Below are 57,099 nucleotides of genomic sequence, written 5' to 3'. Positions count from 1 at the left end.
ATCAGGACGCCATTCAGGATGCCATCGGCGGTGATTATCGCCTGCGCAGCGGCATGAAAACCGAGAACGGCAACATCGTGCGCTATTTCGAAGCGTTAAAAGACGACAAGGTGGCGATGGTCATTAACGGCGATAAAGGCACGGTAAACCGCATCGCGGTGATGGATGAAGCTATTCCAACCTCGGGTGGCGTGAAGGTGGGAACGCCGTTTGGCGAACTCTATCAGAAAGCGTTTGGCCACTGCACCAGCGCGCCGTCGGACGACAGCGTCGCGGTTGAGTGTAAGGCCGAAGGCAGTCAGCACATCAGCTACGTTTTCAGCGGCACCTGGAACGGTCCGGAAGGGTTAATGCCGTCTGACGACACCCTGAAAAAGTGGAAAGTGAGCAAAATTATCTGGAAGCAGTAATTTGCGCCTGAGCAAACCGCCTCGCTGAAATCCAGGTATAATAGCCGCCATCAATGCCACGCTGTCGTGGCATCTTTTTTTCAGGAGGAGCGATGTCTCAGGTTCAGAGTGGCATTTTGCCAGAACATTGCCGCGCGGCGATTTGGATTGAAGCCAACGTCAACGGGGACGTGGATGCCCTGCGCGGGGCCAGCAAAATTTTCGTTGATAAACTGGCCACCTTCCAGGCCAAATTCCCGGAAGCCCATCTGGGCGCGGTAGTGGCCTTTGGCAACACCGTCTGGCGTCAGCTGAGCGGCGGCGAAGGCGCGGAAGAGCTGAAGGACTTCATTCCTTATGGTAAAGGTCTCGCGCCAGCCACCCAGTACGACGTGCTGATCCACATTCTCTCCCTGCGTCACGACGTGAACTTCTCCGTCGCTCAGGCAGCGATTGAAGCCTTTGGTGACAGCATTAACGTGCAGGAAGAAATCCACGGTTTCCGCTGGGTGGAAGAGCGCGATTTAAGCGGCTTCGTCGACGGCACCGAAAACCCGGCCGGGGAAGAGACGCGTCGCGACGTGGCTGTTATCAAGGACGGCGTGGACGCGGGCGGCAGCTATGTGTTTGTCCAGCGCTGGGAGCATAACCTCAAGCAGCTTAACCGCATGAGCGTGCATGACCAGGAGATGATGATTGGCCGCACCAAAGACGCCAATGAAGAGATTGATGGCGATGCGCGCCCGGTGACGTCCCACCTGACCCGCGTTGATCTTAAAGAAGACGGTAAGGGGCTGAAGATTGTTCGCCAGAGCCTGCCGTACGGTACCGCGAGCGGTACGCACGGCCTGTACTTCTGCGCCTACTGCGCGCGCCTCTACAACATTGAACAGCAGCTGCTGAGCATGTTTGGCGATACCGACGGCAAGCGCGACGCCATGCTGCGCTTCACCCGCCCGGTCACCGGCGGTTACTACTTTGCGCCATCCGTTGAGCGCCTGCTGGCGCTGTAAAACGCACTCCACATGCAGGCCGGGTAAGCGTTAGCGCCACCCGGCAATTTCTCCCGCACCCTTATTCCCTTTTCTGCTTCCAAATCACCAAACGGTATATAAAACCGTTACTCCTTTAGACTCCGTTATAAATATTATGACTATAAGATAGTCATCACATTTATAAGGGCGCGCAATGGCCGTTACTGTACTGAAAAAAGGATCGCTGGCACTGGCAGGCTTACTGCTGGTGGCGCAGGCGCAGGCAACTGAGTTACTGAACAGTTCTTATGATGTTTCGCGCGAGCTGTTTGCCGCCCTTAATCCCGCCTTCGAACAGCAGTGGGCGAAAGAGAACAACGGCGACAAGCTGACCATCAAACAGTCTCACGCCGGCTCGTCCAAGCAGGCGCTGGCCATTTTGCAGGGGCTGAAGGCGGATGTGGTGACCTATAACCAGGTGACGGACGTGCAGATCCTGCACGACAGAGGCAAGCTGATCCCGGCGGACTGGCAAAGCCGCCTGCCGAACAACAGCTCACCGTTCTACTCCACCATGGGCTTCCTGGTGCGCAAGGGCAACCCAAAAAACATTCACGACTGGAACGACCTGGTGCGTTCTGACGTAAAGCTGATCTTCCCGAACCCGAAAACCTCCGGCAACGCGCGTTATACCTACCTGGCAGCGTGGGGCGCGGCGGACAAAGCTGACGGTAACGATAAAGCGAAAACCGAACAGTTTATGACCCAGTTCCTGAAAAACGTCGAGGTGTTTGATACCGGCGGCCGTGGCGCAACCACCACCTTCGCCGAGCGCGGGCTGGGCGACGTGCTGATCAGCTTCGAATCCGAAGTGAACAACATCCGCAAGCAGTATGAAGCGCAGGGGTTTGAGGTCATTATCCCGAAAACTAACATTCTGGCCGAGTTCCCGGTGGCGTGGGTGGATAAAAACGTTAAGGCTAACGGCACCGAAAAGGCGGCAAAAGCCTATCTCAACTATCTTTACAGCCCGCAGGCGCAGACGGTGATCACTGACTATTACTACCGCGTCAACAATCCGGACGTGATGAACAAGCTGAAGGATAAATTCCCGCAGACCGCGCTGTTTCGCGTGGAAGACCATTTCGGCGCCTGGCCTGAGGTGATGAAAACCCATTTTGCCAGCGGCGGTGAGTTAGACAAACTGCTGGCGGCGGGGCGTAAGTAATGTTTGCAGTCTCCTCCAGACGCGTGCTGCCGGGCTTTACCTTAAGCCTCGGGACCAGCCTGCTGTTCGTCTGTCTGATTTTGCTGTTGCCGCTCAGCGCGCTGGTGATGCAGCTCTCTGAGATGAGCTGGTCCCAGTACTGGGAGGTGGTCACCAACCCGCAGGTGGTGGCGGCCTACAAGGTCACGCTGCTGTCGGCGTTTGTGGCCTCGATTTTCAACGGCGTGTTTGGCCTGCTGATGGCGTGGATCTTAACCCGCTATCGCTTCCCGGGCCGTACGCTGCTCGACGCGCTGATGGATCTGCCGTTTGCGCTGCCGACGGCGGTGGCCGGCTTGACGCTGGCGTCGCTGTTCTCCGTAAACGGCTTCTACGGCGAATGGCTGGCGAAGTTTGATATCAAAGTGACCTATACCTGGCTCGGTATCGCGGTGGCGATGGCCTTTACCAGCATCCCATTTGTAGTGCGTACCGTGCAGCCGGTGCTGGAAGAGCTAGGACCCGAATACGAAGAGGCCGCAGAAACGCTGGGGGCCACGCGCTGGCAGAGTTTCCGCAAGGTAGTGTTGCCGGAACTTTCTCCGGCCCTGCTGGCGGGGGTTGCGCTCTCGTTTACCCGCAGCCTCGGTGAATTTGGCGCGGTCATTTTTATCGCCGGGAACATCGCGTGGAAAACCGAAGTGACCTCGCTGATGATTTTTGTCCGTTTGCAGGAGTTTGATTATCCGGCCGCGAGCGCGATTGCCTCGGTGATCCTTGCCGCGTCGCTGCTGCTGCTGTTCTCGATTAACACTCTGCAAAGTCGCTTTGGTCGACGTGTGGTAGGTCACTGATGGCGGAAGTTACGCAATTGAAGCGCTATGACGCGCCCCGCATCAACTGGGGCAAATGGTTTCTGATTGGTACGGGCGTGTTGATCTCCGCCTTCATTCTCGTTGTGCCGATGGTGTACATCTTCGTTCAGGCCTTCAGCAAAGGGATTATGCCCGCGCTGCAAAACCTGGCCGATCCGGACATGCTCAACGCCATCTGGCTGACGGTGATGATTGCCCTGATCACCGTTCCGGTGAATCTGGTGTTTGGCGTATTGCTGGCCTGGCTGGTGACCCGCTTTAACTTTCCGGGGCGTCAACTGCTGCTGACCCTGCTGGACATCCCGTTTGCGGTGTCGCCGGTGGTGGCCGGTCTGGTCTATCTGCTGTTTTACGGCTCTAACGGCCCGCTGGGCGGCTGGCTGGATCAACACGACCTGCAAATTATGTTCGCCTGGCCGGGCATGGTGCTGGTGACGGTCTTTGTGACCTGTCCGTTCGTGGTGCGCGAGCTGGTGCCGGTGATGTTAAGCCAGGGCAGCCATGAGGATGAAGCGGCCGTGCTGCTGGGCGCCTCCGGCTGGCAGATGTTCCGCCGCGTGACGCTGCCGAATATCCGCTGGGCGCTGCTTTACGGCGTGGTGCTGACCAACGCCCGTGCGATTGGTGAGTTTGGCGCGGTGTCGGTGGTATCCGGCTCGATTCGCGGCGAAACCCTGTCGCTGCCGCTACAGATTGAATTACTGGAACAGGACTATAACACCGTCGGTTCCTTTACTGCCGCAGCGTTGCTGACGCTGATGGCGATTTTGACCCTGTTTTTGAAGAGTGTGGTGCAGTGGCGTTTAGAGAATCAGGAAAAACGTCAGCATCAGGAGGGAAATCATGAGCATTGAGATTGCCAATATTAAGAAGTCTTTTGGTCGCACCCAGGTGCTGAATGATATCTCGCTGGATATCCCTTCCGGACAAATGGTGGCGCTGCTGGGGCCGTCTGGCTCCGGTAAAACCACGCTGCTGCGTATTATCGCCGGGCTTGAACATCAGACCAGCGGACATATCCGCTTCCACGGTACGGACGTTAGCCGCCTGCATGCCCGCGATCGTAAAGTCGGCTTTGTCTTCCAGCATTACGCGCTGTTCCGCCACATGACCGTTTTCGACAATATCGCCTTTGGCCTGACGGTGCTGCCGCGTCGTGAACGCCCGGATGCATCAACCATTAAGGCGAAAGTAACCAAACTGCTGGAGATGGTGCAGCTGGCGCATCTGGCGGACCGTTTCCCGGCCCAGCTTTCCGGCGGGCAGAAGCAGCGCGTGGCGCTGGCGCGCGCGTTGGCCGTTGAGCCGCAAATCTTGCTGCTGGATGAACCGTTCGGCGCGCTGGATGCGCAGGTGCGAAAAGAGTTGCGCCGCTGGCTGCGTCAGTTGCATGAAGAACTCCAGTTCACCAGCGTTTTCGTGACCCACGATCAGGAAGAGGCGATGGAAGTGGCCGACCGCGTGGTGGTGATGAGTCAGGGCAACATTGAGCAGGTTGACGAGCCAGAGCAGCTCTGGCGTGAACCGGCGACCCGCTTCGTGCTGGAATTTATGGGCGAGGTGAACCGTCTTCAGGGCACCATTCGCGGCGGTCAGTTCCACGTTGGGGCGCACCGCTGGCCGCTGGGCTACACCTCTGCGCATCAGGGACCGGTCGATCTGTTCCTGCGTCCGTGGGAAGTGGACGTCAGCCGCCGTACCAGCCTGGATTCACCGCTCCCGGTGCAGGTGCTGGAAGCGAGTCCTAAAGGTCACTACACCCAGTTGGTCGTCCAGCCGCTGGGCTGGTATACCGAGCCGCTGACCGTGGTTATGCGTGACGACGAGCCGCCACACCGCGGGGAACGCCTGTTTGTGGGGCTGCAACACGCGCGCATTTATCACGGCAACGAGCGCATCGAGACGCGCGAGGATATTGCTCTGGCGGAGTCAGCCTGATAGGTTAGGATTACGTAGTTTTGCCGGGTGGCGCTGCGCTTACCCGGCCTACAATATGACGTCTGTAGGCCCGGATCGCTGCGCGCCACCGGGCTTTTTATTGGACAGCGATCATGAATACATTAGAAAACACCATCGGCAACACCCCTCTGGTCAAACTTCAGCGCATGGGGCCAGACAACGGCAGCGAAATCTGGGTCAAACTCGAAGGCAATAACCCGGCAGGGTCGGTAAAAGACCGGGCGGCGTTGTCGATGATTGTCCAGGCCGAAAAGCGTGGCGAGATAAAGCCCGGCGACGTGTTAATTGAAGCCACCAGCGGTAATACCGGTATCGCACTGGCGATGATTGCTGCGCTGAAGGGCTATCGCATGAAGCTGCTGATGCCGGATAACATGAGCCAGGAGCGCCGTGCCGCCATGCGCGCCTACGGGGCCGAGCTGATTCTGGTGAGCAAAGAGCAGGGGATGGAAGGGGCGCGCGACCTGGCGCTGGCGCTGGCCGAGCGCGGCGAAGGCAAACTGCTCGACCAGTTCAACAATCCGGACAACCCGTACGCGCACTACACCACCACCGGCCCGGAAATCTGGCAACAAACCAACGGGCGTATCACCCACTTTGTCTCCAGCATGGGAACCACTGGCACAATCACCGGTGTGTCACGCTTTCTGCGCGAGCAGGCAAGCCCGGTGACGATTGTCGGCCTGCAACCGGAAGAGGGAAGCAGTATACCGGGCATTCGCCGCTGGCCCGCAGAGTATATGCCGGGCATCTTTAATGCGCAGCTTGTGGACCAGGTGCTGGATATTCATCAGCGCGAGGCGGAAAATACCATGCGTGAGCTGGCCGTGCGTGAAGGCATCTTCTGCGGCGTCAGCTCTGGCGGTGCCGTAGCGGGTGCGATCCGGGTGGCCGAGTCCACGCCGGGAGCGGTGGTGGTTGCGATTATTTGCGATCGCGGCGATCGTTATCTGTCTACCGGCGTCTTTGGTGAAGAGAGTTATTCGCAGGGGGCGGGGATCTAAGCGTCATGGAGATGATTTTATTCCGGGATAATACCCGGGCGCAGCAAACCGATATTGTCGCCGTACAGTCGCAGGTGGTGTACGGCAGCGTAGGCAACAGCATCGCGGTGCCGAATATTCGCACCCACCGGCTGAACGTTACCGCCGTGCCAACGGTGCTGTTCAGCAATACGCCGCATTACGACACCTTCTACGGCGGCGTGATCCCGGATGAGTGGTTCAGCGGCTACCTTAAGGCGCTGGAAGAGCGGGAGATCCTGCGTGAGCTGAAAGCGGTCACGACCGGCTATATGGGCAGCGCCAGCCAGATTGTGCTGTTGGCGCAGTGGCTAAAGGCGATAAAGGTCCAGCATCCCGATCTGCTGGTGCTGGTTGACCCGGTAATCGGGGATGTCGACAGCGGGATGTACGTGAAGCCTGAAATTCCTGAAGCCTACCGTGAGCATCTGCTGCCGCTGGCCCAGGGCATTACGCCCAACGTGTTTGAGCTGGAAGTGTTGAGCGGTAAATCGTGCCGTACGCCGGAAAGCGCCATTGCCGCCGCGCAGGGGCTGCTTTCCGAAACGCTGAAGTGGGTGGCCATTACCAGCGCGCCAGTGGCTGACGATCCGCAGAATATCCACGTGGTGCTGGTCAGCGAAGAGGGCGTTACCGTAAGCGGCACCCGCGCGTAGAGACGGACCTGAAAGGGACGGGGGATCTGTTCTGTTCGGAGCTGGTGAGCGGTATCGTCGGTGGGAAAACCGTGGCTGACGCCATTCGCATGGCGGGTGACAGAGTGACTGACGTGATGATCTACACGCAGTCGAAAGGCTACGATGAGCTTATTCTGCCTGCATAAACAAAAATGGCGCCCGAAGGCGCCATTTTACCGTGCGGCAAGAATTACTTCTTGATGCGGATAACCGGGGTTTCACCCACGGTAACGCTGCCAGACAGTTTGATCAGCTCTTTGATCTCGTCCATGTTGGAGATAACAACCGGAGTCAGGGTAGACTTCGCTTTTTCTTCCAGCAGTGGCAGATCGAATTCAATCACCGGGTCGCCAACTTTCACACGCTGGCCTTCTTCCGCGATACGTTTGAAGCCTTCGCCTTTCAGTTCAACGGTGTCGATACCGAAGTGAACGAACAGTTCGATACCGCTATCAGATTCGATAGAGAACGCATGGTTGGTTTCAAAAATCTTACCAATGGTACCGTCAACTGGAGCAACCATTTTGTTGCCAGTTGGTTTGATAGCAATGCCATCACCAACGATTTTCTCAGCAAACACTACATCCGGCACGTCTTCGATGTTGACGATCTCGCCGGAGAGCGGAGCAACAATCTCAATAGTTCCGGAGTCGCTATTGCTTTTGTCACCGAACAGTTTACTAAATAAACCCATTAGACTTATCTCCTAAGCAGTAATTTGGGCCGCATCTCGTGGATTAGCAGATTGTTTTTTCTTCAATGAACTTGTTAACCAGCGTCATTAACTCGTCCGTTGTCGGTTGAGCAAGAGCCTGCTCTGCTAATACCTTCGCATCTTCGAAGTTCGTGTTACGGATAATCTTCTTAATGCGCGGGATGGAAATGGCGCTCATAGAGAATTCGTCCAGACCCATACCCAGCAACAGAAGTGTAGCACGTTCGTCGCCTGCAAGCTCACCACACATGCCAGTCCATTTACCTTCTGCATGAGAAGCATCAATAACTTGCTTGATCAAATTCAGTACAGACGGCGACATTGGCTGGTAGAGATGTGAAATCATATCATTACCACGGTCAACTGCCAGGGTGTACTGCGTTAAATCATTGGTACCGATACTAAAGAAATCAACTTCTTTGGCTAAATGACGCGCAATGGTCGCGGCTGCCGGTGTTTCCACCATCACGCCGATCTCGATTGACTCGTCAAACGCTTTACCTTCGTCACGCAGTTCCTGCTTGTAGATTTCAATCTCTTTCTTCAGTGCACGCACTTCTTCAACAGAGATGATCATCGGGAACATGATGCGCAGCTTACCGAAAGCGGATGCACGCAGGATAGCGCGAACCTGGTCACGCAGGATCTCTTTGCGATCCATGGCGATACGCACGGCACGCCAGCCCAGGAACGGGTTTTCTTCTTTCGGGAAGTTCATGTACGGCAGCTCTTTGTCGCCGCCGATGTCCATGGTACGAACGATTACGGCCTGTGAGCCACACGCTTCGGCAACCGCTTTGTACGCGGCAAACTGCTCTTCTTCAGTTGGCAGTGCGTCGCGGTCCATGAACAGGAATTCAGTACGATACAGACCTACACCTTCCGCACCGTTGCGCTCAGCGCCGTCAACGTCGCGTACGGTACCGATGTTAGCGCACACTTCAACCTGATGGCCGTCCAGCGTGATGGCTGGCAGGTCTTTCAGTTTAGCGAGTTCCGCTTTCTCGGTGGCAACCTGCTCCTGAACGGAACGCAGCTGCTCGATCACATCGTTAGTTGGATTGACGTAAACCACGTTGTTTACGGCATCCAGAATCAGATAGTCGTCGTTTTTCACCTGCGAGGTGACGCTACCGGTACCCACGATAGCTGGCAGTTCCAGAGAACGCGCCATGATGGAGGTGTGGGAAGTGCGGCCACCTGCATCGGTAATGAAACCCAGCACCTTGTTCAGGTTCAGCTGTGCGGTTTCAGACGGGGTCAGGTCAGCGGCAACCAGGATCACTTCGTCCTGAATCGCGCTCAGATCGATGATGGCCAGACCCAGGATGTTGCGCAGCAGGCGCTTACCGATGTCACGTACGTCAGCCGCACGCTCTTTCAGGTATTCATCGTCCAGCTCTTCCAGGGCAGAAGCCTGACCTTCGATAACTTCATGCGCAGCCGCGTCGGCCGTCATGCCTTTATCTTTAATCAGGGCTATGATTTCCTGCTCCAGCTCCTCATCTTCGAGCAGCATAATGTGCCCTTCGAAGATGGCTTCTTTTTCTTCACCGAAAGTTTCACCAGCTTTAGTTTTAATCGCTTCCAGTTGCGCAGATGCCTTGGCACGACCGCTCAGAAAACGTTCAACTTCCTGATCAACCTTGTCGGCAGAAATTTTTTTCCGGTCAATGACGATTTCGTCTTCTTTCAGCAGCAGTGCTTTGCCGAAAGCGATACCCGGGGATGCTAAAATGCCTGAAATCATAACCCTACCTTACTTGTGACTGATATTGAAAAGAACCCGGTAAACTTACTCGAGTTCAGCCATCAGCTTAACCAGATGCTCAACTGCTTTCTGCTCGTCTTCACCTTCAGCAGAAATGGTAACAACGGTACCCTGAGTCAGGCCCAGAGTTTGCAGTTTGAACAGGCTTTTTGCGCTAGCGCTTTTGCCGTTGGAAGTCACAGTGATTTCAGAAGTGAAGCCTTTCGCTTCTTTAACAAACTGAGCAGCAGGGCGGGTGTGCAGACCGTTCGGAGCGGTAATGGTAACTTCTTGCTGGAACATTGTATTTCCCCAACTTATAGGTTTAGTGTTGTGGAACTAAAGTCTAGCCTGGCGACTTAACTTTAGCCTGTATTGTTAGCGCTGACGTTTCAATCGTCATTAAACATTATGCAGTGAAAGCAAGACTTGAACCAAATCATAAAATCGATTCAGCAGCGCTATTTCGTTCACTGATTAATTTCGCGCATCAAAATAATTGCTGGTTTAAATACCAGACCCAACGGGGTGAAGCAATGCCAGGAGGGGTAAAAGTTTGAAGCAGGCCACAAAAAAGCACCTGAAAAGGTGCTTTTTTACGCGTTTTTAACATACTGGCATCACTGTTGCAGTTCTTTCTCCGTGAAGAGATCGGCAAACAGTGCGGTGCTCAAGTAACGCTCACCCGAAGAAGGCAGGATAACCACAATATTCTTATTGGTAAAGGTTTCATCTTCCAGAAGTTTGAGGGCAGCCGCGACCGCTGCACCGGAAGAGATACCCGCCAGAATGCCTTCCTCGTCCATCAAGCGACGCGCCGTGGAGATGGCTTCTTCATTGGTAATGGCAACCACTTTGTCGATCAGCTTCAGATCCAGGTTGCCTGGAATAAAGCCTGCGCCGATACCCTGGATTTTGTGCGGGCCTGGCTTAATTTCTTCTCCCGCCAGCGCCTGAGCGATAACCGGTGAGTCGGTTGGCTCAACGGCAACGGTAATCAGATCTTTTTTACCTTTCGTGCCTTTAATATAGCGAGACACGCCGGTCAGCGTACCGCCGGTACCTACGCCGGAGATAAAGACATCAACCTGGCCGTCGGTATCTTCCCAGATTTCCGGACCGGTGGTTTTCTCATGAATTTCCGGGTTGGCCGGATTGCTGAACTGCTGAAGCAGCAGATATTTTGCCGGATCGCTGGCGACGATTTCTTCCGCTTTCTGAATCGCACCCTTCATGCCTTTCGCGCCTTCGGTCAGGACCAGATTCGCACCCAGCGCTTTCAGCAGCTTGCGACGCTCAATGCTCATGGTTTCAGGCATGGTCAGCGTCAGCTTATAGCCGCGCGCCGCTGCAACGTAGGCCAGGGCAATACCGGTGTTACCGCTGGTAGGTTCCACCAGCTCAACGCCGGGCTTCAGCACGCCACGTTTTTCAGCATCCCAAATCATATTTGCACCGATACGGCATTTCACGCTGAAGCTTGGGTTACGAGATTCGACCTTCGCCAGAATGCGTCCATTACCGATACGGTTCAGTCGAACCAGGGGCGTATGACCGATAGTCAGCGAGTTGTCTTCATAAATCTTACTCATGGCCTGTCCTTAACTGTATGAAATTGGGATACCGACCCAGCATACCTGTTGAATAAGTATGGGGAAGTAAGGAAATCGCATATCTATATGCTGCAAGGAAATAATGGGGATCAGTATGGAATAAGGGGCGGCATAAGCCACCCCTCTTTTACACATTTTTGCATTACTTCCATAACGCGTGCTTAGCACGGTAACAGTCCACCCACATCGCCGTCGCGCCGCAAACGGCAACGGGCATGATGAACAGATTCAGGAAAGGAATCATGGTGAACAGGCTGGTGAGCGCGCCGAACTGCATGTTGGCAACCTTCTGAGTGCGCAGGGCGGTGCGCATCTCTTTAAACGGCACCTTATGGTTATCAAACGGGTAGTCGCAGTATTGAATGGCGAGCATCCAGGCGCTGAACAGAAACCACAACACGGGTGCCACCGTCTGGCCGATACCAGGGATGAAATAAAGGATAAGCAGCACAATCGCGCGCGGCAGGTACCAGGCAAATTTCTGCCATTCACGCTTCATGATGCGCGGGATATCCTTCATGATCCCCAGTACGCCCGTGTCAGGCGGGGTCGCACCGGTCAGGCGCGCTTCCAGCTGTTCGGCCAGCAGACCGTTGAACGGCGCGGCTATCCAGTTTGCTATCGTCGAAAAGAAATAGCCGAAAACCAGCAGCACGGAAATGATCGCTATTGGCCAGAGCAGGTAGTCAAGCCACTGTAACCAGTCCGGCACATAGCTCATCAGGGAAGGGATCCAGCTTTCCAGTCTGGTGAACAGCCACCAGAACGCGCCCCCCATCAGAAGAATGTTGATCAGCAGCGGCAAAATAACGAAGCGTCGAATGCCCGGCAGGGAGACCAGTTTCCAGCCCTGTGAAAAGTACCAGACCCCGCTACGTGGGGCAGAAGAAGATGTTGAAACCATACCAGGCTGTACTCCTTTTTACACAACCAGTGGAATTGCCCGCCTATATTATCCAGTTACGGGCCGATGACCAGTTCGGAAATGTTCGAAAAACCAGCAAAAAGCACGATTTAGTTCATCTTTATGCTGTGAATGCTCTGCATACACTTGCACTTGACGTAAACGGCAAATACTCTTAGTGAGTAAATGTTTGCCGTGGTGGCAAGGTGTTAGAACAACAGAGAATATAATGATGCAGGATTTGCGTCTGATATTAATCATTGTTGGCGCGATCGCCATAATCGCTTTACTGGTACATGGTTTCTGGACCAGCCGTAAAGAGCGTTCCTCTATGTTTCGCGATCGTCCACTGAAGCGCATGAAGTCCAGTCGTGACGACGATGACGTTGAAGACGACGTCGACGGCCTTGACGACGACGGCGTGGGTGAAGTCCGTGTTCATCGGGTCAATACTGCGCCCGGCGCAGCGCATGGAGAGCATGAAGCTCCCCGCGCTCCGCAGCACCAGTATCAACCACCGTATGCCTCTGCCCAGCCGCGCCAGCCAGCGCCGCCGCCAGTGGAAGAACCTGTGCGTCATACGCAGCAGCAGCCTGTGCAACCGCAGCCCGTTGCGCCACAGCCTGTACAGCCGCAACCTGTGCATCAGCCTGCTCAGCAGCCACAGCCGGTACAGCAGCCACAGCCGGTACAGCAGCCGCAGCCAGTGCAGCAGCCGCAGCCAGTGCATCAACCGCAGCCGCAGCCTGAACCCGTACCGCCTGCGGCACAGCCCGCTCCGCGCGTTGAGCCAGAGCCGGTAGCAGCGCCAGAACCGGTTGTTGAAAAGCCGAAGCGTAAAGAAGAAGTGATCATCATGAACGTGGCTGCCCATCACGGCACCCATCTGAACGGTGACGTGCTGCTTAACAGCATCCAGCAGGCAGGCTTCAAGTTCGGCGACATGAATATTTTCCATCGCCACCTGAGTCCTGACGGCAGCGGCCCGGCACTGTTTAGCCTGGCCAATATGGTGAATCCAGGCACGTTTGACCCGGAAATGACCGGTGATTTCGTCACGCCTGGCGTAACGATCTTTATGCAGGTGCCGTCCTACGGTGACGAACTGCAAAACTTTAAGCTGATGCTACAGTCCGCTCAGCACATCGCCGACGAAGTGGGCGGTGTGGTGCTCGACGATCAGCGTCGAATGATGACGCCGCAGAAACTGCGCGAATATCAGGACCGCATCCGCGAAGTTAAGGAAGCGAACGCGTAATCGTCGCGTTATCGTCAACCCCTCCTCAACCCCCGCTTGTCGGGGGTTTTTCTCATTGATGGTGCGATATGGACTCAATCGAACAACAACTTACTGAACTGCGAACCACGCTTCGCCATCATGAATATCTCTATCATGTTATGGATGCACCGGAAGTGCCGGATGCGGAATATGACCGCCTGATGCGTGAACTGCGCGAGCTGGAAGCGCAGCACCCGGAGCTGATTACGCCAGACTCCCCGACGCAGCGCGTCGGCGCGGAGCCGCTGGGCGCTTTCAGTCAGGTGCGTCACGAAGTGCCGATGCTGTCGCTGGATAACGTTTTTGATGAAGAGAGTTTTCTGGCTTTCAACAAGCGCGTGCAGGATCGCCTGAAGAGTGTCGACAATCTGAGCTGGTGCTGCGAGCTGAAGCTGGACGGTCTGGCCGTCAGCATTCTTTATGAGAACGGCGTGATGGTGCGTGCCGCAACGCGCGGCGATGGTACCACCGGGGAAGACATCACCACCAACGTGCGCACCATTCGTGCGATCCCGCTGAAGCTGCGCGGCGATAACATTCCAGCCCGGCTGGAAGTGCGCGGGGAGGTGTTTCTTCCGCAGGCGGGCTTCGAAAAGATCAATGAAGAAGCGCGTCGTACCGGGGGAAAAGTGTTTGCTAACCCGCGTAACGCGGCAGCAGGTTCTCTGCGTCAGCTCGATCCGCGCATCACCGCGAAGCGACCGCTTACTTTCTTCTGCTATGGCGTCGGGATCCTGGAGGGCGGCGAGCTGCCAGATACCCATCTCGGGCGCTTATTGCAGTTCAAAGAGTGGGGGTTACCGGTAAGCAACCGCGTGCAGCTCTGCGACTCTCCGGAGGCGGTGCTGGCGTTCTACCGTAAGGTTGAAGAGGATCGCCCCACACTCGGGTTTGATATTGATGGCGTGGTGATCAAGGTTAACTCCCTGGCGTTGCAGGAACAGTTAGGGTTTGTGGCCCGTGCGCCGCGCTGGGCGGTAGCCTTTAAGTTCCCGGCGCAGGAGCAGATGACCTTCGTTCGCGACGTGGAGTTTCAGGTAGGGCGTACGGGGGCGATTACGCCGGTAGCGCGTCTGGAGCCTGTACAGGTGGCCGGCGTGCTGGTGAGCAACGCCACGCTGCATAACGCCGATGAAATTGCCCGCCTGGGCCTGCGCATCGGTGACAAAGTGGTGATTCGCCGCGCGGGCGACGTGATCCCGCAGGTGGTAAACGTTGTGGAGTCAGAGCGTCCTGCCGACACCCGCGCCATTGAGTTTCCGGCCCACTGTCCGGTATGTGGTTCTGACGTGGAGCGCGTGGAAGGTGAAGCGGTAACGCGCTGTACGGGCGGGTTAATCTGTGGCGCGCAGCGTAAAGAGTCCCTGAAGCACTTCGTCTCACGCCGGGCGATGGATGTGGACGGAATGGGTGACAAGATCATCGACCAGTTAGTTGAGAAAGAGTACGTCCATACGCCAGCGGATCTCTTTACGCTGACGGCAGGCAAGCTGACTGGCCTCGATCGTATGGGACCGAAATCCGCCCAGAACGTCGTTAACGCACTCGAGGCAGCCAAAAACACCACCTTTGCCCGATTCCTCTACGCGCTCGGCATTCGTGAAGTCGGGGAGGCGACGGCGGCGGGGCTGGCGGCGTATTTCGGCACGCTGGAGGCGCTGGAGAAAGCCAGCATCGACGAGCTACAGAAAGTCCCGGATGTCGGCATCGTGGTCGCCACACACGTCTTTAACTTCTTCGCCGAAGAGAGCAACCGTGAGGTGATCGGTAAATTACTGGAGCAGGGGATTCACTGGCCTGCGCCGGTGGTGGTGAATGCCGACGAGATCGACAGCCCGTTTGCCGGTAAAACGGTGGTGCTGACCGGTAGCCTGAGTCAGCTTTCACGCGATGACGCGAAGGCCCGACTGGTGGCGCTGGGTGCGAAAGTGGCGGGCAGCGTGTCGAAGAAAACCGATCTGGTGATTGCCGGGGAAGCGGCCGGTTCGAAGCTGGCCAAAGCGCAGGAGCTCGGCATCGAGGTGATCGACGAAGACGAAATGATGCGCCTGTTAGGAGAGTAACGTGGAAAAAGAGCAGCTCGTTGAGATCGCCAATACGGAGATGCCGTTCGGTAAATATAAGGGCCGCAGGCTGATTGATTTACCGGAAGAGTATCTGCTGTGGTTTGCCCGTAAGGATGAGTTCCCCGCCGGGCGACTGGGCGAGCTGATGGCTATCACGTTAGTGATCAAAACTGAGGGGCTGACCCAGCTGGTTCAGCCCCTGAAGCGTCCTTAAGCTTTCGCGGCGCGGGTCTCTTCCTGCGCCAGCTTTTCCGTCTGCGCCTTGTAGCGCCGCGCCAGTACCGCACACACCATCAGCTGGATCTGATGGAAAATCATCAGCGGCAGCACCATCATCCCAATGACCGACGTCGGGAACAGGATATTGGCCATCGGGATCCCGTTAGCCAGGCTCTTTTTCGACCCGCAGAAGACGATGGTGATTTCATCGGCCTTATTGAAGCCGCACCTGCGGGCCACAAAGACGTTAACTGCGATGACAATGGCCAGCAGAACAATGCTTACCACCACAATAAACAGCAGCGATCCGGCGCCCACCTTGTGCCAGATGCCGTTCACAACGGCTTCGCTAAAGGCTGTGTAAACCACCAGCAGAATGGAGCTTTGATCCGTTTTGCCGATCCATTTTTTGTGTTTCGCCACAAACTCGCCAATCCATGGGCGGGATAAGTGTCCGAGCACAAACGGCAGCAGCAGTTGCAGACAAATTTTACCCACCTGTTCCAGGTTGCCCTCCGCACCGTGCATGTTCATCAGCAGACCGACCAGCAGCGGTGAAACGAAGATCCCCAGCAGGCTGGAAGCGGAAGCAGAGCAAACCGCTGCCGCGACGTTGCCGCCCGCCAGCGAGGTAAAAGCAATAGCGGACTGCACCGTGGCCGGCAAAATGCACAGATAGAGGAAGCCGGAATACAGCGCGGGGTCGACATTCACCGGCGCCCACCAGGCAAACAGCACGCCCAGTACCGGGAAGAGGATAAAGGTGCTGCACATTACCCAGAGGTGCAGTCGCCAGTGGCTACCGCCTGCAATAATGGCTTCCCGGGAAAGTTTGGCACCATGCATAAAGAACAGCAGGGCAATGGCTGCCGTGGTCACGCCTTCAATAACGGGCACAAAACTGCCTCGCGCCGGGAAAAACGAGGCCAGCAAGACGACACCAATCAGGGTCAGCGTGAACGGATCAAGGATACGAAAAAGTTTCATAATCACTCCTGAAAACAGATGTCGCTATTGTGCTTTCTTCCCTTTGAGAAATAAAATTGATTTATTGCATCCATTCATGAATTAAACAGATGAATTATTCGTTACGCCAGCTTCGCGTTTTCGTCACCGTCGCGCAGGCCCGCAGCTTTAGCCGGGCAGGGGAGATGATCGGCCTCAGCCAGTCGGCGGTGAGCCATAGCGTTAAGGAGCTTGAAACGCAAACAGGGGTGAAGCTGCTCGACCGCACGACGCGAGAAGTGGTGCTCACCGAAGCGGGACAGCAACTGGCAACGCGTCTGGAGAGGCTGCTGGATGAACTGAACAGTACGCTGCGGGATGTCGGGCGGCTCGGGCAACAGCTTTCCGGCACCGTGAGAGTTGCGGCGAGCCAGACGATTTCGGCGCATCTTATTCCTCAGTGCATTGCGGAAAGTAATCACCGCTATCCTGATATCGATTTTGTTTTGCACGACAGGCCGCAGCAGTGGGTACTGGAGAGTATTCGTCAGGGGGATGTGGATTTCGGTATTGTCATTGACCCCGGGGCGGTAAGCGACCTGGAATGTGAAGTGGTGCTCTCGGAGCCCTTTTTATTGCTCTGTCGCGAGGATGACCCTCTGGCATCGCTGCCGCAGGTGACCTGGCAAGCCTTGCACGGGGCAAACCTGGTGCTACAGGATTATGCCTCTGGCAGCCGTCCGCTGATAGATGCCGCACTGACCGCGCAGGGGGTTAAGGCAACCATTGTGCAGGAAATTGGGCATCCTGCCACACTGTTCCCGATGGTCGAAGCGGGGATTGGCATCAGCGTTCTGCCGGCGCTGGCGCTGCCACTGCCGCAGGGGAGTCGTTTAACGGTAAAGCGTTTCTTGCCCTGTATTGAACGCCAGCTGATGCTGGTACGCCGTAAAAACAGGTCTCTTTCTGGAGCGGCGCACGCCTGCTGGGATGTGGTGCGCATGCAGGCCGGGCGTTTGATGGAGGCCCGCACGCGCGATCCGCTCTTTAACGTAAACAGCGATTAGATGTAGATATCAACCTTATGGTCTGCGGAGGGCTTATTGATGCCTTCCGCCACGGCCTGACCGTTTTCCTGTTTTGGCATTGCCTCTTCTGCCTGCTGACGCAGCAATTGCGCCAGCTGTGCCTGCAACATAGCCAGCTGTGATTCGAGTAATTCCTGCTGCTTTTGCTTCTCTTCTGCCGTGGCATCACCCATGGCGACTTCTTTGAGCTGCTGAGTGACTTTCGTTATCTGTTTGGTCAGACGGGTGATCCGGGAAGCAATGTCGTTTCCGCCGGAGCTGTTGTCTACGCTGCCGATTTCCATCGCCGACAGAGAAACGGGCTTAAGAGTTGTCATATTGAGATCCTTTTCGCCATAAAATAGAGGTATCGGCAAAGAAGGCGTGAGCTTGAGTAAAACAAGCGGTCTGGCTGCAATGGGGATGTGCTATATCGCAGATAGCAAAAAAGCGCCTTTAGGGCGCTTTTTTACATTGGTGGGTCGTGCAGGATTCGAACCTGCGACCAATTGATTAAAAGTCAACTGCTCTACCAACTGAGCTAACGACCCGAAATGGTGGGCGATGACGGGCTCGAACCGCCGACCCCCTCCGTGTAAAGGAGATGCTCTACCAACTGAGCTAATCGCCCAATCTCAATTCTTATCTACACTGCGAGTCTACCGAAGTAGATGGTGGGTGATGACGGGCTCGAACCGCCGACCCCCTCCGTGTAAAGGAGATGCTCTACCAACTGAGCTAATCACCCCCGCTGTGTGGAGTCGCATTATAGGGAGAGTTGAAAATGAGTCAACGCATTTTCTAAAGTTTTTATTCGTTCGTCGTAAAATTAGTCAAAACGATCGCAAAACGGACTGTGGCGCATGATTTCTAAACAAAAACAGCAATCTCGAACCGGATAAAGTGATCGACATTGAGGAATCGGCCCACAGTGATAGAATATTGCCCATTGTTTTCTTCCCAGGATTTGCCGATTACCGGCATCTTTATAACGTAAGGCCATTTCATGAAAATCAAAACTCGCTTCGCGCCGAGCCCGACAGGCTATCTGCATGTCGGTGGTGCACGTACCGCTCTCTATTCCTGGCTTTTCGCACGCCACAACAAAGGTGAGTTTGTGCTGCGTATTGAAGACACCGATCTTGAGCGCTCAACGCCGGAAGCAATTGAAGCCATTATGGATGGGATGAACTGGCTGAATCTGGAGTGGGACGAAGGCCCGTACTTCCAGACCAAACGTTTTGACCGCTATAACGACGTCATTGACGAGATGCTGGTCGCGGGCACGGCCTATAAGTGCTACTGCTCCAGAGAGCGTCTGGATGCGCTGCGCGAAGAGCAAATGGCAAAAGGCGAAAAACCGCGTTATGACGGTCGTTGCCGTCACGACCACAGCGAGCATGCTGCCGATGAGCCGTGCGTTGTGCGTTTTGCTAACCCGCAGGAAGGCTCTGTTATCTTTGATGACCAGATCCGTGGCCCGATCGAATTCAGCAACCAGGAGCTGGATGATTTGATTATTCGTCGTACTGACGGATCGCCAACCTATAACTTCTGCGTAGTTGTGGACGACTGGGATATGGAAATCACGCACGTGATCCGTGGTGAAGACCATATCAATAACACCCCGCGTCAGATCAACATCCTGAAAGCGCTGAACGCGCCGGTACCGGTGTACGCGCACGTATCGATGATCAACGGTGACGACGGCAAAAAACTGTCCAAACGCCACGGCGCGGTGAGCGTGATGCAGTACCGTGATGACGGCTATCTGCCGGAAGCGCTGCTGAACTACCTGGTGCGTCTGGGCTGGGCCCATGGCGACCAGGAGATCTTCAGCCGCGAAGAGATGATCAACCTGTTCTCTTTGAACTCGGTGAGCAAATCCGCCAGCGCGTTCAACACCGACAAGCTGCTGTGGCTGAACCATCACTACATCAATACTATGCAGCCAGAATATGTGGCGACTTATCTGCAATGGCACATTGAGCAGGCAAACATCGATACCCGTACTGGCCCGGAACTGGCGGATCTGGTGAAACTGCTTGGCGAGCGTTGCAAAACGCTGAAAGAGATTGCCGAAAGCTGCCGCTATTTCTATGAAGAGTTTGACGCGTTCGACGCGGACGCGGCCAAGAAACACCTGCGTCCGGTTGCGCGTCAGCCGCTGGAAGTAGTGCGAGACAAGCTCGAAGCCATTAGCGAATGGACAGCGGAAAATGTGCACCACGCGATTCAGGCTACTGCTGATGAGCTGGAAATTGGCATGGGTAAAGTCGGTATGCCGCTGCGCGTTGCGGTAACGGGGGCAGGCCAGTCTCCGGCGCTGGACGTGACCGTACATGCAATTGGTAAATCGCGTAGCGTTGCGCGCATCAATAAGGCGCTGGGCTTTATCGCTGAGCGCGAAAGCCAGCAGTAATGCCCGCGTAATACACATAACGGCAGGGTGACCTGCCGTTTTTTTTGCCTGTTATTCAGCAATACCTAGACGCGTAAGAAAACCCTGCAAACCTTCACGCGCGAGCAGTGCGCGCAAACGTTCCTGTTCCACTGCCGTCATGTTTTCCAGCGAGTCGATGATTTGTGGAAGCAGGCTGGATGAGGTCGCCACGCCATAGAGGGACGGGCTTTCCGCAACGTGGTAAACAGCCCGACGGTTACGCATGGCGGGAAGGCTTATGATGTGCTCCTTAACGTGCGCATCAATGCATATCACCCGCGCTCTTCCGCCTTTAACACCATTAATCCCCTCCGTTTTCCATCCTTTTTGTCGTATCCAGCGATTAACGGTCTGTCGGGCTACGCCCAGACTGTCCGCCAGCTCTTCCGTGGTCATTTTGCTGCGTAATCTTTTCATATTAGCGTTGGTCGCGAATCCCTAAGCGTTGTAACAATCCGGTAATCCCTTCCCGCAGTAACAGCGATGTCATCTGCTTTTGCTCATCCGGCGTCATTTCATTCGCCAGCGTCATGAGCAGGGTGTGAAGTGAACCGTCGTGGTACGCCTTATCTGGCATTTCCGGCGACTCTGTCACCCTGCGTGCGCTGCGAATAAAGTCGCGCACTTTTTCATTGACGTGTACCAGACGCGCCTTGCCGCCCTGAACGCCTGGTTTTGGCGATGTAATCCAACCCTCTTTGCGTACCCATTTATTGATGGTCTGTCGGCTATAGCCAGTCAGCAGGGCTAACTCTTCTGGCGTCATTCGTTCCTTGATCATACAATTTCCTGAATATCTGTGGGGTTAATTAGTGGTTCATTTTATAGCACCGTTTTACGTGAAAACGTGACAAGCTTAACTCCTGGCTGCGAGCAGGCTCGCAAAGTGATTCATTTGCATGATTTTTCGGCGGTTGAAAGGCGGAGGCTGAATTTGCCGTTGACACGTTGCGACGGAATTCATATTATGCCGCCCGTCAACATGACAGCTTTACGATGGGGCTATAGCTCAGCTGGGAGAGCGCCTGCATGGCATGCAGGAGGTCAGCGGTTCGATCCCGCTTAGCTCCACCAAACTCTGAACCCAACAGAGTGCGGTAGGTAAAGTAACATGTGGGGCTATAGCTCAGCTGGGAGAGCGCTTGCATGGCATGCAAGAGGTCAGCGGTTCGATCCCGCTTAGCTCCACCAAAATTTAAACCCTCGTCGCAAGACGGGGGTTTTTTTATATCTTGTAAAATGTTTAGACTCTTTTTGTTGCCAGCAATGTCGTTTTCTATACATCACCTCAATCCAAATCAATAAACAAGTCTATAAAAAGACCTGAACTTGATTCGTGCAATTAATAAACCTATTATCCATCCGGTCAATAAGACGATGGTTAAATAGATTACGCGGATTAATGAATAGAAAAATTTACAATAATGTAAAAATATTTATGATTGCCCTGGCGTTAAGCCTGATTGCGATCCCCTTTTCCCGTTATATCTCCCCGCGCGCTATCGTCAACGAAAATGATGTTTATTTAGCGTGGTTGCCCTTAAGCGCGATGCTCGCCATCGTATTGTTATTTGGACGACGGGCAATCATTCCTTTACTGATTGGTTTTAGTGTTACTAACATTTATTACTTTAATTTAGCAATACTACAATCTTCCGTATTATTACTTTGTCAGACGTTTGCCGTCTTCGCAGCCTGTGGCGTCATCCGTCTGATGCTGGGCAAGCGCTGGCGACACAGCATGCCGAATAAGTACATTGGCATACGTATTTTCTGGCTCGGATTTGTGGTTCCTGTAGGCATCAAATCATCGATGTATCTGGCTGGATATTTATTTGATTTCCCGGTGACAATCTCCTCCTATTTCGGCGAAGGCTCGGCAATTTATAACGTTATCGATATTCAAAGCCTGATATGTGCCGCCCTGATTTTCACCATGATGTTCTATTACCCGTTAAGAATGATTATTAATCCCCGGTATGCCCGAACATTCTGGCGGCGAAGCGTGAAGCCCCTCTTTTGTCACAAAAAAGCGTTATTTGTCGTTGTGTGGCTGATGCTGTTGGTCTCGACGATCGCTATTCTGTGCGCGCCATTCGAGTCACAGTTTATTGCTGGTTATTTGATGCCAATCGTTTTTATTCTTTTTACCCTAGGGATTGGTCGTCTGAGCTATTCGCTCATCTCTTTGCTCTGGGCGGCTTCGGCGCTCATGCTGTTGACCTACAATTATAATTTTCTCAATGGCGTTGAATCGGGTCACTCACTTTCCTTTATCCTGTCGGTGCTCATCTCTTTCGCCATCTGCCTGCTTTATATGTCACGGATCTTCCAGAAAAGTGAATGGCTGAAACAGGGATGGCAGGAGAGGGCGCTTACCGATCCGCTCACCGGTCTGCCTAACATTCGTGCGCTGGAAGTTTTTCTTCAGCACCATCCTGAGGCTAAAGTCTGCTGCCTGCGCCTGGATAATCTGGAATTCCTGAGCCGTCACTACGGCATCCTCATGCGCGTACACTGTAAAAAGATGATCACCGCGTCGCTGCAACCGCTATTGCAAAAAGACGAGAAGCTCTTCCAGCTACCGGGCAGCGAGCTGGTGGTGGTCTTGCTGGGGCCGGGCACGGCTGAGCGCCTGCAATATATGGTTGACCAACTGAACAGCCGTAAGATTACCTGGAACAAGACCGAGCTCGACATTGAGTTTGGTGCCTCCTGGGGGGAAGTGCCGGATGGGGAAAGCCTGCACCACACGCTGGGTCAGCTGAGCTGGCTGTCCGAGCAATCCTGTGGCGGGCATAACGTTCTGGCGTTAACCAACAGTCTGGATGATGTCTCTGGTCAGACGACGGACAGGGTGCTAATGCTGGCCCGCATAAAACGCGCCCTTGATATCGGCGGTCTTCACCTTTACGCCCAGCCAATCCACAATGCGCGCGGGGAAGGGTATTTTGAAATCCTGTCCAGGCTGGAAAGCGATGGCGAGATCATCACCCCTGACCGCTTTATTCCGCTGATTGCTCAGTTCAACCTGAGCCACCGGTTTGACCTGAACGTGTTGGAAAAATTGCTGATGTGGATGCGCAGCCATCCGTCCGGACGTGCAGGAACGCGCTTCTCCGTCAATCTGATGCCGTTGACGCTGATGCAAAATGAGATTGCGGCTGAGATCATTGCCCTTTTTGAACGCTACGCTATTGCGCCGCAAGATATCATCATTGAGATCACCGAGGAACAGGCTTTCTCTGACTCGGGAAGCAGCATCAAAAATATCCAGCAGCTGCGTGATTACGGCTTCCGCATTGCCATAGACGACTTTGGTACCGGCTATGCCAACTTTGAGCGCCTGAAGCGGCTGGAGGCCGATATCATTAAGATCGATGGCAGCTTCGTGAAAGATATCTGCACCGACAGCATGGATGCGATGATCGTGCAGTCCATTTGCAACATGGCAAAAACGAAATCGCTGTGTGTGGTGGCTGAATATGTGGAAACGGCTGAACAACGTGAGATGTTGTTGCGATTTGGCGTAGATTATTTGCAGGGCTATTTGATTGGTAAACCCCAGCCTCTGACGGCGCTGGAAGCATAAAAAAACCGGGAGCGATGGCTCCCGGTTTTCGTTCAGCGGTATGAATTACAGGACCAGTGCCGCGATAGAGGCAGACAGGACGCTCACCAGCGTTGAACCGTAAACCAGCTTCAGGCCAAAGCGAGAAACCACGTTACCCTGCTCTTCGTTCAGGCCTTTAATCGCGCCAGCGATGATACCGATGGAAGAGAAGTTCGCGAAGGAGACCAGGAAGACGGACAAGATCCCTTCCGCGCGCGGGGAGAGCGTGCTGGCAATCTTCTGGAGATCCATCATCGCCACGAATTCGTTGGATACCAGTTTCGTTGCCATGATGCTGCCCACCTGCAACGCTTCGTGAGCCGGTACACCCATCACCCAGGCAACCGGGTAGAAGATATAGCCCAGAATGCCCTGGAAGGAGATACCCAGTACGGCCGCAAACAGGGCGTTCAGCGCAGCGATCAGTGCGATAAAGCCAATCAGCATCGCGGCAACGATAACCGCAACCTTGAAACCAGCCAGAATGTATTCACCCAGCATTTCGAAGAAGCTCTGTCCCTCGTGCAGGTTTGACATCTGAATGTTCTCTTCGCTGGCATCCACACGGTACGGGTTAATCAGCGAAAGGACGATAAAGGTGCTGAACATGTTCAGAACCAGCGCCGCAACCACATATTTGGGTTCCAGCATGGTCATATACGCGCCCACGATAGACATGGAAACGGTAGACATTGCGGTCGCCGCCATGGTGTACATGCGGTTACGGGACATCTTGCCGAGGATATCTTTATACGCAATGAAGTTCTCAGACTGACCAAGGATCAGCGAGCTGACTGCGTTAAAGGACTCCAGTTTGCCCATGCCGTTAACTTTAGATAACAGGAAGCCGATCGCACGGATAACCACCGGCAGAACACGGATGTGCTGGAGGATACCGATCAGGGCAGAGATGAAGACGATAGGGCAGAGCACTTTCAGGAAGAAGAAGGCCAGACCCTGATCGTTCATGTTGCCAAAGACAAAGTTTGTCCCTTCGTTGGCAAATCCGAGCAGTTTTTCGAACATTTCGGAGAAGCCTTTCACGAAGCCGAGGCCTACGTTGGAGTTCAGGAAGAACCACGCAAGTAAAACTTCAATGACCAGCAGCTGGACAACATAGCGAATACGAATATTTTTGCGGTCTGTGCTGACCAGCAATGCGAGTGCAGTAACGACAACGAGTGCCAGGACAAAATGAAGGACGCGGTCCATATTTGCTCCAAATATGAGGCAGGTTTAATTTCCGTGCACATTCTATGTAACAAGCACAAAGAAAACGAGATCAAGCCCACACTATAGTTACATCCTGTGACGAGTCTCAAAAATAGTGATCAACAATACATTTTTGTTATGTTAGGTAAATGAGTGAAAAGTTAAGTTTGTGTGCTACGCTTCACAAATGTCTGCGCATTTTCACATTCTGTGACCTTGCTCCACCTGCCTGTCTATTGTTCCTGACTATCAGAGAAATCATGTTAACCATTACAAATGAACTTGATAATCATTCTCATTTTGATAGCATAAAACATAGCAAAGGCTATATTTCCAGAGGCAGAAATGACGAATAGTCGCGTAGAGAGTAGCAGCGGCAGAGCGGCACGCAAGCTGCGGTTCGCATTAATGGGACCGGCATTCATTGCCGCGATTGGCTACATCGATCCAGGTAATTTTGCGACCAATATTCAGGCCGGGGCCAGTTTCGGCTATAAGCTGCTGTGGGTTGTGGTTTGGGCCAACCTGATGGCAATGCTGATTCAGATGCTTTCCGCGAAGCTGGGTATTGCCACCGGGAAAAACCTGGCGGAGCAAATCCGCGATCACTATCCGCGTCCGGCGGTATGGTTTTACTGGGTCCAGGCGGAAATTATCGCCATGGCCACCGATCTCGCCGAGTTTATCGGGGCGGCAATCGGCTTTAAGCTTATTCTGGGCGTCTCCCTGCTACAGGGCGCCGTGCTGACCGGTATCGCCACGTTCCTTATTCTGATGCTCCAGCGGCGGGGACAAAAACCGCTGGAGAAAGTCATCGGCGGCCTGCTGCTGTTCGTCGCTGCCGCCTATATTGTTGAGCTGGTTTTCTCCCAGCCGAATCTGGTGCAGCTGACGAAAGGGATGGTGATCCCATCGTTACCCACCTCTGAAGCCGTTTTTCTCGCGGCCGGGGTGCTGGGGGCGACCATCATGCCGCACGTGATTTATCTGCACTCTTCTTTAACCCAGAATCTGCACGGCGGAACGAGCAAAGAGCGTTACTCCGCCTCGAAATGGGATGTGGCGATCGCGATGACCATTGCCGGATTTGTGAACCTGGCGATGATGGCGACCGCCGCTGCCGCGTTCCACTTTAACGGGCATACCGGGGTTGCCGATCTCGACCAGGCTTACCTGACGCTGGAGCCGTTGCTGAGCCATGCCGCTGCCACTATTTTCGGTTTAAGCCTGGTTGCTGCGGGTCTCTCGTCGACGGTTGTGGGAACGCTGGCCGGGCAGGTGGTGATGCAGGGGTTTGTTCGTTTCCACATTCCTATGTGGGTTCGCCGCTCGGTAACCATGCTGCCTTCCTTTATTGTCATTCTGATGGGGCTGGATCCGACCCGCATTCTGGTGATGAGTCAGGTACTGCTGAGTTTCGGTATTGCACTGGCGCTGGTGCCGTTGCTAATCTTCACCAGCAACAAATCGCTGATGGGCGATCTGGTAAATTCAACGTGGGTGAAACGTGCCGGCTGGGCCATTGTGGTCGTGGTGGTGGCGTTAAACCTCTGGTTGTTAATAGGCACGGCGGCAGGGCTGTAAAAGAAAAAGGAGCCGTGAGGCTCCTTTTTGCTGTTAATGATGATGGCCGTGACCGTGGCCTCTGCCTTTACCATGGCCTCTGCCGCCGCGGTGGTCGTCACGATCGTGCCAGCCTTCGCGGTAGCCCCGTTCGTAGGCCTTACGCTTATCCCAGCCACGGTGATAGCCGTTATCGTGTTTCCACCAGCGGTTTTTACGCCACTCATAATGGCGGTGCCAGTAGTCACGGTCGCGCCAGCCGCCGCCGTCCCAGTAGTTACCGTAATTGTCGCGATCGCCAATTTGTAATTTTATCGATGGCAACAGGGTGATTTCGCCAGCGTTGGCGACCAGCGGGGCCGAAGCCAGTAATACCGCTGCAAGAATCAGTGACCTGAACATACTCTTCTCCTTCACGATCGGGGCCGCTGTGCGACCTGTTAACGCAATTTTACGAGTTGGTAAACATTCGTTTCATCGCCTCAACTCCTAAATCATGAAGGAGAGCACTTTTTGCTAAAAGTAATGTTAATCTGAACTGGACAGGATCGCTTCTATCGTCTTCAGCTCTTGTGCGGAAAAATGACGATTTACAAGCATGCCTGCCGCATCATCAATTTGCCCGGTTTTGCTTGCACCAATGAGCACTGATGTCACTGCATCGTGACGCAGTATCCAGGCCAGCGCCATTTGCGACAGCTTTTGCCCCCGGCTTTGCGCCAGCGCGTTCAGCTTACGCACTTTTTCCAGCTTATTGTCGGTGATTTGCTCAGGATTAAGGAACTTACTGCCGCTTGCCGCGCGAGAATCCGCCGGGATGCCGTTCAGATAGCGATCGGTCAACTGTCCACCGGCCAGCGGAGAGAAGGGGATGCATCCCACCCCTTTTTGCTGCAATACCTCCAGCAGACCCGCTTCAGGCGCACGTTCAAACATGGAGTACTTCGGCTGGTGGATCAGACATGGTGTGCCCAGATCCTCCAGTATTTCAATCGCCTGTCGTGCCAGTTCTGCCGGGTAGTTGGACAGACCAATGTACAGCGCCTTGCCCTGACGCACCACGTGGTCAAGCGCTTTCATGGTTTCACGCAGCGGCGTTTGGGGATCGGGACGATGGTGATAGAAAATATCAACGTACTCCAGCCCCATACGCCTGAGGCTTTGATCCAGGCTGGAGATCAGGTATTTACGCGAGCCCCAGTCGCCGTAAGGCCCGTCCCACATGGTGTAGCCCGCTTTGGTGGAGATAATCAGCTCATCACGCCAGGGCAGGAAATCCTCCTGCAAAATGCGACCAAAATTACGTTCGGCCGATCCGGGAGGCGGGCCGTAATTATTGGCAAGGTCAAAATGCGTAATACCCAAATCGAACGCGCGCTGTAAAAGTTGACGGCTGTTTTCGAGCAACGTCGCGTCGCCAAAATTATGCCACAGCCCCAGCGAGATGGCGGGAAGCTTGAGACCGCTTTGTCCACAGCGGCGATACTGCATTGTCTGATAACGATTTTTGTCAGGCTGATAACCCATTGACGAGACCTCTGGCGCTGAAAAGGAAAATCAGTGTATACGTTTACACTCACCCGAAGAACATGAGCATAGCTCAGCTTTTTTCGTAAAGCATTCTTTCCATTCTCGACTTCTCGCCATTTCTGGACAGGCTTCACGCTTATTTAATACTCAGAGTGAGGTCAACGTCAGAAGGACACCTATAATATGCGTACCCCCTATTGCGTCGCTGATTACCTGCTGGACCGACTAACAGATTGCGGTGCCGATCATCTGTTTGGCGTGCCGGGCGACTATAACCTGCAATTTCTCGACCATGTGATAGAAAGCCCGGACATCTGCTGGGTGGGCTGTGCCAATGAACTGAACGCGTCTTACGCCGCTGACGGCTATGCCCGCTGTAAGGGCTTTGCCGCGCTGCTGACGACATTCGGCGTTGGGGAATTAAGCGCCATGAACGGTGTGGCAGGCAGCTTTGCCGAACATGTTCCCGTGCTCCATATTGTGGGGGCCCCGGGTATGGCGGCACAGCAACGAGGAGAGTTATTGCACCATACGTTAGGCGACGGCGAGTTCCGCCACTTCTACCATATGAGCGAACCCATCACCGTCGCACAGGCGGTGCTCACCGAACAAAACGCCTGCTATGAAATTGACCGGGTGCTTACCACCATGCTGAGGGAGCGCCGTCCGGGCTACCTTATGCTGCCCGCCGATGTGGCGAAAAAAGCCGCTACCCCCCCTGTAAGCGCTCTCACTCTGCATCCCGCACCCGCTGATTCAGCCTGCTTGCAGGCGTTCCGTGAGGCTGCCGAAAAGCGTCTGTCCATGAGCAAACGCACCGCGCTGTTAGCGGATTTCCTGGTGCTGCGCCACGGCCTGAGAGACGCCGTTCAGAAGTGGGTCAAAGCGGTGCCAATGGCTCACGCCACGATGCTGATGGGTAAGGGCATTTTTGACGAACGCCAGAGCGGCTTTTACGGTACCTATAGCGGGTCGGCAAGCGCCGAACAGGTCAAAGAGGCGATCGAGGGTGCCGATACGGTGCTGTGCATTGGCACGCGTTTTACCGATACGCTCACCGCCGGATTTACCCATCAGTTGACGCCAGCCCAGACGATAGAGGTTCAGCCCCACGCTGCCCGCGTCGGTGACGTCTGGTTTACGGGCATCCCGATGAGGGAGGCGATTGAAACGCTAACGGCCCTGTGTAAAACGCATGTACGTGATACGCGAACGTCATCGGATAACAACGGCTTTTCGTTCCCCACTATCGAAGGGTCTCTGACGCAGGAGAGCTTCTGGCGTACCCTGCAAGCGTTTATTCGTCCCGGCGATATCATTCTGGCTGACCAGGGAACATCTGCTTTTGGCGCTATCGATCTGCGTTTACCGGCAGACGTCAACTTTATCGTCCAGCCGCTGTGGGGCTCGATTGGCTACACGCTGGCGGCAGCTTTTGGCGCACAAACGGCGTGTCCGGACCGACGCGTGATTGTCCTGACGGGCGACGGCGCCGCGCAGCTGACCATTCAGGAGCTGGGCTCAATGCTGCGCGACAAGCAACGCCCGATTATTCTGGTGCTTAACAACGAAGGGTACACGGTCGAGAGGGCTATCCACGGGCCGGAGCAGCGCTATAACGATATCGCCCTCTGGAACTGGACGCAGATCCCGCAGGCGCTGAGCCTGGCGCCTCAGGCAGAGTGCTGGCAGGTCAGCGAAGCGGAAGCGCTGGCAGAAGTGCTGGATAAAGTGGCACACCACGAGCGGCTGTCGCTGATCGAGGTGATGCTGCCGAAAGCCGATATTCCGCCGCTGTTGAGCGCGCTGACCAAAGCGCTGGAGGCGCGCAATAACGCCTGATTACCTGTCGTTTCGCCATGCCATCAGCATCGGTTTGCCCGCCAGCAGGAGCCAGGCGGGCAACATCACGATACAGAGCAGCGGCAGAAGCGTGGTATCCGGCACGACAACGGCCGCCATAAACAGGCTTAGCCACGCATCGCGCGTGACCACCAGTACCAGCCCCAGAATGGAGCAGGAGACGGTAATCGCCGCAGGGACTGCGTCGACGTGCTCATGCAGCATCAGCCCCAGCGCGACCCCAACAAAGACCGCCGGGAAGATACGACCGCCCCGGAAACCACAGGCCGCAGCGACCACGAGCGCCGCCAGTTTCACCAGCGCGAACAGCAGATAATCTGAAACGCTAAAGACCTGGCTGAAGGCCAGCTGCTGCATCTCGTCCAGCCCCTTAAACAGCGTAACCGTCCCGCCGATGGCGCCTAAAACGCCCAGACTAAAGCCGCCCATACCCAGAATCAGCACCGGATGCTTCAGCCTGTGCATCAGGCGATGCAGGCGCGGAAGACACCATACCGCGACCATCCCCAGTGCAATGGCTATCGCGACGACGACGGCACCGCTGAAAATATCGGCGAGCTGCATCTGACCGTAGTGGGGGATGGGCAGCGAAAAATGAGGATGGAAAAACAGGCTGGTGGTGAGCGCCCCGGCAGCGGCGGCCATCAGCGGCGCGAAGAGTTTGTCCCACAGCGGCACCTCATTGTCCCTGCTCAGGGTTTGGGAAAAGATAAGCGCGGCGGCTACCGGCGTGCCAAACAGCGCCCCGATGGTGCCGGCGGAGGCCAGAATCGTCCAGTCCAGCGCGCCAACGCGCGGGAAAAGACGCGCCCCCAGGAAGACCGCCAGCGCGATGTTGACCGCCATAATGGGGTGCTCAGGCCCGAGGCTCACGCCGCCGGCGAGGCCGATAATCAGCGCGATGATAAGCCCCGGCAGGGCAGAAGGCGAAACGGGCGCGCCAATCAGTGGTTCCAGCGCCGGATCCGGCCCGGCGTGTCCCGGGCTATAGCGGATCACCAGCCCTACGGCAATCCCGGTCAGGGTCAGCATCATCATGATCCAACCCGGCGAGTCAATGCTGATGCCAAGCTTCACCGGCAGCGCAGACCACAACAACGATTGCAGCACCGATGCCACCTTCATGACGACGATGAGCACCAGGCTCGACGCCACGCCAATAATCAGCGCCGGGACGGCCAATAACAGCATGGTTCTGGCTCGCGGATGGAGCATGATGATTTCCTTGTAAAAACGGCTTAACGTTACTTTGCACAATCAGCATTGTGGCAATAGTGCAAAAGGTGCTGAAACGGTAAAGTTATTATGTGACGAAGATCGATAATCCATGGGCAGTCACCTTCTGGTCGTTGTTGTTATCACGCCTTGAATTTACAGTGTCCCAAAGATTTATTCTGACTTTAGCGGAGCAGTAGAAGAATGACAAAGTATGCTTTGGTAGGTGATGTGGGCGGCACCAACGCTCGCCTTGCCCTGTGCGATGTGAACAGCGGTGAAATTTCTCAGGCGAAAACCTATTCAGGGCTGGATTACCCAAGCCTGGAGGAGGTGGTACGCGTCTATCTGGAAGAGCATAAAGTGAGCGTTGAGGACGGTTGTATCGCCATCGCCTGTCCGATCACCGGCGACTGGGTCGCGATGACCAACCACACATGGGCCTTCTCAATTGCCGAAATGCAAAAGAACCTCGGCTTCTCGCACCTCGAAATCATTAACGACTTCACCGCGGTTTCCATGGCTATTCCGATGCTTAAGCAAGAGCATCTGATTCAGTTCGGCGGTACGGCCCCGGTTGAAGGTAAACCGATTGCCGTTTACGGCGCGGGCACCGGTCTGGGGGTGGCGCACCTGGTTCACGTCGACAAACGCTGGGTGAGCCTGCCGGGCGAGGGCGGTCACGTGGATTTTGCGCCGAACAGCGAAGAAGAGGGCATTATTCTTGAGGAGCTACGCGCCGAGATTGGTCACGTATCGGCCGAGCGCGTGCTTTCTGGCCCGGGGCTGGTGAACCTGTATCGGGCGATTGTGAAATCAGATGGCCGTCTGCCGGAAAATCTGCGGCCTAAAGACGTGACCGAACGCGCGCTGGCCGACAGCTGTACTGACTGTCGCCGTGCGCTGTCGCTGTTCTGCGTCATTATGGGGCGTTTCGGCGGCAACCTGGCGCTGAATCTTGGCACCTTTGGCGGGGTCTATATTGCGGGCGGGATCGTGCCGCGCTTCCTCGATTTCTTTACCGCCTCCGGCTTCCGCGGCGGCTTCGAAGACAAAGGCCGCTTCAGGAGCTACGTGCAGGACATTCCGGTTTACCTGATTGTCCACGACAACCCAGGCTTGCTTGGCTCCGGTGCGCATCTGCGCCAGGTGCTTGGCCAGATCCTCTGACGCCCGTCTCCCTCTCCTGCGGGAGAGGGAACGCACTACAGGTGCATGAGCTGGCGGAACTCTTTCACCCTGCTGCGGCTAACCGGCACCTGAAAATCCAGATCCTTCAGACGCAAAATATAGGTGTTATTAAACCAGGGCTCGATTTCGCGGATCTTGTTCAGGTTGACGCAGAACGAACGGTGGCAGCGGAAGAAGCGGGCGGCCGGAAGTTTATTGCAAAATTCGGTGATGTTCATCGCCATGACGTAGGATTCACGCCGCGTATAGACAAACGTCATTTTTTCATGCGCTTCGGCATAATAAATATCGTCGACAGGCGTGACGATGATCCGTTCGTCTTTCACCAGGTTAATGGTGTCGTTTTCCCGCGCTGCCGGGCTGGTGCTGGCGGGCAGCGTCTGCTGCTGCCATGCGGCTTCCAGCTTGTGCAGCATGCTGATAATACGCGACTCCTGGTACGGCTTGAGAATGTAGTCAAACGCCTCGAGCTCGAAGGCTTCCACGGCATGCTCTTTCCACGCGGTGACAAACACAATAAACGGCTTGTGGGCGAACTGATTGATATTTTGCGCCAGCAGGACGCCGTCCAGCGACGGAATATTAATATCGAGAAAAATCGCGTCGACCCGGTTATGCTGCAAAAATTTCAGCACGTCCAGACCGTCCTCAAAGCAGCCAACAATCTCCATCTGGCTGTGGGTTTTGATAAGCCAGCTCAACTCCTGCTGAGCCAGAATTTCATCTTCTACAATGATGACTTTCATCTGTTACTCCGGCCTACGGCAACAAGGAAATGGGGGCATTAACGGGCGTTCGCTCATTCGGAACATAAAAAGCAATCTCGGTGCCCGGCTCAAGACGGTGAATGTGCAGCCCGTCACCGAACAGCAGCTTGACCCGGTGGTGCACGTTCAGCAGCCCGATTTTGTTGCCCGGCATTTCATTTGCCTCGACGCGCTCGATGACTTTCGGATCGATGCCGTGTCCGGTATCGCGCACGGCGATGCGCACGCGGTTACCGCTTTCCGTCACGCTAATCGTGACCACGCCTTTGCCTTTACACGGCTGAATACCGTGAACAATGGCATTTTCCACCAGCGGCTGGATCAGCAGGCTTGGGATCACGCAGTTGACCTCTTCATCAATATCGTAAATAACCGTGAGCTTATCGCCAAAGCGTGCCTGCTCGATCGCGATGTAATCCTTAATTTGATACAGCTCTTTTTTGATGTCGATCTGCTCGTCATCTTTTAGCTCAATGTTGTAGCGCAGATAGCGTGACAGATTAAAAATCAGTTGCCGCGCGGTGTCCGGATTAAGACGGATGGAGGAGGAGATCGCATTTAGCGCGTTAAACAGAAAATGGGGATTGATCTTGCTTTGCAGGGCACGGAGTTCTGCCTTATTTGCCATCTCGCGCAGCTGCTCCGCACGCGACACTTCGAGTTGGGTAGAGATAATTTGCGACAGGCCAATCGCCATTTCCTGAAGCGAGGAGGTGATTTGGTGCGCATGACAGTAGTAAATTTTCAGCGTCCCCGTGACGACCCCTTTTTCCCATAGCGGGATCACCAGCATAGAGTGGATCTCTGGCGTTCGGTGGGCTTCATCATTATTTTTAATGATGATTTTTCCGTAATTAATTGCCTGTCTGGTGGTGGGGCTGATGGTATCGTCGCTGTCGCGGTAGTTGTGCTCACCAACGCCAACGTAAGCCAGCACGTGGTCAATATTGGTGATAGCGACCGCATCCGCATGAATGTCCCGGCGGATGATATCGCAAACCTGACGTAAAGAGTCGGCGTTAACGTGTCGGAAAAGCGGCAGCGTTTTATTGGCAATCTCCAGCGCCAGCTTGGCCTGACGCGCGGCGCTGGCCTCTTTTTCACCTTCCACGCTTTGCACCAGCAGCACGATAAAACCGATACAGACGCTCCCGAGGATCATCGGAATCCCGATCTTCGAGACGATATCCAGCCCCAGCGCAACGGTGGGCGCCCAAACGATGACCAGGATCATGGTCAGCGTTTCGCAGACCATCCCTGCGATAATCCCCGCACGCCAGTGCTGCTTTTTCGGGATTTTGCGGTTAATCCAGCCGGAGAGTATCCCGGCAATAATGCTGGTGATAAAGCAGGGGACGGCCGTCACGCCGCCAATATCAATCAGGTATCGGTGGGTCCCGGCGATAATGCCCGTAATAATCCCGACCCAGGGGCCAAAGAGTATCCCGCCTGACATCACGGCAATGATGCGCACGTTTACCAGCGATCCTTCTACCGGCACGCCGGACCAGGTGCTGAACAGGGCAAACATCGAAAAGATAAACGTGACGGCCAGCAGCTCTTTTGGCGAGTGGGCTGATTTATGCAAAAGCTCGCGAAACAAGCGAATGCGGATGAGGAAAAAGAGACAGATCAGCATTAATGCCGCGCGGTCGAACACCGCCAGGAGCATATTGAAGATTTCGTGCACGGTCAGGCCTGGGAAAACGGGAAAAATCTATGATAGAAAACATGGGGCCTGATGACCAGCTATCCGTCAGATTTATCAAATGAGGAAAAACCATAATTTCCAAAGGGGATTGTTCGCTTTTGACTGAAAGACGGTGAGTTTCCGTTTGAGGTAAAAAGTACGGTAACGATACTGATAACAACGTGTTAAATCGTAGCGCTTAAAACTGCCTGTTCGCGTAAAGAGTTCCGCTTTTCACTGCTATCGCGTCCCCGTTTTAGCGCAAAATTTTATTTTGTCATTACCCTCTCGACAGCGTCTTTTTCTTCAGGTTATTTTCTAAGCACGCCACACGGGTGGCAGCGTCGCTCGGACGGTCCGGGCGCTAACGTGACTCTGAGGAATCTATGGCTGAATTCAGTCCTGAACGCCGTTTTACGCGTATCGATCGTCTCCCCCCTTATGTTTTCAACATCACTGCTGAACTGAAAATGGCTGCGCGTCGGCGCGGCGAAGACATTATCGATTTCAGTATGGGTAACCCTGACGGCCCAACGCCGCCGCATATCGTTGAGAAACTCTGCACCGTTGCCCAGCGTCCTGATACCCACGGGTACTCGACCTCACGCGGTATTCCCCGGTTACGTCGGGCGATCTCTCGCTGGTATCAGGATCGTTATCAGGTGGATATCGATCCCGAAAGTGAGGCGATCGTGACCATTGGCTCGAAAGAAGGGCTGGCCCACCTGATGCTGGCGACGCTGGATCACGGCGATACCGTCCTGGTGCCGAATCCGAGCTACCCTATTCATATTTATGGGGCGGTGATTGCCGGCGCGCAGGTTCGTTCTGTTCCGCTGGTGGAAGGCGTCGACTTCTTTAACGAGCTGGAACGGGCGATTCGTGAAAGCTATCCAAAGCCGAAAATGATGATCCTCGGCTTCCCGTCTAACCCAACGGCACAATGCGTTGAACTCGAATTCTTTGAGAAAGTGGTTGCACTGGCTAAGCGTTACGACGTGCTGGTGGTACACGATCTCGCCTATGCCGATATCGTTTATGATGGCTGGAAAGCGCCGTCCATTATGCAGGTACCGGGTGCCCGTGATGTGGCGGTTGAGTTTTTCACGCTCTCGAAAAGCTACAACATGGCGGGCTGGCGAATTGGATTTATGGTCGGGAACAAAACGCTGGTGAGCGCCCTGGCACGTATTAAAAGCTACCATGACTATGGCACCTTTACGCCATTGCAGGTCGCGGCCATCGCGGCGCTGGAAGGGGATCAGCAGTGCGTACTTGATATTGCCGCCCAGTACAAACGCCGCCGTGATGTGCTTGTCAAAGGGCTTCACGAAGCGGGCTGGATGGTGGAAATGCCTAAAGCTTCCATGTACGTCTGGGCGAAAATCCCCGAGCCGTATGCGGCGATGGGATCGCTGGAATTTGCCAAAAAACTGCTTCAGGGCGCGAAGGTGTGCGTCTCTCCGGGCATCGGCTTTGGTGACTACGGTGATACGCACGTGCGTTTCGCGCTGATCGAAAACAGCGACCGTATCCGTCAGGCTGTGCGGGGGATCAAAAGCATGTTCCGCGCGGATGGTTTGCTCGCAGCGAAGAGCATTACGGAACAAGCTGAGTCTTAACGGACACCAAAAAAAACAGGCGCCAACGGCGCCTGTTTTTTTGACTGCATTTTCTTAACTAGATCATCAGAGCAAACGTTCCGGCCCAAACTAAAACAATAACCGAAATGCCCATAAAGAAATATTTCACGTTTCATCGCTCCGCGTATCTTCCGGTACGCATTAAAAAAACAGAGTCCAACTGAGTATAGAGAGTTGAAATCATGCGAAAGGGGAAATCGGATTTATCCCGTTCCGTCGCTAACTTCAGCCCTGAATTCTGTGCTTTCCTGTCGCCAGACGGCGCTAATGTACGCCTAAAATTCAGGAGTGACAAGAGGCATTTTTTTAAATAATTTCCTACACTTACGAGTGTCGTGGAACGGCGACAGTTTGATTTCAGTACGCAATAAATGCGTATTGAGCGACGGTTGATAGAAACCGTTACGCACGGCGATTACAGGTGTTTGAAAAGGTTAGTTTCTTAACGAAACTAACCTTCGGAAGGGTTTAGATATAGAGTGAAGCTTCGCCCAGTGGGCGGGTTTTAAAGCGGCGGTGCATCCACAAATACTGCTCAGGTGCACGCATAATCTCGAATTCAATCACCTTATTGATAAAGGTAGCGGCTTCACTTTCATCTTCAGGATAGTTCGCCATTTCTGGGGATATGTGCAGACGATAGCCTGACTTATCGGCTTTTCGGACCATGGTAACCGTCAGCATCGCGGCGCCTGACAGACGTGAAATCACAAAGGTACCGTTTGTCGTAGCGACATCTTTAACCGCGAAGAAAGGGGCAAAGCTACTGCCTTTAGGACCGTAATCCTGATCCGGGGCAAACCAGACGGCTTCACCTTTTTTCAGGGCGCCCACCATACCGCGCAGATTGTTACGGCTGATCATCGCCTTGTTGGAGCGCATGCGTCCCCGCGTTTGTACCCATTCCATCAGCGCACTGTTATGCGGGCGATAGGTTGCCATCATCGGCTGACAGAGGCCCATAACGCGGCCGCCCAGCTCAAGGGACATAAAATGTACGCCAACAACCATCACGCCGCGCTTTTGCAGCTGGGCACGCTTCAGGTTATCCAGACCTTCCACGTCAAACCATTTACGGACGCGTTCGTCTGACCAGAACCAGGCCATACCGGTTTCAAGCAGCGCCATACCGATAGATTTAAAATTTTCTGCAATCAGCGTTTCGCGCTGCTGCGCATTGTAGTGCGGAAAGCAAAGTTCGAGGTTTTTTCGGGCAATGGACTCACGACGTTTAAGGAAGTGACGCGATGCGCTGCCGAGCTTTGAACCCAGGAAACGGATCACGGGATAGGGAAGCTGGACCAGCAACCAAAGTACGCCAAGGCCGAACCATGTAAACCAGTAGCGCGGGTGCAGAAACGCCCGCTGAAATTTGGATTGAGACAAAATAGTGGAACCTTTGTAAAGCCTGTTAAGGTAGCGCAGACTTCGCGATACCACGTGCCATTAAGACCGTAGGACGAGGTCATGGTTGCAGGCTTTACCGTTCTTTACGACGTTGCCTGGCCATTGCTGACTTGGGTGGGCGGCATAATGTAGCACCGTTATACAATATGAGCTATCACTCGTTTTTGCTTAAAAAAGCGACAATTGCGGAGAGGGTTGATTTTGCTATTGTTAAATTTGCGTTCCAGCATGACTCCTCAAGGAGCAGATCATGGAAACCTACCTGCAAACGGTGAAAGAAGAGTGGGTGAAGCTGATTAATGAGACCGATCCCGACGTGCATCGCCTTGCGACTGAGCTTGCCAGGGACACGCATCGCCGCTGGCTGCTGAATTTTATCGTGTGGTGAAAAAGCTGCTGTTACCTGTCATTACTACCAGCGCCCATACGCCCGAGGTGAAGCTGCATATTTATCACTATGCGATAAACAGTATCGATCTGGCCATGGAAGTGATGTCACGGGCCTCTGGTTTTAGCGAGAACAATGCGGCGAAGGAAGATGAGAATTACCGCATCTTTTCCTTAATGGAGAACGTAGAAGAGTAGAAGGAAAGACAGACCGCGGCGTTGCTGTCATGGGAAATGGTGCTGCTGTATAAAATCACCCTTAATTCCAGTATCGGCAACAGTCTTCCTCTGGGTCAGTCTGAATTTGGACTGTGGTTTAGCCATAAAGGTCGCCACTATTTCAGCGGGATCGCTGAGGCCGGGCATATCTCTCGTCTGATTCAGGAATTTGATGACCTTTTTAACGAGGTCCGTCTGTCAGGGCAGGATCTGAATGATAAAGTGCTCCGGGATAAATTCTTGCAGCGAATGCGGAATACCCTCTCGCAAATCATCACCCTGCTGCGCGAGCTATTTGATGAAGTTTCGCGGCACGAGGTGGTAGTGGATGTCCTGACCCGTCTGTTGAACCGCCGTTTCCTGCCAACCCTCTTCAAACGCGAAATCCTGCACGCCACCCGGGCCGGGAAAATGCTCTCAACGCTGCTGATTGATGTCGACAAATTTAAACACATCAATGATACCTGGGGACACAATACCGGGGACGACGAAAAGTTTCCGGCGCGTTCTACGACAACGTGCGAACCTGTGATTACGTTTTTCGCTACGGCGGGGATGAGTTTCTGATTGTGCTGACGGAAATCTCGGAAGTGGATACGCTGCGTATTGCCGAGCGCATTCGCAAACGGGTGGAAAAAATCAAGGTTAACTCCCCAACCGGCGAGATTATCCCGCTCTTACTCTCGATAGGCGCTGCGATGTTTAACGGTCATCCTGATCACGAACGGTTAATTCAGGCTGCGGATGAAGCCTTATACGGCGCGAAACGGCGTGGCCGGAACTGCATGGAGCTTTGGAGGGGGGCATAAGGAAAAACAGATGTGTCCCCTGCAGGAATCGAACCTGCAACTAGCCCTTAGGAGGGGCTCGTTATATCCATTTAACTAAGGGGACGAAGCGGCAAGAGTATAACGTTATTTACACTTTTCGTTAAGCGCATTGCCGCCTGACTGGTCAAAGAGTCACCGTTCACACCGATTTTTCGGCTATTTTATCCTTTTTTTCCTGAGCTTTAAGCTCGGCTTTACGCTTGTTGGACATGTCGTTACGGATTTGCGCATGGCTCAGCAGTGCAAAGATAAAGGTTCCGCCACAAATGTTGCCTGCGAGGGTAGGCAGGGCGAACGGCCAGAAAAAGTCGCTCCAGTGGAGGGTGCCGTTAAACACCAGATAGAGGATTTCTACGGTCCCGACAACGATGTGCGTGGTATCCGCGAGTGCGATAAGCCAGGTCATCAGGATAATCACGACGATTTTCGCGCTGCCCGCTGACGGGAACATCCAGACCATAGTGGCGATGATCCAGCCGGAGATAATGGCATTAGAGAACATTTCAACCGGCGTGTTTTTCATCACATCCATCCCAATCTTCACGAATGCGTCACGGGTCGGTTCATCAAATATGGGCATATACTCGAAGGCCCAGGCGGCTACGCCCGTACCGATGAGGTTCCCCAGCAGCACGACGCTCCACAGGCGCATCAGTAAGCCAAAATTTCCGAGGGTGGGGTTTTGCATGACTGGCAGTACGGCGGTAACAGTGTTCTCGGTAAAAAGCTGCTGCCGCGCCATAATGACGATGATAAAGCCGAACGTGTAGCCTAAATTTTCGAGCAGAAACCCGCCCGGCACGCCTTCCAGCTGCACGTGAAATATCCCTTTGGCAAGCAGCGATGCGCCCATCGACAGACCGGCTGCGATGGCTGACCACAGCAGGGCCATCGCGTCACGCTCCATCTCCTTTTCGCCATCCTGGCGAATATGTTCATGAATGGCCATGGCGCGCGACGGCAGGCGATCCTCATCGACTTCTATCTCTTCGCCCCGGTCTTTCTCCTCGCTCTCAATCTCAGGTTCTTCATTGTTCTCGCCAATTTTTTCTTCGTTAATGTCTTTCATAACTGCTCCTTCGGGGTTATCGCTCATTTAAGCGTAGCGGCTTTTAGCGCCTTGCCCGTGGAGAAGCTCTTAAATTGCAGAAAATGGCAATAAAGGTGAGACATCTCTTTCAAAGCCAATATAAAATTGCCGGCGAAACGAATTCTTAAAGACAGGCTATGCTGAAATTAGCGTGATGACGCGAGCGGGTCGTCATTGTCCTCGTAGACATCGGTAAGCGTGCTGTTACAATCACTTGCACGTTTCAGGCGGAGCGTCACCTGCTCCGTTACAGATGGCATTCAACGATAGCCATATTGAACAGGGAGAAATGTATGAAACTTCGGCTGTCGGCGCTTGCGCTGGGCGTGACGATGCTTGTGGGCTGCGCCAGCTCTGGCGAGCAAACCGGACGCTCCGATCCTCTCGAAGGATTTAACCGTTCAATGTACAGCTTTAACTATAATGTGCTGGATCCGTACCTGGTTCGTCCGGTTGCCGTGGCATGGCGTGACTACGTTCCGCAGCCAGCGCGAAACGGCCTGAGCAACTTTACCAGTAACCTCGAAGAGCCAGCGGTGATGGTGAACTACTTCCTCCAGGGCGACCCGTATCAGGGGATGGTGCATTTCACCCGCTTCTTCCTAAACTCCCTGCTGGGCATGGGCGGCTTAATTGATGTCGCAGGCATGGCTAACCCGAAACTACAGCGTGAACAGCCGCACCGTTTCGGCAGTACGCTGGGGCATTATGGCGTAGGTTATGGTCCGTATGTGCACCTGCCGTTCTACGGCAGCTTCACCGTACGTGACGATGGCGGCGACATGGTGGATACGCTGTATCCGGTGCTGTCATGGCTCACCTGGCCGCTGTCGATTGGTAAATGGACCGTGGAAGGGATTGAAACACGTGCGCAACTGCTGGACTCTGACGGTCTGCTGCGTCAGTCTTCTGATCCGTACATTATGGTGCGTGAGGCCTACTTCCAGAACCACGACTTTATTGCCAACGGCGGTAAGCTGAAGCCGGAAGATAATCCGAACGCGAAAGCCATCGAGAACGAATTAAAAGATATTGATTCGGAATAAATAAAAAAGGTGAGCGATGCTCACCTTTTTTAATCGTGTTGGGATTAGAACGCGTAGTTGAAGTTGGTACCGAACAGCCACGCTTTACCTTCAGAGGTAAACTCGTAAGGGCCTTCCTGGAAGGTCACTTTCTGACCGTGCATATAAGAGACGCCCGCGTCGATGGACGCATTCTCGTTAAACGCATAGGTTGCACCCGCACTCAGCCAGAAGCGGTCCTGATCCGGAATGGAGATAGAACGTTTATCAGCCGGGACCGGGCTGTCATCAAACGCGATACCGGTACGGAACGTCCAGTTGTCATCCATATAGTAGGTTGTACCGAGCGCCAGACGGTATGCGTCGTGGAAGCTCTCGTCCTTATAGAACAGGGTCTGGCCGTTGCTGCCGGTGGCTTTCAGCTCCTGGAACTGGCTCCAGCTGGTATACGCGAGGCTATAGTGAATCGCCCACTGCGGCGCAACGCGGTTGTAACCAGACACTTCCCACATTTCAGGCAGATGCAGCGACAGTGAACCCGGTACGGTTTGATTCGAGGTACCCCATGGAATGGTGGTGCCTGCGCCCGGAACCATACCGTTGACTGGGCTCAGGATGCCGCTTTTGTAATCGCCATCGAAATCGATTTTCACTTCTGAGCGATAGGTCAGACCCCAGCGGTTGTTTTTATCCAGTTCATACAGGATCCCGGCGTTCCAGCCGTAGCCCCATTCATCACCTTTCAGGCTGGCGATTTTGTTGCTGTTTTTCGGCAGCGCAGCGGTTTGCTCGCCGGTATAACGCTCGATTTTTGCGTCGGCGTAAACGGCATTAAAGCCCAGACCAAAGCTCCAGCTGTCGTTCAGACGATAGGCGCCGCTCAGGTTGAGGTTCAGGGTGGTCAGATCGGTTTTACCGCCGTATTCCCCGGCCGGATAATCGTTATTGAACTCCGTTGCCAGGCCATAGTTAGAGGTAACAGAAGCCCCCCAACCAAACTGTTCGTTAATCGGCGCAACAAAGTGCAGGTTAGGCACCCACGCCGTAGGCGCAATGTTATCCGCCTTTAGATCCGCGCCGGTGAACGGAGATTTGCCAGAGATGTTGACATCAGGATCGATGTAAACCGCACCGGCAGAGAAGGTAGGGCGATCAAACATCATGATCAGCGCCGGGTTACGGCTTGCGTTGCCTGCGTCATCGGCAATCGCACCTTCCCCGGAATACGCACGGCCAAGGCCAGAGGAAGAAAATTCGTTTAACTGGAAGCCCGCTGACCAGGCGGACGTTGAGACGATTGCCACTGCAACTGCTAAAGCAGTTTGTTTGAACAGGGTTTTCTGGCTCATGACCATAACCTCATTGAGTTATTTTTATTCAATAATTGTTACATACCGTAACAGGAGCGCGAAGTGTAGGGTCTGAGGTATGACTTACAAATCAGACCAGTGGCGAGAGTATAGGTCTGACCAGCTGGGATGTTGCAAGTTTGTTTATTAATATTTTCAGATATGTTTCTTGAAACGAGATCTGGTTGGCAAAATTGTGACCAGTGCGAATCATCTGAAAAGGTGAATTTTGTTTTAGATCATTTTTTAGTGTGATATTGCTCACTTATCCGATTTTGCGCCATTAACGGCTGGAGGGGGCTCGTCCGGGGGCGTAAAATAGTCGCATCGTGTTTATCTCGCGCGCTGCGCGAATACAGAGGAAATTGAGCTATGAGTAAATGCAGTGCTGATGAAACCCCGGTTTGCTGCTGTATGGATGTTGGCACCATCATGGACAACACCGATTGCACCGCCTCTTACAGCCGCGTCTTCAGCAACCGCGCTGAAGCGGAAGAGACGCTGACGGCGCTGACCCAGCGTGCGCGCGAAGTGGAATCCGATCCGTGTGACATTAAATCTACCTTTACGGAAGTGGATGGCGGCGTGCAGCTGGATATCGACTTCGTGTTCGCCTGCGAAGCTGAAACGCTGATTTTCCAGCTGGGCCTGCGTTAATTCCTGCGGTCTGGTGCCCTCACCCCAACCCTCTCTCACGGGAGAGGGCGCAAACACTAAAAACGGTAACCCACGGGTTACCGTTTTGCTTTTACCCTGGACATTTTCTTTTTTTTTCTCTGTGTCTTAGCTCGCACTTTTTCGCTTCCCCGATTGGCTCAATGTAAAAAAATAGTTAACACTATTATCAGGTCAGACCACTTAATGTGCGCGCAAAATTTTTTACAGGGGAGTGTTATGAGTCAGGCATTACCGCTTATCACCCGACACGGTGACCGCATTGCCATTGTCAGCGGGTTACGTACGCCTTTTGCGCGTCAGGCAACCGCGTTTCACGGTGTACCGGCTGTCGATCTGGGAAAAATGGTCGTGGGGGAGATGCTGGCTCGCAGCGAGATCCCGCCAGAGGTTATTGAGCAGCTGGTTTTCGGCCAGGTCGTGCAAATGCCGGAAGCGCCCAATATCGCGCGTGAAATCGTCCTGGGCACCGGCATGAACGTTCACACCGACGCCTACAGCGTCAGCCGCGCCTGTGCCACCAGTTTTCAGGCGGTGGCGAACGTGGCAGAAAGCCTGATGGCGGGAACCATCCGCGCAGGGATCGCCGGAGGTGCGGATTCCTCCTCCGTGCTGCCCATCGGCGTCAGCAAACGGCTGGCCCGCATCCTGGTGGATGCCAACAAGGCCCGGACCACCGGTGCGAAGCTCAAACTCTTCTCGCGTTTACGTCTGCGCGACCTCATGCCCGTGCCTCCTGCCGTTGCGGAATACTCCACCGGACTGCGTATGGGCGACACTGCCGAGCAGATGGCAAAAACCTACGGTATCACCCGGGAGCAGCAGGACGCGCTGGCGCATCGCTCGCATCAGCTTGCAGCGAAAGCCTGGTCAGAAGGCAAACTGGCCGACGAAGTGATGACCGCCTACGTGCCGCCTTACCGCGAACCGCTTTCAGAAGATAACAACATCCGCGGCACCTCCACACTGGCGGATTACGCCAAACTGCGCCCGGCGTTTGACCGTAAGCACGGTACGGTCACCGCGGCTAACAGTACGCCTCTTACGGACGGCGCCGCCGCCGTGATCCTGATGACGGAATCCCGGGCGAAAGAGTTGGGCATTACGCCGCTGGGCTATTTGCGCAGCTACGCCTTTACCGCCATCGATGTCTGGCAGGACATGCTGCTCGGACCGGCCTGGTCCACGCCGCTGGCGCTGGAGCGCGCAGGGCTGACGCTCTCCGATCTCACGCTGATTGATATGCATGAAGCCTTTGCCGCCCAAACGCTGGCAAACGTGCAGCTTATGGCGAGCGAGCGCTTTGCCCGCGACGTGCTGGGCCGCGCGCATGCCACAGGCGAAGTCGATCAGAGTAAATTCAACGTGCTGGGTGGCTCCATCGCCTACGGTCATCCGTTTGCGGCGACAGGGGCGCGAATGATAACCCAGACGTTGCACGAGCTGCGTCGACGTGGCGGCGGTTTTGGTCTCGTCACCGCCTGTGCGGCGGGCGGCCTGGGTGCAGCAATGGTTCTGGAGGCTGAATAATGAAAACGACATCTGCATTTAACCTGGCCGTTCGCCTCGATAACGTGGCCGTTATTACCATTGATGTGCCCGACGAAAAGATGAATACCCTGAAGGCCGAGTTTGGCGTTCAGGTGCGCGCGATGCTCAGACAGATCCGCGAAAACAAAGCGATACGCGGACTGGTATTTATCTCGGCAAAGCCGGATAACTTCATCGCCGGGGCCGATATCAATATGATTGCCCGCGCTGCAAGCGCTCAGGAGGCAGAAGATCTGGCGCGTCAGGGTCAGCAGGTGATGGCGGAGATCCATGCGCTGTCGATACCCGTTGTCGCCGCAATTCATGGAGCCTGCCTGGGCGGCGGGCTTGAGCTGGCGCTGGCCTGCCACAGCCGCATTTGCACCGACGATGCGAAAACCGTACTCGGACTGCCGGAGGTACAGCTTGGTTTGCTGCCAGGCTCGGGTGGAACGCAGCGCCTGCCGCGTCTGGTGGGCGTCAGCACGGCGCTGGAGATGATCTTAACCGGTAAACAGCTCCGCGCCCGTCAGGCCCTGAAGGCGGGTCTGGTTGATGAGATCGTTCCGCACGCCATCCTGCTTGACGCTGCCGTTGAACGGGCGCTAAAGGGGCGTCAGGCGAAACGCCCCCTGCCGGTGCGCGAGCGCATCCTTGCCGGGCCGCTGGGACGCGCGCTGCTGTTCAGGATGGTGGATAAAAAAACCGAGCAAAAAACCAGAGGAAACTATCCGGCAACGAAGCGCATTCTGGAGGTGATTGAAACCGGTTTATCGCAGGGCAGCAGCAGCGGCTATGCCGCAGAAGCGAAGGCGTTTGGCGAACTGGCGATGACGCCGCAGTCGCAGGCGCTGCGCAGCATTTTCTTTGCCAGCACGGAGGTCAAAAAAGATCCGGGCAGCGAAGCTGAACCGGCTCCGTTGCGCGCCATTGGCGTTCTGGGCGGCGGGCTGATGGGGGGCGGCATCGCGTTTGTCACCGCCAGCAAAGGCAAATTGCCCGTACGTATTAAAGATATCAATCCTAAGGGCATCAACCACGCGTTGCAGTACAGCTGGCAGAATCTCGATCGCAAAGTGAAACGCCGCCATATTAAGGCCAGCGAGCGCGATAAAACCCTCGCGACGATCACGGGCACCACCGACTACAGCGGGTTCGCACACCGCGATCTGGTGATTGAAGCCGTATTCGAAGATCTGGCCCTTAAGCAGCAGATGGTGGCGGACGTTGAGCAGCATTGCGCGCCGCACACCATTTTTGCTTCAAACACCTCCTCTTTGCCGATTGGCGACATCGCGGCGAAAGCCGCGCGCCCGGAGCAGGTGATAGGGCTGCACTTTTTTAGCCCGGTCGAAAAAATGCCGCTGGTGGAGGTGATCCCGCATGCCACAACCAGCCCGCAAACTATTGCCACCGTGGTGAAGCTGGCGAAAAAACAGGGCAAAACACCCATTGTGGTCGCGGACAAAGCGGGCTTCTACGTCAACCGTATTCTGGCGCCGTACATTAACGAAGCGATGCGGCTGCTGACGGAAGGGGAGAAAATTGAGCACGTCGATGATGCCCTGGTGAAGTTTGGTTTTCCCGTTGGCCCAATCCAGCTTTTGGATGAGGTAGGGATTGATACGGGGACTAAAATTATCCCTGTGCTGGAAGCGGCTTATGGCGATCGTTTTGCGCCGCCTGCAAACTTTGTTTCTGCAATTTTGAAGGACGATCGCAAAGGCAGAAAAAATGAACGCGGTTTCTATCTTTACGCCGCGAAAGGGCGTAAAAGCAAGAAACAGGTCGACCCTTCGGTTTATGCGCTTATTCCCGTCACGGGGCAGGGAAAACTGTCGGCAGTTCAGTGCGCTGAGCGCTGCGTAATGATGATGCTCAATGAAGCGGCGCGCTGCTTTGGCGAGCAGGTGATCAAAAGCGCGCGCGACGGCGACATCGGCGCCGTGTTTGGCATCGGTTTCCCGCCATTCCTTGGCGGCCCGTTCCGGTACATGGATAACCTCGGGGCGGGTGAAGTGGTTGCGATCCTGCAACGTCTGGCCTCGCAATACGGTCCACGGTTTACACCTTGTGACGAATTATTGCAGATGGCGGAACGGGGCCAGACATTCTGGCCCGCAAGGGAAACTGATTGCGTAAACTAAAGTCAAAGAAGGGTAAATCCTGAGGTAATGGAACCTGTTCTGGCGAAATTGTAAACAGAGATTGACTATACTTACGCCATTGAGGTAAAAAACAGCGTTTCATTCACCGAATGGATCAGGCACAATGCCCGGCCATCGGGTTTTCTACCTCAGAGCATTAATCGCGGGTAGTTAACGCCGGTGATTCTGGTTAACAAAAGCGGTGCAATATGCAAGTTTTTATCATGCGTCACGGCGACGCGGCACTTGATGCCGCCAGTGACTCAGTACGTCCTTTAACCGTCTGTGGCTGCGACGAATCCCGTCAGATGGCAACATGGCTTAAAGGTCAAAAAGTGGACATTGAACGCGTTCTGGTGAGTCCGTTCCTGCGGGCAGAGCAGACGCTGGATATGGTAGGGGAGTGTATGAACCTGCCCGCCAGCGTGGACGTTCTTCCTGAACTCACGCCGTGCGGCGATGTTGGCCTTGTCAGCGCTTACCTTCAGGCGCTGTGCAATGAAGGTGTTGCTTCCGCACTGGTCATTTCCCACCTGCCGCTGGTCGGCTATCTGGTATCTGAGCTGTGCCCGGGCGAAACGCCACCGATGTTCACAACGTCCGCTATTGCCAACGTCACCCTCGACGAAACCGGCAAAGGGGTCTTCAACTGGCAAATGAGTCCGTGCAACCTGAAGATGGCAAAAGCCATCTGACGTGACGTGCGATATGGCGGGGGCATAGCGCTTCCCGCCATCCTGTCAGGGCAACTCTGGTGGCTGCCACTCCTCAACTTCAATCAACACCAGCAATGCGGCATCTCCGCCGTACTCTTTTGGCGCCTGATGAAAAGCCATCACGTGTGGATGCTGAGCCAGCCACAGCGGCGTCTGTTGTTTGAGAATATGTTTGCCGTGACCGTGCATCACGCAGGCGCAAAAAACATGCTCGCGTCGGCACGCCGCGATCAACGCCCCCAGCTCCTGCTTCGCCTGCATCTGCGTCAGCCCGTGCAGATCGAGAAACAGCTCCGGCGAATAATCGCCCCGGCGCAGCTTCTTCAGCTCAAAATGGCTGACGTCCTCGCGCACGTACTTCACGGCCCCCTGCGTATTGAGCAGCGGCTGGAATTCATCTGAAAAATAGTGGCTGTTATCGGCCTGCTCCTGGAGCAGACGTTTGACCGGAACCTCGCTGATTTTTTTACGCTGCGGGCGATGGACAATGGTGTCCTGCGTGATTTTACGCGTCCCGGTCATCAGCTGACGGAAGAGAGCCTGATCCTCCTCGCTGAGCGGTGTTTTCTTTTTCATTCGTCATTCTCATCTCGTATTTCCGATAGTGTACCCGACTAAACGCATTTTTTAACCTCAAGCGGTACGCGTCATTGCTGATTTATCCCTGTCTTCATGGCAAACTAGCCGCCGAAAATTATGCGAGCATGCCCTGGAGGAAAGAGTGGATAAAATTTTTGTCGATGAAGCAGTAAACGAGCTGCATACCATACAGGACATGTTGCGCTGGTCGGTTAGCCGCTTCAGCGCCGCCAATATCTGGTACGGTCACGGCACCGATAACCCGTGGGATGAGGCCGTCCAGCTGGTGCTGCCGTCACTCTATCTGCCGCTGGATATTCCGGAAGACATGCGCACCGCGCGCCTGACTTCCAGCGAAAAACACCGCATCGTTGAGCGCGTGATCCGCCGCGTGAACGAGCGCATTCCGGTGGCTTACCTGACCAACAAAGCCTGGTTCTGCGGCCACGAGTTCTATGTTGATGAGCGTGTGCTGGTGCCGCGCTCGCCGATTGGTGAGCTGATCAACAACCACTTCGACGGCCTGATCGCGCACCAGCCGCAGCACATTCTCGATATGTGCACCGGCAGCGGCTGCATCGCCATTGCCTGCGCCTACGCTTTCCCTGAAGCGGAAGTGGACGCCGTCGATATCTCTACCGACGCGCTGGCCGTTACCGAACACAACATTGAAGAGCACGGCCTGATCCATCACGTCACGCCTATCCGCTCTGACCTGTTCCGCGACCTGCCGACGCTGCAATACGACCTGATCGTCACCAATCCGCCGTACGTCGATGCAGAAGACATGTCCGATCTGCCGAACGAGTACCGTCACGAGCCGGAGCTGGGCCTGGCGTCAGGCTCTGACGGCCTGAAGCTGACCCGCCGCATCCTGGCGTGTGCGCCGGATTATCTGACCGACGACGGCGTTCTGATTTGTGAAGTGGGCAACAGCATGGTACATCTGATAGAGCAGTACCCGGATGTGCCGTTCACCTGGCTTGAGTTCGACAACGGTGGTGACGGCGTCTTTATGCTGACCAAAGCACAGCTGCTTGATGCGCGCGAATACTTCAGCATTTACAAAGATTAATCCAGCGGGCTTCGGCCCGTTTCACAACGCTCAAACACAAACAACAACATCGGAGCCGTGATGGCAGGAAACAGTATTGGACAGGTATTCCGTGTGACCACCTTTGGCGAGTCGCACGGTCTGGCACTGGGTTGTATCGTTGATGGCGTCCCGCCAGGCATCGAACTGACCGAAGCCGATTTGCAACATGACCTCGATCGTCGTCGTCCGGGTACCTCTCGCTACACCACGCAGCGTCGCGAGCCGGACCAGGTCAAAATTCTCTCCGGTGTATTTGAGGGCCGTACCACCGGCACCAGCATCGGACTGCTGATTGAAAACACCGATCAGCGCTCTCAGGACTACGGCGCGATCAAAGACGTTTTCCGTCCTGGCCATGCCGATTACACCTATGAGCAAAAATATGGCTTCCGCGACTATCGCGGCGGCGGCCGGTCTTCCGCACGTGAAACCGCGATGCGCGTAGCGGCAGGGGCGATTGCCAAAAAATATCTCCAGCAGAAATTCGGCATTGTTATCCGCGGCTGTCTGACCCAGATGGGCGACATTCCGCTGGCAATCAAAGACTGGGATCAGGTCGAGCTTAACCCGTTCTTCTGCGCCGATGCCGACAAGCTGGACGCGCTGGACGAACTGATGCGCGGCCTGAAAAAAGAGGGTGACTCTATTGGCGCGAAAGTCACCGTGGTAGCCGACGGCGTGCCGGCTGGCTGGGGCGAGCCGGTATTTGACCGCCTCGACGCCGACATCGCCCACGCGCTGATGAGCATTAACGCGGTGAAAGGCGTGGAAATCGGCGACGGTTTTGACGTGGTTCAGCTTCGCGGCAGCCAGAACCGCGATGAAATCACGAAAGACGGTTTCCAGAGCAACCATGCGGGCGGCATTCTGGGCGGCATCAGCAGCGGTCAGCAGATTACTGCCAATATCGCGTTGAAGCCAACGTCCAGTATTACCGTACCGGGCCACACGATTAACCGCGCTGGCGAAGACGTTGAGATGATCACCAAAGGGCGACACGATCCGTGCGTGGGGATCCGCGCGGTGCCGATCGCAGAAGCGATGCTGGCGATCGTGCTGATGGATCACTTCCTGCGTCAGCGCGCGCAGAATGCGGATGTGTCGACCACCATTCCACGCTGGTAACTATGAAAAAAACCGCAATCGCTCTGCTGGCGCTGTTTGCCAGTGGAGCCAGTCTGGCTGCCACGCCGTGGCAGAAAATCACCCACCCGGTGGCGGGTAGCGCGCAGTCTATTGGCGCGTTTTCCAACGGCTGTATCGTCGGCGCGCAGGAACTTCCGCTGCAATCGGATACCTATCAGGTGATGCGCACCGACCAGCGCCGTTATTTCGGCCATCCTGACCTGGTGCTGTTTATTCAGCGTCTTGGCAACCAGGTACATAACCTGGGGCTGGGCACGATGCTGATTGGCGATATGGGGATGCCTGCCGGTGGCCGCTTTAACGGCGGGCACGCCAGCCACCAGACCGGACTGGATGTGGATATTTTCCTGCAACTGCCGAAAACGCGCTGGAGTTCAGCGCAACTGCTGAAGCCGCAGGCGCTGGATCTGGTGTCGGCCGACGGCAAAAGGGTCGTCGCCTCGCGCTGGTCACCGGAAATTTCCAGCATGATCAAGCTGGCGGCAGAAGATAACGACGTCACGCGTATCTTTGTTAACCCGGCCATCAAGCAGCAGCTCTGTCTGGATGCGGGAACGGATCGCGACTGGCTGCGCAAAGTGCGCCCGTGGTTCCAGCACCGGGCACATATGCATGTTCGTCTGCGCTGTCCGGCGAACAGCCTGGAATGTGAAGATCAGCCGCTCCCGCCGCCTGGCGATGGTTGCGGTTACGAACTGCAAAGCTGGTTTGAACCGGCCAAGCCTGGAACCTCTAAGCCTGAGAAGAAGACACCGCCTCCGTTGCCGCCTTCCTGCCAGGCGCTACTGGATGAGCATGTACTTTAATGGATAATTTCGTCGATCTGTTCATGGTGTCACCGCTGCTGCTGGCGGTGCTCTTTTTTGTTGCGATGTTAGCCGGATTTATCGATGCCCTTGCGGGCGGCGGCGGGCTGTTAACCGTGCCCGCGCTGCTGGCGGCGGGCATGAGCCCGGCGCAGGCGCTCGCCACTAACAAGCTTCAGGCCTGTGGCGGCTCTCTTTCCTCTTCGCTCTATTTTGTTCGCCGCAAGGTGGTGAATCTCGCCGACCAGAAGCTCAATATCCTGATGACGTTTATTGGCTCGACGGGGGGCGCCTTGCTGGTGCAGCATGTACAGTCGGACATTCTGCGCCAGATCCTGCCGATTCTGGTTATCTGCATCGGCCTGTATTTCCTGCTGATGCCTAAGCTCGGCGAGGAAGACCGGGCGCGGCGGCTACACGGCCTGCCGTTTGCGCTGATTGCCGGTGGCTGCGTCGGCTTTTACGACGGCTTCTTTGGCCCGGGGGCAGGTTCATTTTACGCGCTGGCGTTCGTGACGCTGGCCGGCTTTAACCTCGCCAAATCTACCGCCCACGCCAAGGTGCTGAATGCGACCTCCAACGTTGGCGGCCTGCTGCTGTTTGTCATTGGCGGCAAGGTTATCTGGGCAACCGGGTTTGTGATGATGGCAGGGCAGTTTTTGGGCGCGCGCGCAGGCTCGCGTCTGGTATTAAGCAAAGGGCAAAAGCTGATCCGCCCGATGATTGTTGTCGTCTCGGCGGTGATGAGCGCCAAACTTCTTTATGACAGCCATGGACAGGAGATCCTCACCTGGTTGGGGATGAACTAATGAACAGTACGCATAAATACGAACAGCTGATTGAGATCTTCGATAGCTGTTTTGCTGATGATTTTAATACCCGTCTGATTAAAGGCGACGACGAACCGATCTATCTTCCTGCTGATGACGAGGTTCCGTACAACCGCATCGTCTTTGCCCACGGCTTTTACGCCAGCGCTTTGCACGAGATTTCGCACTGGTGCATCGCGGGGAAAGCGCGTCGCGAGCTGGTGGACTTCGGTTACTGGTACTGCCCGGACGGGCGCGACGCCGCCACCCAGGGGCAGTTCGAAGATGTGGAGGTGAAACCGCAGGCGCTGGAGTGGCTGTTCTGCGTGGCGGCGGGTTTCCCGTTTAACGTGAGCTGTGACAACCTTGAAGGCGACTTCGAGCCAGACCGTATCGTCTTCCAGCGCCGCGTGCATGCGCAGGTGATGGAATATCTTGAGAAGGGCATCCCGGAGCGTCCGGCGCGCCTGATCGAGGCTTTACAGAATTATTACCACACGCCGGAGATCACGGCGGAATGCTTCCCGTGGCCGGAAGATTTATAACAGAGGAAAGAAGATGATCGCAGAATTTGAATCACGCATTCTGGCGTTAATTGATGACATGGTGGAACACGCCAGTGATGATGAGCTGTTCGCCAGCGGTTATCTGCGTGGTCACCTGACGCTGGCGGTAGCCGAGCTGGAAGCAGGCGACGATCACTCTGCCGACGCCATTCACGCTGAAGTCACGCGTAGCCTGGAAAAAGCCATTCTGGCCGGGGAGCTCTCTCCGCGCGACCAGTCTTTAGTGCTGGGCATGTGGGACAATTTATTCCAGCAGGCTAAACGCTAAGCCGCCGCCCTCTCTTCCCTCTCCCCTTTGGGGAGAGGGTCAGGGTGAGGGGATTCGACCGCACCCTACTTAACCATTTTCCCCTTCAGCAGTTTCCTTACCCACAACCGGTTCGGATTCAGCCCCGCGAGCGTAACCCTGTCCAGCGGAACCGGCTCATCGCTCATTTGCGCAGCCAGCACCTCTGCCAGCAGCGGCGCGGAGCATAATCCCCGCGAGCCTAAGCCACCCAGCATAAACAGTTCAGGATAAACCGGCGCATTCACCGCCGTTTCTTTGTTGTCTGCCAGATCCTGATAGAGTTCAAGCGTGGCTTGATAGTCCGGCACGTTTCCCGCCATCGGCAGGTGATCGCGAGTCGCGCAGCGTACGCCGCAGCGCGCTTCGCCCTCGCTGACGTCAACCTCTTTAGCCCACGACGCATCCGGGAAACAGTCGATCAGGCGCTGGCGGTTTTGCTGCTGATCTGCTTCGCTGTACTGCATGTCCGTTTCACCGCGATGGTAGCTGGCGCCGATGCAGTGATGGCCGTTGGACGGATTTTGCGGCGTCAGGTAGCCGTCGTAACACAGCACCTGGCGCAGCTTGCTCAGCGCGGGCGCAGCAGGAATATGGCTCACCTGGCCGCCGACAGGATAAACCGGCAGCGTCTCGGTCTGGGTAAACTGATTGATGTTATGCCCGTTTGCCAACACCACGCTGTCATGCTGCGCCTCGGTGCCGTCAGCAAAACGCAGCGTCCAGTGCGCTGTGCGGCTAAGCGATTCAACCTTATGGGCATAATGTACCGTCAAACCGCGCGACTGCCCGAGAGCAATCGCCGCAGAAGTCAGTTCAGCCGGGCACAGCCAGCCGCCGCGTGGATACTGAATCCCGCCGCAGCCGGTGTCGACGCCCGCGGTCTCAGAAACCTGCTGCGCCGTCACGGCATGGGCGATGGCCTCCGGCAGACCCAGCGACAGCATTTGTGTGATTTTCTGCTGGCTCTTCTCGTCCCAGCCGAGCTGCGTCACGCCGCACCAGTCGTGGTCAAACGCAACCGGCAGGCTATCGTAAAGACGACGAGCAAACGTAAACGCCGCCGGGAAGAACTGGTACAGTGCCGGATCGTGTGAACTTAACAAAGGATAAAGTGCGCCCTGGCGGTTGCCTGATGCACCCGTCGCCGGCGCCTCGTCAGCGCAATAGAGCGTCACCTGCCAGCCCCGGTGCAGCAGCGCCAGCGAGAGCAGGGCGCTGGCAATACCGCCGCCCACAATGGCGACCTCACGCGATGCACTGGGGCAGCGAGCAAACCAGGGTGCCTGTGCCGGGATTGCCAGATCCTGCTCCATCACCCCGACCAGCATGTCGCGTTTGCGGCCAAAGCCTTTGGTTTTCCGCATGGTAAACCCCGCCTCCTGCAACCCACGGCGAACAAAGCCCGCCGAGGTGAAGGTGGCAAGTGTCGCGCCGGGACGTGCCAGCCGCGCCATGGCGTTGAACAGATGCTGGCTCCACATGTCCGGGTTTTTGGCGGGCGCAAAACCGTCCAGGAACCAGGCGTCCACCTTCTGATTCATCGAGTCGTCGAGCTTATCGGTCAGATCGTTAATGTCGCCCAGCCACAGGTCGAGCGTGACCCGTCCATCGTCCAGAATCAGACGATGACAGCCACCGATGTGAGACGGCCACTGTGCCTGAAGCTGTTCCGCCCAGCGAGTAAGCTCCGGCCAGTGCTGATGGGCACGCCGCAGATCGTGTGCGGTAAGTGGAAATTTTTCGAAGCTGATGAAATGTAATCTTTGTAGGGTAGCCTCGGGGTGTGCAGCGCGAAAACAATCGAACGCCTGCCAGAGAGTCAGAAAATTCAGCCCGGTTCCGAAACCGCTCTCCGCCACAACGAACAGACTGCGCGGATGATCAGGGAAGCGGGTGCCGAGATGATTTCCGTCGAGGAAAACATAGCGCGTCTCTTCCAGTCCGTTATCATTAGAAAAGTAGACGTCATCAAAATCTCGGGAAACAGGTGTACCCTCAGCGTTGAATTCGAGGTTGGCAGGTTGTATGGCGTTTTGTTTCACGTAAGTTACTCGTCCGACAGGCAGTGGCACGATCTTAACGATGTGAGCCTGTCGGTGCAAATTTCCACAGAAAATCGCTGATCGGACTTGTTCGGCGTACAAGTGTACGCTATTGTGCGACTCGAAACTTTTTATAGTGCGACTTACAGAGGTATTGAATGAAACGTGCAGTGATTACTGGCCTGGGCATCGTTTCCAGCATCGGTAATAACCAGCAGGAAGTCCTGGCATCTCTGCGTGAAGGACGCTCCGGGATCACTTTCTCTGAAGAGTTTAAAGATTCTGGAATGCGTAGCCACGTATGGGGTAACGTTAAACTGGATACCACCGGTTTAATTGACCGTAAAGTGGTTCGTTTCATGAACGATGCCTCTATCTATGCCTATCTTTCCATGCAGGAAGCAATCAAGGATTCTGGTCTGAGCGAAGACGCCTACCAGAACAACCCACGCGTGGGCCTGATTGCCGGTTCCGGCGGTTCCTCTAAGGCGCAGGTATTCGGCGCAGACGCTATGCGTAGCCCGCGCGGCCTGAAAGCGGTCGGTCCATACGTTGTGACCAAAGCGATGGGTTCTGCGGTATCTGCGTGCCTGGCAACGCCGTTCAAAATCCACGGCGTGAACTACTCCATCAGCTCCGCGTGTGCGACCTCCGCGCACTGTATCGGTAATGCGGTTGAGCAGATCCAGCTGGGCAAACAGGACATCGTCTTTGCTGGCGGTGGCGAAGAGCTGGGCTGGGAAATGGCCTGTGAGTTCGACGCAATGGGCGCACTGTCCACCAAATACAACGAAACGCCAGACAAAGCATCCCGTACCTATGACGCACACCGCGACGGTTTTGTTATCGCGGGCGGCGGCGGCATGGTCGTGGTTGAAGAGCTGGAACACGCGCTGGCGCGTGGCGCGCACATCTACGCTGAGATCGTGGGCTACGGCGCAACGTCTGACGGCGCTGACATGGTTGCTCCATCCGGCGAAGGCGCGGTGCGCTGCATGAAGATGGCGATGCACGGCGTTGATACCCCAATCGACTACCTGAACTCCCACGGTACCTCTACTCCGGTAGGCGACGTGAAAGAGCTGGGTGCGATCCGCGAAGTGTTCGGCGACAACAGCCCGGCTATCTCTGCCACCAAAGCCATGACCGGTCACTCTCTGGGTGCGGCGGGCGTGCAGGAAGCGATCTACTCTCTGCTGATGCTGGAAAACGGCTTTATCGCCCCGAGCATCAACATCGACGAGATGGACGAGCAGGCTGCTGGCCTGAACATCGTGACCGAAACCACTGAACGTGAGCTGACGACCGTTATGTCCAACAGCTTCGGCTTCGGCGGCACCAATGCCACGCTGGTGATGCGCAAGCTGAAAGCGTAAGCGTTTGAAGGTATAGTAGAAGGGAGCCGTGCGGCTCCCTTTTTTATGCCTTAACACGGAGTTATGCATGAAGGCTGTTACCCCTGAGAAGAGCGCTCCTTCCGGGAACCTTTCCCTCTTCCGCATCGCCTTTGCGGTGTTTCTGACCTATATGACCGTTGGCCTTCCGCTGCCGGTGATCCCCTTGTTCGTTCACCATGAGCTGGGCTATGGCAACACCATGGTCGGCATTGCGGTGGGCATTCAGTTTTTAGCGACGGTGTTAACCCGGGGCTACGCCGGGCGTCTGGCGGACCAGCACGGCGCAAAACGCTCGGCATTGCAGGGCATGTTTGCCTGTGGACTGGCGGGTGGCGCCTGGCTGCTGGCGGCGCTGTTGCCGATAGATGCAGCGTATAAATTCGCGCTGCTGGTAGTGGGGCGCCTGATCCTCGGCTTTGGCGAAAGCCAACTGCTGACCGGCACCCTGACCTGGGGAATGGGGCTGGTGGGGCCTGCGCGTTCCGGTAAAGTGATGTCCTGGAACGGGATGGCGATTTACGGCGCGCTGGCGGCAGGGGCGCCGCTGGGTTTGCTGATCCACAGCCAGTTTGGTTTTGCGGTACTGGCAGCAACCACTATGGT

General features: G+C 55.1%; 51 protein-coding genes, 6 tRNA genes and 2 pseudogenes (2 of these 59 only partly in view). 34 read left to right on the top strand and 25 right to left on the bottom strand.

The window, feature by feature from the left end; all coding sequences use genetic code 11:
* The 8 genes and pseudogenes from A3466_RS10070 to pdxK form a co-directional block, all read left to right on the top strand.
* Positions 1-410, top strand: the 3' portion of a protein-coding gene (locus A3466_RS10070) for an RpoE-regulated lipoprotein (protein ID WP_063450463.1). 166 nt of this gene lie to the left of the window's left edge; the window shows 410 of its 576 coding nt (coding positions 167-576); the start codon falls outside the window, past its left edge; it ends in the stop codon at positions 408-410.
* A 92-nt stretch (positions 411-502) separates the two neighbouring features.
* Positions 503-1,402 carry a Dyp-type peroxidase gene (locus A3466_RS10065; RefSeq protein ID WP_063450462.1) on the top strand — a complete coding sequence of 300 codons (900 nt, stop codon included), beginning with the start codon at positions 503-505 and terminating at the stop codon, positions 1,400-1,402.
* Between the two features lie 175 nt (positions 1,403-1,577).
* Entirely contained in the window at positions 1,578-2,591 is a 1,014-nt protein-coding gene (locus A3466_RS10060; protein ID WP_063450461.1) for a sulfate ABC transporter substrate-binding protein, read from the top strand.
* Entirely contained in the window at positions 2,591-3,424 is an 834-nt protein-coding gene (cysT, locus tag A3466_RS10055) for a sulfate/thiosulfate ABC transporter permease CysT (RefSeq protein ID WP_063450460.1), read from the top strand. The genes A3466_RS10060 and cysT overlap by 1 nt, the downstream gene beginning before the upstream one ends.
* Positions 3,424-4,299: a sulfate/thiosulfate ABC transporter permease CysW gene (gene cysW / locus A3466_RS10050; RefSeq protein ID WP_063450459.1), complete on the top strand. Its 876-nt coding sequence runs from the start codon at positions 3,424-3,426 to the stop codon at positions 4,297-4,299. The genes cysT and cysW overlap by 1 nt, the downstream gene beginning before the upstream one ends.
* Positions 4,289-5,383: a sulfate/thiosulfate ABC transporter ATP-binding protein CysA gene (gene cysA, locus A3466_RS10045; RefSeq protein ID WP_063450458.1), complete on the top strand. Its 1,095-nt coding sequence runs from the start codon at positions 4,289-4,291 to the stop codon at positions 5,381-5,383. Before cysW ends, cysA begins: the two co-directional genes overlap by 11 nt.
* Before the next feature lie 113 nt (positions 5,384-5,496).
* Positions 5,497-6,408: a cysteine synthase CysM gene (cysM, locus tag A3466_RS10040; RefSeq protein WP_063450457.1), complete on the top strand. Its 912-nt coding sequence runs from the start codon at positions 5,497-5,499 to the stop codon at positions 6,406-6,408.
* A 5-nt stretch (positions 6,409-6,413) separates the two neighbouring features.
* Positions 6,414-7,249, top strand: a pseudogene (gene pdxK, locus A3466_RS10035) (pyridoxine/pyridoxal/pyridoxamine kinase).
* Between the two features lie 44 nt (positions 7,250-7,293).
* Here the strand turns inward: pdxK and crr are convergent.
* From crr to cysZ, 5 genes are all read right to left on the bottom strand, one after another.
* Positions 7,294-7,797, bottom strand: coding sequence for a PTS glucose transporter subunit IIA (crr, locus tag A3466_RS10030; RefSeq protein WP_022648946.1), 504 nt, complete (start codon positions 7,795-7,797; stop codon positions 7,294-7,296).
* Positions 7,798-7,840: 43 nt separating this feature from the next.
* On the bottom strand, positions 7,841-9,568 hold the full coding sequence (ptsI, locus tag A3466_RS10025) for a phosphoenolpyruvate-protein phosphotransferase PtsI (protein ID WP_006811455.1): 1,728 nt from the start codon (positions 9,566-9,568) through the stop codon (positions 7,841-7,843).
* Between the two features lie 45 nt (positions 9,569-9,613).
* Complete coding sequence (gene ptsH, locus A3466_RS10020; RefSeq protein ID WP_000487600.1) at positions 9,614-9,871, bottom strand: phosphocarrier protein Hpr; 258 nt, start codon at positions 9,869-9,871, stop codon at positions 9,614-9,616.
* 317 nt (positions 9,872-10,188) lie between these two features.
* Positions 10,189-11,160: a cysteine synthase A gene (gene cysK, locus A3466_RS10015; protein WP_006811453.1), complete on the bottom strand. Its 972-nt coding sequence runs from the start codon at positions 11,158-11,160 to the stop codon at positions 10,189-10,191.
* 163 nt (positions 11,161-11,323) lie between these two features.
* Positions 11,324-12,085 (bottom strand): sulfate transporter CysZ, encoded by a 762-nt coding sequence (gene cysZ / locus A3466_RS10010; RefSeq protein WP_063450456.1) that lies wholly within the window; start codon positions 12,083-12,085, stop codon positions 11,324-11,326.
* A gap of 229 nt (positions 12,086-12,314) precedes the next feature.
* Between cysZ and zipA the strand changes: the two genes are divergently transcribed.
* The 3 genes from zipA (at position 12,315) to A3466_RS09995 (ending at position 15,644) form a co-directional block, all read left to right on the top strand.
* Entirely contained in the window at positions 12,315-13,343 is a 1,029-nt protein-coding gene (gene zipA / locus A3466_RS10005; protein WP_063450455.1) for a cell division protein ZipA, read from the top strand.
* Between the two features lie 68 nt (positions 13,344-13,411).
* Positions 13,412-15,427 carry an NAD-dependent DNA ligase LigA gene (gene ligA / locus A3466_RS10000; protein ID WP_063450454.1) on the top strand — a complete coding sequence of 672 codons (2,016 nt, stop codon included), beginning with the start codon at positions 13,412-13,414 and terminating at the stop codon, positions 15,425-15,427.
* Position 15,428: 1 nt separating this feature from the next.
* The gene (locus A3466_RS09995; protein WP_063450453.1) at positions 15,429-15,644 is read left to right on the top strand and encodes a DUF3820 family protein; all 216 of its coding nucleotides are present in this window, start codon (positions 15,429-15,431) and stop codon (positions 15,642-15,644) included.
* Here the strand turns inward: A3466_RS09995 and A3466_RS09990 are convergent.
* Positions 15,641-16,636, bottom strand: a complete 996-nt coding sequence (locus tag A3466_RS09990) for a bile acid:sodium symporter family protein (RefSeq protein ID WP_063450452.1) — start codon at positions 16,634-16,636, stop codon at positions 15,641-15,643. The two genes, A3466_RS09995 and A3466_RS09990, sit on opposite strands and share 4 nt — an antisense overlap.
* A gap of 89 nt (positions 16,637-16,725) precedes the next feature.
* On the opposite strand from A3466_RS09990, the gene A3466_RS09985 reads away from it, so the two are divergent.
* A complete protein-coding gene (locus A3466_RS09985) occupies positions 16,726-17,661 on the top strand; it encodes a LysR family transcriptional regulator (RefSeq protein ID WP_063450451.1) in 936 nt (311 codons plus the stop codon).
* Here the strand turns inward: A3466_RS09985 and A3466_RS09980 are convergent.
* The 4 genes from A3466_RS09980 to A3466_RS09965 form a co-directional block, all read right to left on the bottom strand.
* Positions 17,658-17,999 (bottom strand): FlxA-like family protein, encoded by a 342-nt coding sequence (locus tag A3466_RS09980; protein ID WP_063450450.1) that lies wholly within the window; start codon positions 17,997-17,999, stop codon positions 17,658-17,660. The genes A3466_RS09985 and A3466_RS09980 overlap by 4 nt on opposite strands.
* A gap of 137 nt (positions 18,000-18,136) precedes the next feature.
* Positions 18,137-18,212, bottom strand: a tRNA-Lys gene (locus A3466_RS09975).
* Positions 18,213-18,216: 4 nt separating this feature from the next.
* Positions 18,217-18,292 (bottom strand) — tRNA-Val (locus A3466_RS09970).
* 41 nt (positions 18,293-18,333) lie between these two features.
* A tRNA-Val gene (locus tag A3466_RS09965) sits at positions 18,334-18,409 on the bottom strand.
* Positions 18,410-18,667: 258 nt separating this feature from the next.
* On the opposite strand from A3466_RS09965, the gene gltX reads away from it, so the two are divergent.
* Positions 18,668-20,083, top strand: a complete 1,416-nt coding sequence (gltX, locus tag A3466_RS09960) for a glutamate--tRNA ligase (protein ID WP_063450449.1) — start codon at positions 18,668-18,670, stop codon at positions 20,081-20,083.
* Positions 20,084-20,134: 51 nt separating this feature from the next.
* On the opposite strand, the gene A3466_RS09955 is transcribed toward gltX, so the two are convergent.
* Both A3466_RS09955 and A3466_RS09950 read right to left on the bottom strand, forming a co-directional pair.
* Entirely contained in the window at positions 20,135-20,521 is a 387-nt protein-coding gene (locus tag A3466_RS09955) for a YfeC-like transcriptional regulator (RefSeq protein ID WP_063450448.1), read from the bottom strand.
* A 1-nt stretch (position 20,522) separates the two neighbouring features.
* Entirely contained in the window at positions 20,523-20,885 is a 363-nt protein-coding gene (locus tag A3466_RS09950) for a YfeC-like transcriptional regulator (RefSeq protein WP_063450447.1), read from the bottom strand.
* Between the two features lie 217 nt (positions 20,886-21,102).
* Here A3466_RS09950 and A3466_RS09945 point away from each other — a divergent pair.
* The 3 genes from A3466_RS09945 to A3466_RS09935 all read left to right on the top strand — a co-directional run bounded on the left by A3466_RS09945 (position 21,103) and on the right by A3466_RS09935 (position 23,696).
* Positions 21,103-21,178 (top strand) — tRNA-Ala (locus A3466_RS09945).
* Positions 21,179-21,219: 41 nt separating this feature from the next.
* Positions 21,220-21,295, top strand: a tRNA-Ala gene (locus tag A3466_RS09940).
* A 211-nt stretch (positions 21,296-21,506) separates the two neighbouring features.
* Positions 21,507-23,696, top strand: a complete 2,190-nt coding sequence (locus A3466_RS09935; protein ID WP_063450446.1) for an EAL domain-containing protein — start codon at positions 21,507-21,509, stop codon at positions 23,694-23,696.
* Between the two features lie 45 nt (positions 23,697-23,741).
* Here the strand turns inward: A3466_RS09935 and nupC are convergent, their stop codons facing one another.
* Positions 23,742-24,929, bottom strand: coding sequence for a nucleoside permease NupC (nupC, locus tag A3466_RS09930; RefSeq protein ID WP_063450445.1), 1,188 nt, complete (start codon positions 24,927-24,929; stop codon positions 23,742-23,744).
* A 345-nt stretch (positions 24,930-25,274) separates the two neighbouring features.
* Here nupC and A3466_RS09925 point away from each other — a divergent pair, with 345 nt between their 5' ends.
* Positions 25,275-26,513: an Nramp family divalent metal transporter gene (locus A3466_RS09925; protein ID WP_063450444.1), complete on the top strand. Its 1,239-nt coding sequence runs from the start codon at positions 25,275-25,277 to the stop codon at positions 26,511-26,513.
* Between the two features lie 33 nt (positions 26,514-26,546).
* Here A3466_RS09925 and ypeC read toward each other — a convergent pair whose 3' ends face one another.
* Together ypeC and mgrA are read right to left on the bottom strand one after the other, a co-directional pair.
* The gene (ypeC, locus tag A3466_RS09920; RefSeq protein WP_063450443.1) at positions 26,547-26,894 is read right to left on the bottom strand and encodes a DUF2502 domain-containing protein YpeC; all 348 of its coding nucleotides are present in this window, start codon (positions 26,892-26,894) and stop codon (positions 26,547-26,549) included.
* Positions 26,895-27,020: 126 nt separating this feature from the next.
* The gene (gene mgrA, locus A3466_RS09915) at positions 27,021-28,019 is read right to left on the bottom strand and encodes an L-glyceraldehyde 3-phosphate reductase (RefSeq protein WP_063450442.1); all 999 of its coding nucleotides are present in this window, start codon (positions 28,017-28,019) and stop codon (positions 27,021-27,023) included.
* A 186-nt stretch (positions 28,020-28,205) separates the two neighbouring features.
* Between mgrA and ipdC the strand changes: the two genes are divergently transcribed.
* Positions 28,206-29,864, top strand: a complete 1,659-nt coding sequence (gene ipdC / locus A3466_RS09910) for an indolepyruvate decarboxylase (protein WP_063450441.1) — start codon at positions 28,206-28,208, stop codon at positions 29,862-29,864.
* On the opposite strand, the gene A3466_RS09905 is transcribed toward ipdC, so the two are convergent.
* Positions 29,865-31,100 (bottom strand): ion channel protein, encoded by a 1,236-nt coding sequence (locus A3466_RS09905; RefSeq protein ID WP_063450440.1) that lies wholly within the window; start codon positions 31,098-31,100, stop codon positions 29,865-29,867. It abuts the gene before it with no gap.
* 204 nt (positions 31,101-31,304) lie between these two features.
* Between A3466_RS09905 and glk the strand changes: the two genes are divergently transcribed.
* Positions 31,305-32,270 carry a glucokinase gene (gene glk / locus A3466_RS09900; RefSeq protein WP_063450439.1) on the top strand — a complete coding sequence of 322 codons (966 nt, stop codon included), beginning with the start codon at positions 31,305-31,307 and terminating at the stop codon, positions 32,268-32,270.
* Positions 32,271-32,305: 35 nt separating this feature from the next.
* Here glk and A3466_RS09895 read toward each other — a convergent pair whose 3' ends face one another.
* Positions 32,306-33,037 (bottom strand): LytR/AlgR family response regulator transcription factor, encoded by a 732-nt coding sequence (locus tag A3466_RS09895; protein ID WP_063450438.1) that lies wholly within the window; start codon positions 33,035-33,037, stop codon positions 32,306-32,308.
* 13 nt (positions 33,038-33,050) lie between these two features.
* Positions 33,051-34,748, bottom strand: a complete 1,698-nt coding sequence (locus A3466_RS09890; protein ID WP_063450437.1) for a sensor histidine kinase — start codon at positions 34,746-34,748, stop codon at positions 33,051-33,053.
* Positions 34,749-35,134: 386 nt separating this feature from the next.
* On the opposite strand from A3466_RS09890, the gene alaC reads away from it, so the two are divergent.
* Entirely contained in the window at positions 35,135-36,370 is a 1,236-nt protein-coding gene (alaC, locus tag A3466_RS09885) for an alanine transaminase (RefSeq protein ID WP_063450436.1), read from the top strand.
* Between the two features lie 58 nt (positions 36,371-36,428).
* Here alaC and ypdK read toward each other — a convergent pair whose 3' ends face one another.
* Both ypdK and lpxP read right to left on the bottom strand, forming a co-directional pair.
* Positions 36,429-36,500 (bottom strand): membrane protein YpdK, encoded by a 72-nt coding sequence (gene ypdK / locus A3466_RS23130; protein ID WP_099458937.1) that lies wholly within the window; start codon positions 36,498-36,500, stop codon positions 36,429-36,431.
* A 359-nt stretch (positions 36,501-36,859) separates the two neighbouring features.
* Positions 36,860-37,780, bottom strand: coding sequence for a kdo(2)-lipid IV(A) palmitoleoyltransferase (gene lpxP, locus A3466_RS09875; protein WP_167349523.1), 921 nt, complete (start codon positions 37,778-37,780; stop codon positions 36,860-36,862).
* 268 nt (positions 37,781-38,048) lie between these two features.
* Here lpxP and A3466_RS09870 point away from each other — a divergent pair.
* Positions 38,049-39,213 (top strand): annotated as a pseudogene (locus A3466_RS09870) (diguanylate cyclase).
* Positions 39,214-39,226: 13 nt separating this feature from the next.
* Here A3466_RS09870 and A3466_RS09865 read toward each other — a convergent pair.
* Positions 39,227-39,298: transfer RNA gene (locus A3466_RS09865), tRNA-Arg, on the bottom strand.
* Positions 39,299-39,373: 75 nt separating this feature from the next.
* Positions 39,374-40,303 (bottom strand): formate/nitrite transporter family protein, encoded by a 930-nt coding sequence (locus A3466_RS09860; protein ID WP_063450433.1) that lies wholly within the window; start codon positions 40,301-40,303, stop codon positions 39,374-39,376.
* Between the two features lie 314 nt (positions 40,304-40,617).
* Here A3466_RS09860 and mlaA point away from each other — a divergent pair, with 314 nt between their 5' ends.
* Entirely contained in the window at positions 40,618-41,370 is a 753-nt protein-coding gene (mlaA, locus tag A3466_RS09855) for a phospholipid-binding lipoprotein MlaA (protein WP_003861365.1), read from the top strand.
* A gap of 44 nt (positions 41,371-41,414) precedes the next feature.
* On the opposite strand, the gene fadL is transcribed toward mlaA, so the two are convergent.
* Positions 41,415-42,698, bottom strand: a complete 1,284-nt coding sequence (fadL, locus tag A3466_RS09850) for a long-chain fatty acid transporter FadL (protein ID WP_063450432.1) — start codon at positions 42,696-42,698, stop codon at positions 41,415-41,417.
* 372 nt (positions 42,699-43,070) lie between these two features.
* On the opposite strand from fadL, the gene A3466_RS09845 reads away from it, so the two are divergent.
* From A3466_RS09845 to sixA, 4 genes are all read left to right on the top strand, one after another.
* Positions 43,071-43,355, top strand: a complete 285-nt coding sequence (locus A3466_RS09845) for a YfcZ/YiiS family protein (protein WP_063450431.1) — start codon at positions 43,071-43,073, stop codon at positions 43,353-43,355.
* Positions 43,356-43,592: 237 nt separating this feature from the next.
* The gene (gene fadI, locus A3466_RS09840; RefSeq protein WP_063450430.1) at positions 43,593-44,903 is read left to right on the top strand and encodes an acetyl-CoA C-acyltransferase FadI; all 1,311 of its coding nucleotides are present in this window, start codon (positions 43,593-43,595) and stop codon (positions 44,901-44,903) included.
* The gene (gene fadJ, locus A3466_RS09835) at positions 44,903-47,050 is read left to right on the top strand and encodes a fatty acid oxidation complex subunit alpha FadJ (protein WP_063450429.1); all 2,148 of its coding nucleotides are present in this window, start codon (positions 44,903-44,905) and stop codon (positions 47,048-47,050) included. Before fadI ends, fadJ begins: the two co-directional genes overlap by 1 nt.
* 209 nt (positions 47,051-47,259) lie before the next feature.
* Entirely contained in the window at positions 47,260-47,745 is a 486-nt protein-coding gene (gene sixA, locus A3466_RS09830) for a phosphohistidine phosphatase SixA (protein WP_063450428.1), read from the top strand.
* Positions 47,746-47,790: 45 nt separating this feature from the next.
* Here the strand turns inward: sixA and smrB are convergent, their stop codons facing one another.
* Entirely contained in the window at positions 47,791-48,342 is a 552-nt protein-coding gene (smrB, locus tag A3466_RS09825; protein ID WP_063450427.1) for an endonuclease SmrB, read from the bottom strand.
* A 145-nt stretch (positions 48,343-48,487) separates the two neighbouring features.
* Here smrB and prmB point away from each other — a divergent pair, with 145 nt between their 5' ends.
* Genes prmB through A3466_RS09795 form a run of 6 tightly spaced genes read left to right on the top strand, consistent with a single transcriptional unit; the run spans position 48,488 to position 53,036 of the window.
* Positions 48,488-49,420 carry a 50S ribosomal protein L3 N(5)-glutamine methyltransferase gene (prmB, locus tag A3466_RS09820; protein ID WP_063450426.1) on the top strand — a complete coding sequence of 311 codons (933 nt, stop codon included), beginning with the start codon at positions 48,488-48,490 and terminating at the stop codon, positions 49,418-49,420.
* A gap of 60 nt (positions 49,421-49,480) precedes the next feature.
* Positions 49,481-50,566: a chorismate synthase gene (gene aroC, locus A3466_RS09815; protein WP_063450425.1), complete on the top strand. Its 1,086-nt coding sequence runs from the start codon at positions 49,481-49,483 to the stop codon at positions 50,564-50,566.
* 2 nt (positions 50,567-50,568) lie between these two features.
* Entirely contained in the window at positions 50,569-51,393 is an 825-nt protein-coding gene (mepA, locus tag A3466_RS09810) for a penicillin-insensitive murein endopeptidase (protein WP_063450424.1), read from the top strand.
* Positions 51,393-52,202 carry a sulfite exporter TauE/SafE family protein gene (locus A3466_RS09805; protein ID WP_063450423.1) on the top strand — a complete coding sequence of 270 codons (810 nt, stop codon included), beginning with the start codon at positions 51,393-51,395 and terminating at the stop codon, positions 52,200-52,202. Before mepA ends, A3466_RS09805 begins: the two co-directional genes overlap by 1 nt.
* Positions 52,202-52,747 (top strand): elongation factor P hydroxylase, encoded by a 546-nt coding sequence (locus A3466_RS09800; protein WP_063450422.1) that lies wholly within the window; start codon positions 52,202-52,204, stop codon positions 52,745-52,747. The genes A3466_RS09805 and A3466_RS09800 overlap by 1 nt, the downstream gene beginning before the upstream one ends.
* A gap of 13 nt (positions 52,748-52,760) precedes the next feature.
* The gene (locus A3466_RS09795) at positions 52,761-53,036 is read left to right on the top strand and encodes a YfcL family protein (RefSeq protein WP_063450421.1); all 276 of its coding nucleotides are present in this window, start codon (positions 52,761-52,763) and stop codon (positions 53,034-53,036) included.
* A gap of 65 nt (positions 53,037-53,101) precedes the next feature.
* Here the strand turns inward: A3466_RS09795 and mnmC are convergent, their stop codons facing one another.
* Entirely contained in the window at positions 53,102-55,099 is a 1,998-nt protein-coding gene (gene mnmC, locus A3466_RS09790; RefSeq protein ID WP_063450420.1) for a bifunctional tRNA (5-methylaminomethyl-2-thiouridine)(34)-methyltransferase MnmD/FAD-dependent 5-carboxymethylaminomethyl-2-thiouridine(34) oxidoreductase MnmC, read from the bottom strand.
* Between the two features lie 158 nt (positions 55,100-55,257).
* Between mnmC and fabB the strand changes: the two genes are divergently transcribed.
* Together fabB and A3466_RS09780 are read left to right on the top strand one after the other, a co-directional pair.
* On the top strand, positions 55,258-56,475 hold the full coding sequence (gene fabB, locus A3466_RS09785) for a beta-ketoacyl-ACP synthase I (RefSeq protein ID WP_022648859.1): 1,218 nt from the start codon (positions 55,258-55,260) through the stop codon (positions 56,473-56,475).
* Between the two features lie 67 nt (positions 56,476-56,542).
* A protein-coding gene (locus A3466_RS09780) for an MFS transporter (RefSeq protein ID WP_063450419.1) crosses the window boundary here: on the top strand, positions 56,543-57,099 show its start. Its footprint extends 622 nt past the window's final position; the window shows 557 of its 1,179 coding nt (coding positions 1-557); its start codon is at positions 56,543-56,545; the stop codon falls past the right edge of the window.

It is taken from the genome of Enterobacter genomosp. S (assembly GCF_001631805.1).
Classification (GTDB): Bacteria; Pseudomonadota; Gammaproteobacteria; order Enterobacterales; family Enterobacteriaceae; genus Enterobacter; species Enterobacter quasihormaechei.
The sequence above is the reverse complement of the archived record's forward strand: the minus strand, read 5'-3'. Positions and strand labels throughout refer to the sequence as shown.

Excerpts from the sequence above, each read along its gene's own strand:
- A3466_RS09895 (WP_063450438.1), bottom strand. The coding sequence starts at position 33,037 with ATGAAAGTCATCATTGTAGAAGATGAAATTCTGGCTCAGCAGGAGTTG.
- ligA (WP_063450454.1), top strand. The coding sequence starts at position 13,412 with ATGGACTCAATCGAACAACAACTTACTGAACTGCGAACCACGCTTCGC.
- nupC (WP_063450445.1), bottom strand. The coding sequence starts at position 24,929 with ATGGACCGCGTCCTTCATTTTGTCCTGGCACTCGTTGTCGTTACTGCA.
- glk (WP_063450439.1), top strand. The coding sequence starts at position 31,305 with ATGACAAAGTATGCTTTGGTAGGTGATGTGGGCGGCACCAACGCTCGC.
- fadI (WP_063450430.1), top strand. The coding sequence starts at position 43,593 with ATGAGTCAGGCATTACCGCTTATCACCCGACACGGTGACCGCATTGCC.
- cysK (WP_006811453.1), bottom strand. The coding sequence starts at position 11,160 with ATGAGTAAGATTTATGAAGACAACTCGCTGACTATCGGTCATACGCCC.
- smrB (WP_063450427.1), bottom strand. The coding sequence starts at position 48,342 with ATGAAAAAGAAAACACCGCTCAGCGAGGAGGATCAGGCTCTCTTCCGT.
- cysW (WP_063450459.1), top strand. The coding sequence starts at position 3,424 with ATGGCGGAAGTTACGCAATTGAAGCGCTATGACGCGCCCCGCATCAAC.
- A3466_RS09925 (WP_063450444.1), top strand. The coding sequence starts at position 25,275 with ATGACGAATAGTCGCGTAGAGAGTAGCAGCGGCAGAGCGGCACGCAAG.
- A3466_RS09845 (WP_063450431.1), top strand. The coding sequence starts at position 43,071 with ATGAGTAAATGCAGTGCTGATGAAACCCCGGTTTGCTGCTGTATGGAT.
- cysM (WP_063450457.1), top strand. The coding sequence starts at position 5,497 with ATGAATACATTAGAAAACACCATCGGCAACACCCCTCTGGTCAAACTT.
- ptsI (WP_006811455.1), bottom strand. The coding sequence starts at position 9,568 with ATGATTTCAGGCATTTTAGCATCCCCGGGTATCGCTTTCGGCAAAGCA.
- fadL (WP_063450432.1), bottom strand. The coding sequence starts at position 42,698 with ATGAGCCAGAAAACCCTGTTCAAACAAACTGCTTTAGCAGTTGCAGTG.
- crr (WP_022648946.1), bottom strand. The coding sequence starts at position 7,797 with ATGGGTTTATTTAGTAAACTGTTCGGTGACAAAAGCAATAGCGACTCC.
- A3466_RS09980 (WP_063450450.1), bottom strand. The coding sequence starts at position 17,999 with ATGACAACTCTTAAGCCCGTTTCTCTGTCGGCGATGGAAATCGGCAGC.
- ipdC (WP_063450441.1), top strand. The coding sequence starts at position 28,206 with ATGCGTACCCCCTATTGCGTCGCTGATTACCTGCTGGACCGACTAACA.
- A3466_RS09985 (WP_063450451.1), top strand. The coding sequence starts at position 16,726 with ATGAATTATTCGTTACGCCAGCTTCGCGTTTTCGTCACCGTCGCGCAG.
- A3466_RS09950 (WP_063450447.1), bottom strand. The coding sequence starts at position 20,885 with ATGATCAAGGAACGAATGACGCCAGAAGAGTTAGCCCTGCTGACTGGC.
- A3466_RS09800 (WP_063450422.1), top strand. The coding sequence starts at position 52,202 with ATGAACAGTACGCATAAATACGAACAGCTGATTGAGATCTTCGATAGC.
- mgrA (WP_063450442.1), bottom strand. The coding sequence starts at position 28,019 with ATGGGTTATCAGCCTGACAAAAATCGTTATCAGACAATGCAGTATCGC.
- mlaA (WP_003861365.1), top strand. The coding sequence starts at position 40,618 with ATGAAACTTCGGCTGTCGGCGCTTGCGCTGGGCGTGACGATGCTTGTG.
- ptsH (WP_000487600.1), bottom strand. The coding sequence starts at position 9,871 with ATGTTCCAGCAAGAAGTTACCATTACCGCTCCGAACGGTCTGCACACC.
- alaC (WP_063450436.1), top strand. The coding sequence starts at position 35,135 with ATGGCTGAATTCAGTCCTGAACGCCGTTTTACGCGTATCGATCGTCTC.
- fabB (WP_022648859.1), top strand. The coding sequence starts at position 55,258 with ATGAAACGTGCAGTGATTACTGGCCTGGGCATCGTTTCCAGCATCGGT.
- cysA (WP_063450458.1), top strand. The coding sequence starts at position 4,289 with ATGAGCATTGAGATTGCCAATATTAAGAAGTCTTTTGGTCGCACCCAG.
- A3466_RS09935 (WP_063450446.1), top strand. The coding sequence starts at position 21,507 with ATGAATAGAAAAATTTACAATAATGTAAAAATATTTATGATTGCCCTG.
- A3466_RS09805 (WP_063450423.1), top strand. The coding sequence starts at position 51,393 with ATGGATAATTTCGTCGATCTGTTCATGGTGTCACCGCTGCTGCTGGCG.
- gltX (WP_063450449.1), top strand. The coding sequence starts at position 18,668 with ATGAAAATCAAAACTCGCTTCGCGCCGAGCCCGACAGGCTATCTGCAT.
- A3466_RS10060 (WP_063450461.1), top strand. The coding sequence starts at position 1,578 with ATGGCCGTTACTGTACTGAAAAAAGGATCGCTGGCACTGGCAGGCTTA.
- aroC (WP_063450425.1), top strand. The coding sequence starts at position 49,481 with ATGGCAGGAAACAGTATTGGACAGGTATTCCGTGTGACCACCTTTGGC.
- cysT (WP_063450460.1), top strand. The coding sequence starts at position 2,591 with ATGTTTGCAGTCTCCTCCAGACGCGTGCTGCCGGGCTTTACCTTAAGC.
- A3466_RS09795 (WP_063450421.1), top strand. The coding sequence starts at position 52,761 with ATGATCGCAGAATTTGAATCACGCATTCTGGCGTTAATTGATGACATG.
- mepA (WP_063450424.1), top strand. The coding sequence starts at position 50,569 with ATGAAAAAAACCGCAATCGCTCTGCTGGCGCTGTTTGCCAGTGGAGCC.
- A3466_RS09990 (WP_063450452.1), bottom strand. The coding sequence starts at position 16,636 with ATGAAACTTTTTCGTATCCTTGATCCGTTCACGCTGACCCTGATTGGT.
- A3466_RS09905 (WP_063450440.1), bottom strand. The coding sequence starts at position 31,100 with ATGCTCCATCCGCGAGCCAGAACCATGCTGTTATTGGCCGTCCCGGCG.
- zipA (WP_063450455.1), top strand. The coding sequence starts at position 12,315 with ATGATGCAGGATTTGCGTCTGATATTAATCATTGTTGGCGCGATCGCC.
- fadJ (WP_063450429.1), top strand. The coding sequence starts at position 44,903 with ATGAAAACGACATCTGCATTTAACCTGGCCGTTCGCCTCGATAACGTG.
- cysZ (WP_063450456.1), bottom strand. The coding sequence starts at position 12,085 with ATGGTTTCAACATCTTCTTCTGCCCCACGTAGCGGGGTCTGGTACTTT.
- A3466_RS09860 (WP_063450433.1), bottom strand. The coding sequence starts at position 40,303 with ATGAAAGACATTAACGAAGAAAAAATTGGCGAGAACAATGAAGAACCT.
- A3466_RS10065 (WP_063450462.1), top strand. The coding sequence starts at position 503 with ATGTCTCAGGTTCAGAGTGGCATTTTGCCAGAACATTGCCGCGCGGCG.
- sixA (WP_063450428.1), top strand. The coding sequence starts at position 47,260 with ATGCAAGTTTTTATCATGCGTCACGGCGACGCGGCACTTGATGCCGCC.
- ypeC (WP_063450443.1), bottom strand. The coding sequence starts at position 26,894 with ATGTTCAGGTCACTGATTCTTGCAGCGGTATTACTGGCTTCGGCCCCG.
- A3466_RS09955 (WP_063450448.1), bottom strand. The coding sequence starts at position 20,521 with ATGAAAAGATTACGCAGCAAAATGACCACGGAAGAGCTGGCGGACAGT.